41 protein-coding genes and 1 pseudogene (1 of these 42 running past the window's edge) are annotated in these 57,671 nt (G+C 60.3%); 13 read left to right on the forward strand and 29 right to left on the reverse strand.

Translation table 11 applies throughout. The features are described from left to right. Positions 1–64: 64 nt before the first annotated feature. The 3 genes from FJ404_04825 to FJ404_04835 all read right to left on the reverse strand — a co-directional run bounded on the left by FJ404_04825 (position 65) and on the right by FJ404_04835 (position 4,908). A complete protein-coding gene (locus tag FJ404_04825; GenBank protein ID MBM3822212.1) occupies positions 65–1,561 on the reverse strand; it encodes a sigma-54-dependent Fis family transcriptional regulator in 1,497 nt (498 codons plus the stop codon). 293 nt (positions 1,562–1,854) lie between these two features. Further along, complete coding sequence (locus tag FJ404_04830) at positions 1,855–3,633, reverse strand: hypothetical protein (GenBank protein ID MBM3822213.1); 1,779 nt, start codon at positions 3,631–3,633, stop codon at positions 1,855–1,857. Positions 3,634–4,029: 396 nt separating this feature from the next. Next, the gene (locus tag FJ404_04835; protein MBM3822214.1) at positions 4,030–4,908 is read right to left on the reverse strand and encodes a hypothetical protein; all 879 of its coding nucleotides are present in this window, start codon (positions 4,906–4,908) and stop codon (positions 4,030–4,032) included. 159 nt (positions 4,909–5,067) lie between these two features. Here FJ404_04835 and FJ404_04840 point away from each other — a divergent pair, with 159 nt between their 5' ends. Next, positions 5,068–5,934 carry a leucine-rich repeat domain-containing protein gene (locus FJ404_04840; protein ID MBM3822215.1) on the forward strand — a complete coding sequence of 289 codons (867 nt, stop codon included), beginning with the start codon at positions 5,068–5,070 and terminating at the stop codon, positions 5,932–5,934. On the opposite strand, the gene FJ404_04845 is transcribed toward FJ404_04840, so the two are convergent. Further along, positions 5,924–6,412, reverse strand: coding sequence for an adenylyltransferase/cytidyltransferase family protein (locus FJ404_04845; protein MBM3822216.1), 489 nt, complete (start codon positions 6,410–6,412; stop codon positions 5,924–5,926). The genes FJ404_04840 and FJ404_04845 overlap by 11 nt on opposite strands. Positions 6,413–6,781: 369 nt before the next feature. Here FJ404_04845 and FJ404_04850 point away from each other — a divergent pair, with 369 nt between their 5' ends. Continuing rightward, the gene (locus tag FJ404_04850; GenBank protein ID MBM3822217.1) at positions 6,782–9,877 is read left to right on the forward strand and encodes a vitamin B12-dependent ribonucleotide reductase; all 3,096 of its coding nucleotides are present in this window, start codon (positions 6,782–6,784) and stop codon (positions 9,875–9,877) included. A gap of 12 nt (positions 9,878–9,889) precedes the next feature. After that, positions 9,890–14,284 carry an amylo-alpha-1,6-glucosidase gene (locus FJ404_04855; protein MBM3822218.1) on the forward strand — a complete coding sequence of 1,465 codons (4,395 nt, stop codon included), beginning with the start codon at positions 9,890–9,892 and terminating at the stop codon, positions 14,282–14,284. Between the two features lie 31 nt (positions 14,285–14,315). Here the strand turns inward: FJ404_04855 and gatB are convergent, their stop codons facing one another. The 12 genes from gatB to FJ404_04915 all read right to left on the reverse strand — a co-directional run bounded on the left by gatB (position 14,316) and on the right by FJ404_04915 (position 26,310). Further along, positions 14,316–15,740 carry an Asp-tRNA(Asn)/Glu-tRNA(Gln) amidotransferase subunit GatB gene (gene gatB, locus FJ404_04860; protein MBM3822219.1) on the reverse strand — a complete coding sequence of 475 codons (1,425 nt, stop codon included), beginning with the start codon at positions 15,738–15,740 and terminating at the stop codon, positions 14,316–14,318. 15 nt (positions 15,741–15,755) lie between these two features. Next, positions 15,756–17,231 (reverse strand): Asp-tRNA(Asn)/Glu-tRNA(Gln) amidotransferase subunit GatA, encoded by a 1,476-nt coding sequence (gene gatA, locus FJ404_04865; GenBank protein ID MBM3822220.1) that lies wholly within the window; start codon positions 17,229–17,231, stop codon positions 15,756–15,758. 14 nt (positions 17,232–17,245) lie between these two features. Continuing rightward, positions 17,246–17,533: an Asp-tRNA(Asn)/Glu-tRNA(Gln) amidotransferase subunit GatC gene (gene gatC / locus FJ404_04870; GenBank protein MBM3822221.1), complete on the reverse strand. Its 288-nt coding sequence runs from the start codon at positions 17,531–17,533 to the stop codon at positions 17,246–17,248. Positions 17,534–17,589: 56 nt separating this feature from the next. Then, entirely contained in the window at positions 17,590–17,892 is a 303-nt protein-coding gene (locus tag FJ404_04875) for an HPr family phosphocarrier protein (GenBank protein ID MBM3822222.1), read from the reverse strand. A 70-nt stretch (positions 17,893–17,962) separates the two neighbouring features. Then, positions 17,963–19,342 carry a radical SAM protein gene (locus FJ404_04880; protein ID MBM3822223.1) on the reverse strand — a complete coding sequence of 460 codons (1,380 nt, stop codon included), beginning with the start codon at positions 19,340–19,342 and terminating at the stop codon, positions 17,963–17,965. Beyond that, positions 19,339–19,731 (reverse strand): hypothetical protein, encoded by a 393-nt coding sequence (locus FJ404_04885; protein ID MBM3822224.1) that lies wholly within the window; start codon positions 19,729–19,731, stop codon positions 19,339–19,341. Before FJ404_04885 ends, FJ404_04880 begins: the two co-directional genes overlap by 4 nt. Positions 19,732–19,877: 146 nt before the next feature. After that, positions 19,878–20,798: a prepilin-type N-terminal cleavage/methylation domain-containing protein gene (locus tag FJ404_04890; protein MBM3822225.1), complete on the reverse strand. Its 921-nt coding sequence runs from the start codon at positions 20,796–20,798 to the stop codon at positions 19,878–19,880. Between the two features lie 13 nt (positions 20,799–20,811). Continuing rightward, a complete protein-coding gene (locus FJ404_04895) occupies positions 20,812–21,915 on the reverse strand; it encodes a hypothetical protein (GenBank protein MBM3822226.1) in 1,104 nt (367 codons plus the stop codon). 227 nt (positions 21,916–22,142) lie between these two features. Next, entirely contained in the window at positions 22,143–22,745 is a 603-nt protein-coding gene (locus FJ404_04900) for an HAD-IA family hydrolase (protein MBM3822227.1), read from the reverse strand. A gap of 4 nt (positions 22,746–22,749) precedes the next feature. Beyond that, the gene (prfA, locus tag FJ404_04905) at positions 22,750–23,829 is read right to left on the reverse strand and encodes a peptide chain release factor 1 (protein ID MBM3822228.1); all 1,080 of its coding nucleotides are present in this window, start codon (positions 23,827–23,829) and stop codon (positions 22,750–22,752) included. Between the two features lie 72 nt (positions 23,830–23,901). Continuing rightward, positions 23,902–24,150, reverse strand: coding sequence for a 50S ribosomal protein L31 (rpmE, locus tag FJ404_04910; GenBank protein ID MBM3822229.1), 249 nt, complete (start codon positions 24,148–24,150; stop codon positions 23,902–23,904). 78 nt (positions 24,151–24,228) lie between these two features. Continuing rightward, positions 24,229–26,310: a transketolase gene (locus FJ404_04915; GenBank protein MBM3822230.1), complete on the reverse strand. Its 2,082-nt coding sequence runs from the start codon at positions 26,308–26,310 to the stop codon at positions 24,229–24,231. Positions 26,311–26,931: 621 nt separating this feature from the next. On the opposite strand from FJ404_04915, the gene FJ404_04920 reads away from it, so the two are divergent. The 9 genes from FJ404_04920 (at position 26,932) to FJ404_04960 (ending at position 37,728) form a co-directional block, all read left to right on the forward strand. Continuing rightward, positions 26,932–28,935 carry a cyclic nucleotide-binding domain-containing protein gene (locus FJ404_04920; GenBank protein MBM3822231.1) on the forward strand — a complete coding sequence of 668 codons (2,004 nt, stop codon included), beginning with the start codon at positions 26,932–26,934 and terminating at the stop codon, positions 28,933–28,935. A gap of 315 nt (positions 28,936–29,250) precedes the next feature. Beyond that, positions 29,251–30,003 (forward strand): polyphosphate polymerase domain-containing protein, encoded by a 753-nt coding sequence (locus FJ404_04925; protein MBM3822232.1) that lies wholly within the window; start codon positions 29,251–29,253, stop codon positions 30,001–30,003. Next, a complete protein-coding gene (locus FJ404_04930; GenBank protein ID MBM3822233.1) occupies positions 30,000–30,626 on the forward strand; it encodes a DUF4956 domain-containing protein in 627 nt (208 codons plus the stop codon). Before FJ404_04925 ends, FJ404_04930 begins: the two co-directional genes overlap by 4 nt. Positions 30,627–31,074: 448 nt before the next feature. After that, positions 31,075–33,141: a DUF3160 domain-containing protein gene (locus FJ404_04935; GenBank protein ID MBM3822234.1), complete on the forward strand. Its 2,067-nt coding sequence runs from the start codon at positions 31,075–31,077 to the stop codon at positions 33,139–33,141. 400 nt (positions 33,142–33,541) lie between these two features. Next, positions 33,542–33,790 (forward strand): hypothetical protein, encoded by a 249-nt coding sequence (locus tag FJ404_04940; protein MBM3822235.1) that lies wholly within the window; start codon positions 33,542–33,544, stop codon positions 33,788–33,790. 39 nt (positions 33,791–33,829) lie between these two features. Then, on the forward strand, positions 33,830–34,918 hold the full coding sequence (locus FJ404_04945; protein MBM3822236.1) for a hypothetical protein: 1,089 nt from the start codon (positions 33,830–33,832) through the stop codon (positions 34,916–34,918). Beyond that, positions 34,845–36,104, forward strand: coding sequence for a hypothetical protein (locus tag FJ404_04950; GenBank protein MBM3822237.1), 1,260 nt, complete (start codon positions 34,845–34,847; stop codon positions 36,102–36,104). The genes FJ404_04945 and FJ404_04950 overlap by 74 nt, the downstream gene beginning before the upstream one ends. A 10-nt stretch (positions 36,105–36,114) precedes the next feature. Beyond that, on the forward strand, positions 36,115–36,438 hold the full coding sequence (locus FJ404_04955) for an endo-1,4-beta-xylanase (GenBank protein ID MBM3822238.1): 324 nt from the start codon (positions 36,115–36,117) through the stop codon (positions 36,436–36,438). A 147-nt stretch (positions 36,439–36,585) separates the two neighbouring features. Beyond that, complete coding sequence (locus FJ404_04960) at positions 36,586–37,728, forward strand: hypothetical protein (protein ID MBM3822239.1); 1,143 nt, start codon at positions 36,586–36,588, stop codon at positions 37,726–37,728. Position 37,729: 1 nt separating this feature from the next. Here the strand turns inward: FJ404_04960 and FJ404_04965 are convergent, their stop codons facing one another. The 13 genes and pseudogenes from FJ404_04965 to FJ404_05025 all read right to left on the reverse strand — a co-directional run bounded on the left by FJ404_04965 (position 37,730) and on the right by FJ404_05025 (position 57,289). Continuing rightward, on the reverse strand, positions 37,730–39,706 hold the full coding sequence (locus FJ404_04965; GenBank protein ID MBM3822240.1) for a CRTAC1 family protein: 1,977 nt from the start codon (positions 39,704–39,706) through the stop codon (positions 37,730–37,732). A 27-nt stretch (positions 39,707–39,733) separates the two neighbouring features. After that, a complete protein-coding gene (locus tag FJ404_04970) occupies positions 39,734–40,567 on the reverse strand; it encodes a formylglycine-generating enzyme family protein (protein MBM3822241.1) in 834 nt (277 codons plus the stop codon). A 17-nt stretch (positions 40,568–40,584) separates the two neighbouring features. Continuing rightward, positions 40,585–44,325 (reverse strand): hypothetical protein, encoded by a 3,741-nt coding sequence (locus tag FJ404_04975; GenBank protein MBM3822242.1) that lies wholly within the window; start codon positions 44,323–44,325, stop codon positions 40,585–40,587. A gap of 701 nt (positions 44,326–45,026) precedes the next feature. Next, the gene (ureG, locus tag FJ404_04980) at positions 45,027–45,704 is read right to left on the reverse strand and encodes an urease accessory protein UreG (protein MBM3822243.1); all 678 of its coding nucleotides are present in this window, start codon (positions 45,702–45,704) and stop codon (positions 45,027–45,029) included. Between the two features lie 111 nt (positions 45,705–45,815). Then, positions 45,816–46,520, reverse strand: a complete 705-nt coding sequence (locus tag FJ404_04985; protein MBM3822244.1) for an urease accessory protein UreF — start codon at positions 46,518–46,520, stop codon at positions 45,816–45,818. A 16-nt stretch (positions 46,521–46,536) separates the two neighbouring features. Continuing rightward, positions 46,537–49,011, reverse strand: a pseudogene (gene ureC, locus FJ404_04990) (urease subunit alpha). Positions 49,012–49,015: 4 nt separating this feature from the next. After that, positions 49,016–49,900 (reverse strand): urease accessory protein UreD, encoded by an 885-nt coding sequence (locus tag FJ404_04995; protein MBM3822245.1) that lies wholly within the window; start codon positions 49,898–49,900, stop codon positions 49,016–49,018. Beyond that, positions 49,897–50,676 (reverse strand): ABC transporter ATP-binding protein, encoded by a 780-nt coding sequence (locus FJ404_05000; protein MBM3822246.1) that lies wholly within the window; start codon positions 50,674–50,676, stop codon positions 49,897–49,899. The genes FJ404_04995 and FJ404_05000 overlap by 4 nt, the downstream gene beginning before the upstream one ends. Continuing rightward, positions 50,673–51,452: an urea ABC transporter ATP-binding protein UrtD gene (urtD, locus tag FJ404_05005; protein MBM3822247.1), complete on the reverse strand. Its 780-nt coding sequence runs from the start codon at positions 51,450–51,452 to the stop codon at positions 50,673–50,675. The genes FJ404_05000 and urtD overlap by 4 nt, the downstream gene beginning before the upstream one ends. Before the next feature lie 168 nt (positions 51,453–51,620). Further along, positions 51,621–52,802 carry an urea ABC transporter permease subunit UrtC gene (gene urtC, locus FJ404_05010; protein MBM3822248.1) on the reverse strand — a complete coding sequence of 394 codons (1,182 nt, stop codon included), beginning with the start codon at positions 52,800–52,802 and terminating at the stop codon, positions 51,621–51,623. A 4-nt stretch (positions 52,803–52,806) separates the two neighbouring features. Then, positions 52,807–54,423 (reverse strand): urea ABC transporter permease subunit UrtB, encoded by a 1,617-nt coding sequence (gene urtB / locus FJ404_05015; protein MBM3822249.1) that lies wholly within the window; start codon positions 54,421–54,423, stop codon positions 52,807–52,809. A 239-nt stretch (positions 54,424–54,662) separates the two neighbouring features. Then, on the reverse strand, positions 54,663–55,907 hold the full coding sequence (gene urtA / locus FJ404_05020; GenBank protein ID MBM3822250.1) for an urea ABC transporter substrate-binding protein: 1,245 nt from the start codon (positions 55,905–55,907) through the stop codon (positions 54,663–54,665). A gap of 89 nt (positions 55,908–55,996) precedes the next feature. Continuing rightward, complete coding sequence (locus FJ404_05025; GenBank protein ID MBM3822251.1) at positions 55,997–57,289, reverse strand: hypothetical protein; 1,293 nt, start codon at positions 57,287–57,289, stop codon at positions 55,997–55,999. Positions 57,290–57,516: 227 nt separating this feature from the next. Between FJ404_05025 and FJ404_05030 the strand changes: the two genes are divergently transcribed. Continuing rightward, on the forward strand, positions 57,517–57,671 hold the 5' portion of the coding sequence (locus FJ404_05030; protein MBM3822252.1) for a hypothetical protein. The gene runs 133 nt beyond the window's last position; only the first 155 of its 288 coding nucleotides appear in the window; the start codon lies at positions 57,517–57,519; its stop codon lies off the right edge, out of view.

The raw sequence follows: 57,671 nt of genomic DNA on the forward strand, positions 1-57,671 counted from the left end.
CGAGCCAGAACCGCCCAAGCGGCGCAACAAAGGCCCGCCCAATTCATGAACAGCACACGATGAACTACTCGGCCTCGTCGTCCGAAAGCTTGCGGTAGAGGGTGGCGAGACTGACGCCCAGCATCTGCGCGGCCTTTTCCTTGTCCCCGTTCACAAAAGCAAGCGCCCGGTTGAGATAGGAAACCTCCTGTTCACGAAGGTATTGCTTCAACGAAACGATGGGCTTGGCAGGGTCCGAAGGCGGAGCGCCCGCCGGTGTGTCCAGGGAAAGATTTTTCACCTCGGGACTCCTCAGGGGGTAAAGAGCATCCGAGAGCACGATCAGGGATTTCGGCGGCAAATCGGGCCGGGACTGGATCTCCGTCTCGAACGAGGAGGCGGAGGCGTACTTGTGCAGGATGGGGGGGAGGTCCATGACCTGCAACACATGGGTGTCGGCCAGGGCGCACGCGCGTTCGACAGCGTTTTCGAGTTCGCGCACATTGCCCGGCCAATGATGGGCGCAAAGCACTTCCATCGCCTGCCGGGTGACCTGAAACGGCTTGCCGCTTCGCGTGTGAACTTTGTCCCGGAGAAAATGCCCCACCAGCAGCGGAATATCATCCAACCGCTCGCGCAGACTGGGGATATTGATGGGAATGACATTCAACCGGTAATAAAGATCCTCGCGGAAGGTGCCTTGCTTGACCCGCTCCTCCAGCGGTTCGTTGGTGGCGGCAACCACTCGGACATTGATGTAGATGGGAACATTGTCCCCAACCCGCCTCACTTCCTTCTCCTGGAGAACGCGCAACAAACGGCTTTGCAACGCGGCAGGCATGGACCCGATTTCGTCCAGAAAGATCGTGCCGCCATCCGCCTCTTGAAAGAGTCCTTTCTTGTCCGTAACGGCGCCGGTGAAACTGCCCTTGCGATGGCCGAAGAGTTCGGATTCCAAGAGGTTCTCGGGAATGGCGGCGCAATTGACGGGAACGAAGGGCGCGAATTGAGGGCGGCTGTTGAAGTGCAGCGCGCGCGCCACAAGCTCCTTGCCCGTGCCGCTCTCGCCGAGAATCAGGGCGGTGCTGTCGGTGTCCGCCACCCGCTCGACCATTTTGAAGACATCCTGCATCTTGGTCGAGGACCCAATGATCTGGCTGAACTGGTATTTCTTCTTGAGCTGCTTTTTGAGATACAGGTTTTCCGAAACCGCGTCGTTGTAAGAGAGCGCTCTTTGAACGCAAAGCTTGAGCTGATCGAGCTTGAAGGGCTTTTCCAGATAATCGTAGGCCCCTTTGCGCATCGCCTCCACGGCCGATTCGACGGAGCCGTAGCCCGTGATGAGGATCACGATCGCAAGAGGATTGAGGGAGCGGGCTTTGCTGAGGATTTCAAGCCCGTGGGCACGGGCTTTCTCCAGGTAGAGATCGGTGATGACTAATTCGGGCGCGGTGGCTTCGATGGCCTCCAGGGCGGCATTGCCGTTCGTAAAGGGGAACACCTCGTGCCCCTCCCCGCGGAGCAACTCCGTAACCATTTGCACCATGGTCACTTCGTCATCGATCAACATCACTTTGGCCATGGAATCTGAGGCTAGACCTCCACCAAGAGCCAAGCAAGTTTGATTCCGCCTAATCTCGTCCTGGGAACGCTTTTCAAGGGGAACAACGAAGCGTTGCGAGTTTTCTGTCCTTGAGCCTGTTGCCGGGGGTCAGGACCCGGATCTCCATGACGCGGGTAAGTTGGAATGTATGAGAAAGACATGACGAAGCACGAGGCCTATCCCTTATCCTGGAAACGGCAATCGCCGTCTTAAGCAAGAAAACTCCGCCGGGCCGGGGTGCGGAACGGTGACTAACAAGTCAGTCGGGAGGTTTAAGGTCCAGTTGAACTCGCCGCGTTCAGAGCCTTGAGATCGAAATCCTCCCAACGAAACGCCCAGACTTCCGTTTCAATGTGGCCGCTGACCTCTTCCCCCAATTTCAGCCCCGAGCGAGACAGCGTGATCGATCCTTTGCTGTTTGAGATGTAACCGAGAACTCGGTGGGATTTCGTCCCACGAACCCCCGTCACAAGGTAGCCGATGGCCTGCTTGCCATCAAGGGGAACGATCCCGCCCTTGAGGAAGGCATCTTGATCCACGGAGATGTAAAGGCTCACCGGGGCCGTGACCCCATCCACGGATGCCGTCACGAGTACGGTGGCAAAGTCCGGGTGACGAGGGTGAATGCCGGTGCGGCTCCGCGCCTGCTTGTCTGAATACTGCCGCCGGTAGTATTCCAGATTCAAGCGTCCGAGGTGTTGCGGTGAAGAAGGCGTCGGCTCACTGCCGAGCAGGTTCGTCGACCACACCGTCGAAAAGCTCGCCGAGAGTTTGCCGGCCCATTCCAGATGGCGGTTCGGGCGGCTCGGGTAGGTCCAGGGCGTGGCAGGCTGCGCCAGTTCGGCATCCAGCGCGGCCCGTTGAGTGCGAATGTATTCCCGCACTTTCTTCAAACCAGCGACGAATTGCGGCTTGGGAATGGTAATCCGATCCTTCACGAGCACCTCCAGGCGGTCCACTTCCGCCAAAAGTTCCGGCTCTTTCCAGACCATGGCCAGAAGTTCGCGCATTCGATGACGATACTTCTCGCGCGTCTCCGGATGATTGTAGAGCAGGCGGGAAAGTTGGCTGTTGGCCACCACCGAGACCGGAGGCACGAAGGGGACAAACACATGCGGATCTCCGAACGTCGAGTCCGCGCCCCAGGCGATGAAGTGAAACTTGTCCGATTTGGGATCGTGATAAACGAAGGCGTTGTTTTGATTGCCGGCGAAACCATCCCAATGACCGATCAGAACCTCGGTCGCCCAAAAATTGAGATAAGCGTTCAGATCCACGACTTCGGAAACGCGATCGATCATTCCCTCCTTCGAATCCAAAGCCCGCACCACCCGCTCCAGGTCGGCGCGGTCCTTGGTCTGCTTGTGATTCTTGGACTCGAAGGCATGGACCCAACCGGGACGGAAGTCGCTGAAGGCAGCTTCATAGAGATGGCCTTGCGGGCTGGAAAAGTGCCGCCGCAGAAAACGTTCGTCCACGGCTTCGAGATGCGAGTAGAGGCCCAGGCTTTTCCCGTTGACGGTCACCCGGGCGAGATTGCAGCGCGGCGCGGGCACACCCGCCGCCGCGAACACCCGGTAACCCAGGGCTTGTTGCACTTGCGAAGGATCCTGATTGTTGTTGTGCAGCGTGAAACGTGCTTCGCCGGCAAACGTCTGGCCTTTCACATACTGATCGAAATCGATGTTGAAAGAGGGGCGTGCCGTGTTATCGGATCCCAGCAAGCCCCGCTTGCGAATTCCGACGTTCTTGATCGTGACGCCGTCAATGGTGACATCGCCCTTGAACCAGTCGTACGCCCTGGTCAGCGCTTGGGGCTTCTCACCGCGGTTCTGGCTGAACTGCTCGCTGAGATCTCGCTTCTGCCGCCGGAGCTTTTCAAAATCTTCCGGCGGCAGGGTGATTTGCACTTCCAGCAACCGGTTCAGGTCGAAAAATTCATCGTTCGACAAAGCCGCTGGCCCGGTCCCAGCAGCTTGATGGCGAGGGGTGAGGGCGAGGAGGCAGGCCATCGCCAGCCCGATTCGTGGTGTTTTGTGCAATAAGGTCATCGTCGAGGGTCCTGCGACCGAAAGTACGATGATGTTGCCGGCAGACTGGCCGGCTTCCAGCCTAATCAGCTCCTTATCCTCGGTGAACTTGCGGGTGCTTCATGTGGGCAAAGACCAGATGCCGAGCGCCTTCATCAGGTCCATGACCTCCTCCGTCATCTTGATGCCATGCTCGATGGAGGTGCTGCCCGCCAGGACGGCACGCTCCACCCCCCTCGCTGCCGGACAGCGTCGTGTGTCACAGGACCCTGCTCGTGTTCAAAGACCGCCCACCCGCCGAGAAGTCTCTTGTCGACCCCTCTTCATGAAGCTTTGCCGCAGCCCCTGGGAGACTCCCTGGAAGCGTGACGGTCGACGAGGGACAGGTTCGACCTGGCAAATTTCAGGGCTGGACGCCTACTCCACTTCTCTTGCCCGGTAGAATCGAGCGGCTGCGGAAGCGTTAGCTTCGCTGAATCTGCCTACAGCTTCAGTCGCCACGAGGGTGCCCGCTTCCTTCCAGGTGACTAAATCCTCGGAGAATTCCACGACATACTTCGACCCCGGCAAGGAAGGCCAACTGATTTCCAAGGCACCTTCAGGCGAGACCCTGGGATGGTTCATGCTCAACGGATCACGCAACTTGACGGCAAATGCCGTCGAAGTGGTGGCGCCATTCTGGTTGTCCGTGGCCTTGGCCGTGAAGGAACGCCCTCCTACGGCCAGGGTTGAAAGATCGACCGTGAATTCAAAAGGCGCCGCCGTCACCGTGGTCAGCAAGGTTCCATCCGCGAAAAACTCGACTTTCGAAACCGTTCCATCCGAATCCGCTGCCGTGGCCGTCAGCTTCAGCTTGCCGGTTCGCAAGGCGAACGCACTCGAGGCGTCGCCGGCAACCGTGATGGTGGGCGCCTTGTTGACAGGAGCAGGTACGCTGGAGGCCAGCCACGGACGGGAGGCCCGAAAACCCGCGGTCGCACGACCATCACCATCCGGATCACCCATTTCCTCGCCATTCGTGAAACCGTCGCCGTCCGAATCGAGATTAAAGATCCGAGACCAGAATTGCTGGGAACCATTGGGCGTGACGAATTGATTCACGTCTTCGCCAAATGAAGTTCGTGGACCTCCGCCGCCGGAGGAGACATGACAGAGGGCACAGCCAAATGTGTTCCCATTCGGCACATAAAAGCTGGTGCGGAAATTCCGAGCCTGCGCGGTCATCACGACGGAAAAAAGGGCGACGACAAACCCCGGCAATGCCAATCCTCGGAAAAAAACGATGGAGAATTTCATATTTTAGTTAAAATCTGAAGATTTGTATCTACCTTTGGCCCTGTTTTGAGGCAATCTCTGGATCCGATGTGCGACAAGAAACACAGCGCATGGCTTGACCCCGGGGAGGTTTCGCTCATAAATGGGGATCATCGCCGCCGAATCTGACTCCTATCGCGTATGACATCCTCGTTTCTCCGCTCCTCGATGATCCCCAAGCTCCCTCTGGCCATGGCCTGCGCCCTGGTCTGCTATGCCATTCATGCCGCCGAACCCGAACCGGAATCACCCCAGGTCAAGTTTCCGGACAAGAAACTCGAGGCCGCGGTCCGCAAATTCGTCTTCGAAAAGCGCGACAACGACAAACCCATTACCGAGGCCGACATGGTCAATCTCTCGGTCATCGAAGCGAAAAGCGCCGGAATCACGAACCTTGCGGGACTCGAAAAAGCGGTCAACCTCGCCTCGCTCGACCTCGCCAAGAACCAGGTGGCAGACCTCAAACCGCTGTCCGGCATGGCCCGTCTGCAATTTCTGGATCTTTCCGACAATCGTGTGGAAGAACTGGGCCCCCTGGCCACCAACCTTGCGCTTCAATACCTCGAACTGTCGAACAACAAGGTCCGCGACGTCCGCGCCCTCTCAGGATTGACCAATATGGCCTCCCTCTATCTGAGCGGAAACAAACTGAAAGATGTCGCCCCGTTAACCCAATTCCCCAAGATCGCGTCCCTCTACCTCGATCGCACAGGCATTCGCTCGATTCAAGGTCTCGGGCGGTTGCAAACCCTGTTCTCGCTTTCACTGGCCAGCAATAACATCTCCGACCTGTCCCCTCTGAACGGTCTGAATCGCATTTCGTTCCTCATGCTTGAACACAACAAGGTCAAAGACCTTGCCCCCCTCGTCACCATGGGCCAAAACGACAAGGAACAACGATTCGCCCCGTTCTTGCAGGTCTATCTGAAGGGGAATCCCCTCGCCGCCAAGACCAAGCGTGAACAGCTTCCGGTTCTCGAAAAAATCGGGATGCGCATCAGGAACTGAGCTTTTTCAACAGGCGAGTCGTCGAACGGCCCGGCAGAAAGGGGAGAAAAATGATTCTCCCCCCGTTCGACTCCACCACCCTTCGTTCGTCCTGCGGAATCGTCTCCACGGTATAGTCGCCCCCCTTAACATAAATGTCAGGCCGAGCCTCGGCCAGAAACGCCGTCGCCCGCAGTTCGTCGAAAACACAGACGCCGCTGACGGATTCCAGCGCCGCCAACACGGCCGCTCGGTCCTCCTCGGGGTTGACCGGGCGTCCTGTTCCCTTGAGTTCACGCACCGAACGGTCGCTGTTCAATCCCACCAACAACGCATCCCCGGCGTTTCGCGCCGCCTCCAAATATTGCGCGTGTCCGGCGTGCAAAATGTCGAAGCAGCCATTGGTCACCACGAGCCGCAACCCTCGTGAACTCAATCCTTCCCTCCAACCGGGCAACGCGGACCTCGTCAAAATCTTCGTTCGAAAGCCTTGGGGCATGCGGACAGTTTGAGATCGGCAGGTAGCCGCTGGAAACCACAAAATGTTCCTCCGGTCCGACCCGCCCCTTTCCGGTCCTCGTTCACCAGCATTTCCCACCCCTTGGGCAGTTCCAGTTTCCGGACTCAAAAGGTCGATTTCTCGGAGAATCTGATGGAATCTGCGTTGAACCTGATTTTTCACAGATTTTTCCTTGTCACCACAATCCCTAGTGCTACCCTCCGAGGACTGCGCTACTAAATGGGGTCCACGAGACTTCGAGGGAGCGTATTTTGCTTCGAAAACCAAGCTGTTTTCGCCGTTTTTTTGCCATTGCCAGAAAGTCCCAAGTTCCATCTCCACCCGAAACCCATTCACCACCCGCTCGCCATGATTGATGCCCAGGATTCAGTGATCGCGCCTGTCGGCGCCAGCCGCCGCAAATCTAAACCCGTCGCGTCTGCACGACCGGCTCGGGAACGTGCGAAACGCGGAAGCCGGACCCACCCTTTGGATCTCGCCCGCGTCTTCAGCAAGGCTCATATCCATCCCTTCGACGAAATCGAGTGGGATCGGCGCAATGCAGAGATCACCGATGACGCGGGGAAGGTCATTTTCAAACAGGAGAACGTGGAGGTTCCCAAGAGTTGGTCCATGCTCGCGACCAAGGTGGTGGTGTCGAAGTACTTTTATGGCGAGCAAAACACTCCGGAACGCGAAACCTCGGTGCGCCAACTCATCCAGCGCGTTTGTCGCACCATCGCGGATTGGGGGGTCAAGGATGGCTATTTCAGCAAGGCCGCCGGCGAGGTCTTCTGCGACGAATTGACCTGGCTTTGCGTCAACCAATACGGTGCGTTCAATTCGCCGGTCTGGTTCAACGTCGGGCTGTTCCACCAATACGGCATCGGGAAAAACTCCGCCCGGGGCAACTGGTATTACAATCGTCAGCACGGAGAAGCGGAGCGCGCCCCCACCCAGTACGAATACCCCCAAGGCAGCGCCTGCTTTATTCAGTCCGTCGAGGACAACATGGAAGACATCATGCGCCTGGCGTACAGCGAGGCGATGCTCTTCAAATACGGTTCCGGCACGGGCACCGACCTGACGCCCATTCGCTCGAGCAAGGAAAAACTCAGCGGCGGCGGGCGTCCCAGCGGTCCGTTGTCGTTCCTCAAGGTGTACGATCAGGTGGCCAACGTGGTGAAGTCCGGAGGCAAAACCCGGCGGGCGGCGAAAATGAACACGCTGCGCGATTCCCACGGGGACATTGAGGAGTTCATCGACGCCAAGCAGAAGGAGGAAAAGAAGGCCTGGGCGCTCATCGAACAGGGTTACGACGGCTCTTACAACGGCGACGCGTACGGCAGCGTCATGTACCAAAACGAAAATCTCTCGGTGCGCGCCAGCGACGAGTTCATGACCGCGGCCCTCGAGGGTGGGGACTGGTGGACCCGCTCGGTCACGACCGGAAAACCCCTGGAGAAAAAGAGCGCCACGGCCCTCCTCCGCAAGATCGCCGAGGGCACGTGGATCTGCGGCGATCCCGGGTTGCAATACGACGGAGCCGTTCAAAAGTGGCATACCTGCAAAGGGACGGAACCCATCCATTCCACCAATCCCTGCTCGGAATACGTATTTCTCAACAACACCGCTTGCAACCTCGCCTCGCTCAATCTGATGCGCTTCAAGCGCGAAGACGGCGTGTTCGAAGTGGAACGATTCAAGGCGGCCGTGCGCATCTTCATCACGGCCCAGGAAATCCTGGTCGATAATGCCAGTTATCCGACCAAAACGATCGCCGAAAATTCCCACCTGTTTCGGACCCTCGGGCTGGGTTACGCGAATCTTGGCTCCCTCATCATGAGCTACGGACTTCCCTACGACTCCGACGAAGGACGCGCGCTTGCCGGCGCCTTGACGTCCATCATGACGGGGCACGCCTACGAGCAATCCTCGGCGATTGCCGCCGCCATGGGACCCTTTAAGGGCTACCGCGAGGCTCGCTGCACTCATGTGCCCGTGCCTCTCGCGCCCGACAACGTGGAATCCATGCTCGGCGTGATCCGGTTGCACCGGGACGCCGTCGAAACCATCGCGCCATCGAAGGACTTCGCCTCGCTCAAAGAGGAAGCGCGTTTGTGCTGGGACCGTGCCCTCGCCTCGGGAAACGAGCACGGCTATCGCAACGCCCAAGTCACCGTGCTGGCGCCCACCGGCACGATCGCGTTCCTGATGGATTGCGACACGACCGGAGTCGAGCCCGACATCGCCCTCGTCAAGTACAAGCTCCTCGCCGGCGGGGGCATGCTCAAGATCGCCAATCGAACCGTGCCCGAAGCGCTCGAACGTCTGAACTACAGCGCCGCCGAGATCGCCGCCATCGTGGCCTACATCGAAAAACACGACACCATTGAGGATTACGAGGAGAACGGCGTTGGATTCCGCAGTGGACTCAAGCCCGAGCATCTGCCGGTCTTCGATTGTGCCTTCCGCGCCAACCACGGCCAGCGAAGCATTCATTATCTCGCGCATTTGAAAATGATGGCGGCCGCGCAACCGTTCATCAGCGGCGCGATTTCCAAGACCGTCAATCTCCCGAGGGAGTGCTCCGTCGAGGACATTCAGGACGCCTACGTGCAGGCCTGGAAGATGGGGTTGAAGTGCGTGGCAATTTACCGCGACGGTTCCAAGCGGTCGCAGCCGCTCAACACCAGGAAGACCAACGAAGGCGGCGAAAAGCCGGATGGCGCCACACTCGATGGGAAGGTCAAAGGCCTGGAAACCGAACTCCAACGCCTCCGCGAAGCCGCGATCCAGCCGCTCCGCCGCCGCCTGCCGGAAACACGCCGCGCCGTGACGCACAAGTTCGATATCGCCGGCCACGAAGGCTATCTGACCGTTGGGCTCTTCGAGGACGGCCAGCCCGGCGAGCTTTTCATCACCATGGCCAAGGAAGGCTCCACCATCGGCGGCCTAATGGACAGCATCGGCACGCTCACGAGCATGGCGTTGCAATACGGAGTGCCGTTGGAGGCGCTCGCCCGCAAGTTCGCCCACCAGCGATTCGAGCCTTCCGGCTTCACCAAGAATCCAGACATCCGGAACGCCTCCTCGATCATCGACTACGTTTTTCGCTGGATGGCTCACCAGTTCATTCCGGGGTATCGCGACTCCCAACGGCCCGCCCAGACGGAACTCCCCATGCCCGACTTGGATGCCGAGTTAAAAAAAAACTTGAACCGGCCGGTGCCTGACCTCCCTGTCGTTGAGGAGAGCGATACCGCCTTCGAGGCGAAAACAGCCCTGATGACCGCCCTGCGCTCACGTCCGCGCGTGTCCGTGGCGACCCTTGAACGCGTCTCCCTCACCACGTTCGAGAATCAGCAAGATGCGCCTTCGTGCCCGAATTGCGGGCATATCGCGGTTCGCAACGGAGCCTGCTACAAGTGCCTCAATTGCGGCGAAAGCCTGGGATGCAGCTAACACCCGTCTCCTATGGGATGGGTTCCAACCACGCCTCCCGATCTCACCTTCACTTCGTCCGCGGGAGAGCGGGTGCTGCGCTTCGTCGGTGACTGGCTGGTCATCCGGCTCACGGATCGCCGCGGCGTTTCCGGAGCCTGGACCCCCTTTCTCCGCACCACGGTGGGGCGGGCTCGGGTCGAGCGTGAACGCATCATCCGAGCTGCCCGAAACACCGAGCGAGGCCATGACGAAGCTTGGGTGGACCTTCCGATGGCCAGGGAAAACGAGAGTTCCTGGTGCATCACGGTGCCTTTGGCGGAAGTGGGTTTCTTTCGCGCCAAACCTTTCCTCGTCGATGGCCAGGGCCGCCAATACTGGCCCGCCGGCGAAGACCTCGGCATCAGCGTCCATCCGAACGATTATCGCACCGCGAACACGCTCTACTGCGCCTTCACGAGGTTGTTCGGTCCGTCCCGCTTCGCAGACCAGGCCAGGAGTGAAGCCTGGGAAAAGCGGCTGGGCGAACTGGACGAACTCGGTTTCACCGCCATTCCACCTTCGGGAAAATTGCGCGATCTGACCCGCCAGATCCCTCACATCTTCGACCGGCTCGGTTTTCGCATCCTGCAGCTTCTCCCGATCAATCCCACCCCCACAACCCTCGCAAGGTTCGGACGCTTCGGGAGTCCGTATGCCGGACAAGATTTGACCGCGATTGACCCCGCGCTGGTCGAGCTGGACCGCCGGACGACAGGCGTGGAGCAGTTTCTCGAACTGGCTGACGAGGTTCATGCGAAGGATGGAAAACTTTTCCTCGATCTCGTGATCAACCACACCGGATGGGGCTCGAGACTGTTCGAGGAACATCCCGAGTGGTTCTTGCGCGATGCTGACGGAAGGTTCGCGAGTCCGGGGGCGTGGGGTAACGTCTGGGAGGATCTGGTCGAGTTGAAACCCGATGGCCCGGAACTTTGGGAATCGTTCGCCAGCGCCTTTCTGGTGTGGTGCCGCCGGGGGGTCGATGGTTTTCGCTGCGACGCGGGATACAAAGTGCCGATGCCGGTCTGGCGCTACGTGGTGGCCCGGGTGCGCACCGAGTTCCCGAACACGCTCTTTCTGCTGGAAGGCCTGGGGGGCGGTTGGTGGGACACGGAAGCGCTGTTGACCGAGGGGGGCATGCAATGGGCCTATTCGGAGCTGTTCCAGGAGTTTACCAGCAGACAAATCGCCGGATATTTGGATCACGCGATTCAGGCCAGTCAGCGCGTCGGCTTGCTCGTCCATTACAGCGAGACTCATGACAACAACCGCCTGGCCGTCCAGGGCCGGGCGTGGTCTCTGCTGCGCAACCAACTTTGCGCGCTGACAAGCCCTAACGGCGGCTATGCCATCACCACAGGCGTCGAATGGCTGGCCACGGAAAAGGTCAATGTCCACCAAAATTCGGGTTTGCGCTGGGAGGCTCCCGACCATATCACGCGAGAAATCGCCACCCTCAACCGCCTTCTCGCCGAACATCCCTGTTTCTTCGATGGAGCCAGCCTGGAGCGATTGAGTCCGCCCGACAGCGCGGTTTATGTCCTGCTGCGGCAGTCCCAGGACCGCCGTCACGCCGTGTTGATCGTGGTCAATCCTCAGGATGAAGCGCCCCAAAGGGCCCGATGGACCCTTCCTCGCGCGACGTCCCCCGACGATCCACGCTACCATTTCAGCGCATGGCGGGACCTGCTCGGCCAAACCGCGCCAGCCCTAGAAGTGGATTCGGACGGTGGATGTTTTTCCGAGATTCCACCATGCACTGCCTATTGCCTCGCTCCTGCCGGCGACTACGAAATCGCGCAAGGCCAGGCGTACCGCGCATCCAGCTCGCGCCGGGCCTGGGCCATGCAGAGAGCCGGGGAAATCGATGAAGCGACGTGCCTCGCACTCGCCCGAGCCAGAGGCATCGCAGAGGCGGTGGAACAAGATCCGGCGGGGTTCCTGGCGATGCTCACCCGCCCGTTTGAGCCGGAACCAGACAACCCCGCCTTCGATTGCACCCGAAGAACAGCCGAACTCCGAAGGCGCGGCGATTATCTACCCGTGACGGAATGGAGCGAAAGCGACACGAGCCGGATTACGCTCGTGCCTGCCGGACATTGGCTGCTGATTCATCATCCTGAACCTTTCACCGCCACCTGCACCCGTGGAAACGACTTCCACCCCATGCGGCTCGAGAGTTGTCCGGTCCAAAACGGGTGGATCGCGGCCGTGGCACCCAACGGCGGGCTCGGACATTCCCGGTTGAACTTGCGCACCCGGCGCAGCCCGGCGGCGAGCTTCACCGGCGCCCTTCATTTCTTGAATCCACCCACCCCGGTTCAAGCGTTGGGTTCAGTTTCTGCCCAGCCCGCACCGGCACAGCTGTTGCCGAATCAGCTTGTGTTGCTGACCAACGGACGAGGCGGGATGTGTCGGGTTCGGCTGGATCTGGGCCGGATCGAATCCAAATACGATTGCCTGCTGGGCGCGAATCTTCATCCGTCGTTGCCGGTGGATCGTCATGTCCTCGTCAAGCGTTTGCGATTGTGGAGCAACGCGAACCGGTTTCTGACGCCGCTCGATTTCCATAACCTCTCGGATTTCCAACTCGAACCGATCCCCCGATGGGCCTTCCGCGCCTTTGCCGGTGCGGGATCGAACATCCCCGTGGAAGTTTCCATGAGCATGGACGCGTTTGCCAACACGGTTCGCGTGCGGCTCCACCGCCCTCGCCACGAGCACGCGGATCTTTTCCCGCTCGTCTTGACCGCCCGCCTGGATCTGGAGGATCGCAGCTTTCATTCGGAAACCCGGAGAGGTCCCGGCGCAGACGATCATTTCCGGCGCCACACGAGTGCTTTGAAGAATCCGGCGGGATTCCGGTTCAAACCGGCGGAGGATCGCCCGCTCACGGCCTTTTGCGCGACCGGAGATTACCATGAAGCACCGGAATGGTCCGAAAATATTCCCCATCCCCACGAGGCTTCGCGCGGCCAAACGGCCAGCGGGGACGCCTTCAGTCCGGGTTGGTTTGAGATGGCACTCGAGCCCGGCGCTTCCGCCGAACTGGTCATCACCGCGGAAAGCGTCCCCGAGACTGCCTTGGCGTTGGCGGAAAACCGGCTCTCCAACACTCCTCCCCTCAACGTCACCCCCGGGCGCTCGCGATTTTTTTCGCGCCTGGCGCGAGCGGCGGACCAGTTTCGCGCGCGCCGTGGAGAAGGCGAGACGGTGATCGCGGGTTATCCTTGGTTTCTCGATTGGGGAAGGGACAGTCTCATCGCCGCCCGGGGCTTGATCAGTTGCGGCAGGACGGAGGAAGTCCTCAACCTGTTATGCACATTCGCGCGTTTCGAAGCGGGTGGCACCCTGCCGAATAGCATCCACGCGCAGGACGCCTCGAACCGCGACACTTCCGACGCGCCCCTCTGGCTGGGCGTGGTCGTGGAGGAGCTGGCCTCAGCCTGCGCGAAGTCCACAAACCCCACCGATGTCCTGGCTGTCCCCGTGCATCCGCGAGGACGCCGCATGGTGGAGGTGCTGGAATCCACCGCCACCCATTATCTGCGGGGCACTGCCAACGGAATTCGAGTAGACCCCGATTCCGGATTGGTTTGGAGCCCGGGGCATTTTACATGGATGGATACCAACTACCCCGCGGGAACCCCTCGCGAAGGCTATCCCATCGAGATTCAGGCCCTCTGGGTCCGCCTCCTCAGACAACTGGCCATGGCCGAGGGCACGAAGGACCCAAGCCATTGGCGAGCCTGGGCGGAGAAAGCCGCTGCCTCGCTGGAAGGTTTGTTTTGGCTGGAACGGAAGGGTTGGTATGCCGACGTGCTCAGGGCGCCGGCTGGAGTTTCCGCCCAAGCCGCGCACATCGACGACGCGCTCCGTTCCAACATGATCCTGGCGATCGCGCTGGGCACCCTTGGATCGAGCGAAGGCGGGCGAGTGCGGTCACGGCGCGCCGTGCAAGCCGCAACCAGGCACTTGGTCGTCCCGGGTGCGCTTCGCTCTTTGGCTCCCTTGCGGGTCGAACTTCCGTTGCCGGTCAAGGGCCATGATGGACGACTTCTCAACGATCCGCATCATCCCTACTGGGGACACTATGAGGGCGACGAGGATACCCGGCGCAAACCCGCCTACCACAACGGCACCGCTTGGTGCTGGACGTTTCCCTCATTCTGCGAAGCGATGCTCCGAGCGTGGCCGGATGATCCGCAAGCACGCTCGGCGGCGCGCAGCTATCTTGATTCGTCGGAGTTACGGCTGGACGAGGGTTGCCTCGGCCAACTGCCGGAGATTCTGGATGGCAACGCGCCCCATCGAGCGCGGGGATGCGACGCTCAAGCCTGGAGCGTGACGGAGGCGGCGCGAGTGCTCAGCCTGTTCGAATCCTGACCCGCCGGGCGGTGAGCACCGCCGAACGACTTCAGTTCGAAAGCTGCTTCTCCAGAATGGAACCGACGAGGGACGGGTTGGCCTTGCCTTTGCTCAACTTCATGACCTGGCCTTTGAGAAAGTTCAGCGCGGCGGCCTTGCCGGCGCGAAAATCCTCGGCGCTCTTCGGATGAGCGGCAATCACGTCCTCGCAAAACTTCTCCAAAGCCGCGGTATCGCTCACCTGAGCCAAACCTTTCCTGTCGACGATGGACCCCGGCGAAGCGCCGGTGAGGAAAGTCTCTTGAAAGACTTCTTGCGCGATCTTGGAACTGATGCGCCCGCTTTCCACCAAAAGCACCAACTCTGGAATCGCGGACGCGGGAAATTTCAACCCGTCAAGTCCTACTCCGTGTTCGGCCATGAGAGCGCGCAAATTGTTGATGATCCAATTGGCAATCGATTTGGAATGGCCGCCCGCGCGAGCCACAGCCTCGAAATAGTTCCCCAACGCCGCCTCCGCCGTCAGCACTTCGGCATCGCCCTCAGGCAAGGCAAAATCCCGCATCAAGCGCATTTTCCGGTCCAGCGGAAGCTCCACCATCCGGGCACGCACGGATTGCAGCCATCGCTCGTCCGGTTGGAGCGGCATGAGATCGGGTTCAGGAAAATACCGGTAATCGTGGGCATCTTCCTTGGAGCGCATGGGTTCCGTAATCCCCGCCACGTCGTCCCAACGCCTCGTCTCCTGGCTCAAGGCCCCGCCTCCGCGCAGAACCCCGATTTGGCGCGGAATTTCAAAGTCGAGCGCACGGCGCACGGCGCTGAAGGAATTCATGTTCTTGATCTCGATCTTGGCGCCCAGTGTCGAGAACCCCTTGGGCCGCACGCTCACGTTGACGTCGCAACGGACCATGCCCTTTTCCATGTCGCAATCACTCACCCCGCCCTGAACCAGCACCGCTTTCAACGCGTTCAGGTACTCCACCGCCATGTCGGGGCTTGTGATATCCGGCTCGGAGACAATCTCCAACAAGGGAACGCCGGCACGGTTGAAATCGACTCCGCTGTGGCGGTCGAAATGGAAATTCTTGCCCACGTCCTCCTCGAGATGAGCCCTCGTGATCCGAACCCGCACCACGCCGCTCCCGAACTCGAAATCGAGCCACCCGTTCCGGGTGGAAGGCATGGCGTACTGCGTGATTTGATAGTTCTTGGGCACGTCCGGATAGAAGTAGTTCTTGCGATCAAACTTGGCCGTCCGGGGAACCTCGCAATGCAGAAGCAAGCCGGTGAGGGTCGTCAGTCTGAGGGCTTCCTCATTCGGCACGGGCAGCACGCCCGGCAACCCCAAGCACACGGGACACACGAGGGTGTTCGGACCGGCCCCAAACGCGTTGGCACATCCACACCACATCTTGGAGCGGGTCTTGAGCTGAACGTGCGTCTCGAGGCCGATGATGGGTTCGTAATCCATGGGGAATTCTCCGCTTCAAACGCCCTCAGCAAGAGGCGGGAATTGGCGGTGCCAAGCATTGCTCTGCTCATAGGCGTGGGCGACGCGCAGCAACGTCTCCTCCCCGAATGAAGGGCAGAGGATCTGAAGTCCAATCGGCAGCCGTGGATTCGCGGTCCATCCGCACGGCACGCTGACACCACAGTTGCCCGCCAAATTACAGGAAATGGTGAAAATATCGGACAAATACATTTGCAGCGGGTCGCTTGATTTTTCCCCCACGCGAAAGGCGGCGGTCGGCGTCGTGGGCGACACGATGGCATCCACTTGCCTGAAAGCGTTCTCGAAATCCTGACGGATCAGCGTGCGCACTTTCTGGGCGCGCAGATAATACGCGTCGTAATAGCCGCTGCTCAGCGCGTACGTCCCCAGGATGATGCGGCGCTTGACCTCCGGCCCAAATCCGGTGCCCCGGCTCGCCGAATACAATTGGGCGGGATCAGCCCCATCCACCCGCAGGCCATAGCGGATGCCGTCAAATCTCGCGAGGTTGGCACTGGCCTCCGCCGTCGCCAAAATGTAATAGGTCGCAACGGCGTACTCGCTGTGCGGCAGCGAAACCCCCCGGACTTCCGCCCCGAGGTTCTGCAATTGCTTCACCGCCGCGTCCACGGCGGCTTTGACCTCCGGATCCAGCCCGCCCACCATGAACTCCTTCGCCAAACCAACCCTCAAACCCTTCAAATCGCGGCCCAGCACCGCCTCGTAGTCGGGCACCGGTTCAGGCAGACTCGTGCAATCTTTCGGATCATGACCGCTGATCACACGCAACAGGATCGCGGCATCGCGGGTGTCCCGGCTGAACGGCCCGATCTGATCCAAAGACGAGGCAAAAGCGATCAACCCATAGCGCGAAACGCGTCCGTAGGTGGGCTTGAGTCCCACCACCCCGCAGAGCGCCGCGGGCTGCCGAATGGACCCCCCGGTGTCGGATCCCAGGGTGGCGGGCAGCTCATGAGCCGCCACGGCCGCGGCGGAACCGCCCGAACTGCCACCCGGAATCCGGGTCGTGTCCCATGGATTCAGCGTGGTCCGGAAACCCGAGTTCTCGGTTGAACTGCCCATGGCGAATTCATCCATGTTCAAGCGCCCGATGATCACGGCGCCCGCTTCCCGCAGCCGGCTCACCACCGTCGAATCATAGGGCGAGACAAACCCCTGCAGAATCTTCGAGGCGCAGGACGCGGGGTGTCCGCGGGCGACGATGACGTCCTTCAACCCGATCGGCAGGCCCAACAAGGGCTTCTGCTGGTGCGAAACTCCGTTCGCGATCTCCCGATCCGCCGCGTCGGCTTGAGCCATTGCGTCCTGCTCATCCCAGCTCAAGAAGGCATGGATGGAGGGCTCCGTCCTCCGGATGTGCGCCAGGCAATCGCGCACGATGTCCCGGGAGGATGCCTCCCTCTTTTCCAGCCGCGCGCGCAACTCGCTCAAGGTCAGATGATGCAGCATGGGGAGAAGCTCGTTTACTCGACGATTTTCGGAACGATAAAAAGCCCTCCGGCCTTGGAAGGCGCGTTCCGCAGTGCGTCCTCATGCCCCAGCGAAGAGGTGATCTCATCCGGACGCATCACATTCACGCGTGGGAAAGGATGGGCGGTGGGTTCTACTTGGGAGACATCCACTTTCTTGAGCTGCTCGATGTAGGCGAGGATCGAACCCAACTGGGAGGAGAGGTGGGCTTGCTCCTCGCCGGTCAACTTCAGCCTTGCCAGATTCGCCACGTAGCGAATGTCAAATTCGTCCTGGGCCATAGAATTCGAAAAGTGGAATGCGGGCAGGCCGGGCTCGGGCCTCGCCGGGTGAGCGCTTAATCTTCCCCAAACTTGCCGCGCAGGAGCGATTCAATCTCGGTCACGGCTTGAGCGGCGTCGCCCCCTTCCGCGATGACCGTCAGCTTCGATCCCTGCCCGGCCGCCAGCATCATGAGCCCCATGATGCTCTTTCCATTCACCCGCTCGCCGTCCTTTTCAACATGGATCTCAGCGGCGAACCGGCTCGCGGTCTTGACAAATTGCGCGGCCGGCCGGGCGTGAATGCCCAGCTTGTTGGACACCGTCAGCACTCTGACGATGGAATCGACGCTGCCGGTGCTTTTGCTCGTCGCGCTCATGGCTGGGGCGCAGTATGGTGCGTCGTCCCGGAGCGGGGCAATGCCGAAGATGCCCGGAAGCCCTTGAAATTTAGGCCGGAACCGGAGCGGAAGCGGAGGATGTTCGCGCGCCCGCGGGGGAGGCAGTCCCGCCAGGCTTGCCTTTTCGGTGTCTCCAGAATCGCCGTCGGCGCGATCTCGTCTCCTCCGCGGAGTAAAGCCGCTTGATCAAGTCCACCATCCCGGCTTCCAGCCTCGCCACGGACATTTGCTTGGGTCGCAAATTGACATCGAACAATGTGCAGGCATCCCACGCGGTCTCCTCGATCAGCCGCCCTTCCTGCTTCAACCGCGCATAGAGGGGCGTGCCCGGAAAAGGCGTCAGCACCGTCACCTGCACCTCATAGAGAGACGATTCTCGGACGAAGTCGAATACACGATCGAACGCCGACTCGGTGTCGGCGTCCAAGCCCAGAATGAAGCAGCCATTGACGGTGATGCCGTAGGATTGAATGCGATCGATGGCTTCGAGATAACGATCCCGCCGTCTCCATTTCCAGTTCGCCTTCTCCTCAAGGCCGTCCAGGCTGTCCTTGGCCGGGCTCTCCAATCCGATCAAGACCTGCCGGCATCCCGCGTCCCTCATCAATCCAAGCAGTTCGGGATCGTCCGCCACCCGCACGTCGGCTTCGGTAAACCACGGCACATTCTCGCGAGCCAGCGCCCGCAAGAGCTCCTTGGCGTGCCCTCGATGCACAAAACTATTGTCATCCGCAAACTCAATGAAAGGCCTGGGCCATAAGGCGCGGATGGCCTTGATCTCCTCCATGACCTTGGCCACCGGCTTGGTCTTGTAATGGGCCGTCAAAAGGATCGAACTCGCGCAGAGCGAGCAGCGGTGCGGACAACCCCGGCTGGTTTGCACCGTCAGCCGGTTGTAACGCGAAGGATCCAACAAATCGAAGCGAGGCAGAGGAGCTTGCCGGAGATCGAAACTCTCCCCTCGTGGAGCTCGATAGACCGGCTTCAGGGTTCCCGAATCCAGGTCGGACAGCACCTCGGGCCAGATCAATTCCCCCTCTCCAACGGCAACAGAACCGACCTGGGCCACCCCTTCGTCCGGAAGCGCGGTCGCATGCAGTCCGCCGAGAATGACGGGAATCCCCTTGGCACGGTAAGCCGCCGCAACCTGGTAAGCATCCCGAATCTGGGCCGACAACGATGTCAGGGCCACAAGGTCAAAGTCCATCGGCAAGGTGTCCAACCCTCGTAAATCCGCGATCTCATGGTAGCTGAGTTCGAACCCGTCCGGCGTCATCCCCGCCAGTGTCAGCAGCGAAAGGCTGGGCAGGGAGGCGATGACTTCGCTCCGTTCGACGAAGCCCGGCATCGTCAATCCCGCGGCCACCAGTTCCGGATTCCTGGCCCGCACTCCGCTCATGGCGATCAGTCCAATACGCTTGGTTTTCATGGTTTCATCAACTCCTTCAAGGTCATTCCCGTCCCCGCCAGAAGTCCCAGGATCGGCACCGCAAAAGACCATCGAAACGAGGGACGCCACGCCATGAGATAGCAACACAGGGGCATGCCCAAGGCGCCGAGGGCGAACCCCCAACTCGCCACCCGCGCCGAGAGCGCCGGGAATTCCAATTGGGAACCCGTCATCCAGAATTGAAGATTGAGGTAAGCCATGCCGAAAAAGGCAATGTGCCCGAGCCGCATCATGCGGCGGCGCAGACTGGCATAGCCTCCCTGCCAGCGATCCTCGTGAAATTTCAGCCCGAGCAAGGCTCCCGAAACCACACCCGCCAAAACCCAAACCCAGGCAATCACCAGATTGAGATGCAAGATCGATTTCATCGATGCTTCATTGAACACCCTGGCGACCTCCGTGTCGCATTGATATTTCCAAGCCCGGAATCGATCCGGTCAATGATCCCCCTCTTCCAGATTCGCAAGGGGACGCCAAGCACCGCGCCTGCATCGCCGCCGCCGAGCCCGCCTCGTCAAGGCACGCGGTTCAGCAGTTCCGCGTGCGGCTCGTTGTCGTTATTCCAACGCCGCAGCGGACGATCCGTCCGGCTGAAAAGATCATCGCGCTTGATGCTCTCGACATGACCGTCGCAGAAGGCGACGTTGTAGCGGCCGCCATGCCTCTTCAGAGTCGCCTTGATGATCCCCTTGCTGCCCGGCCAACCGCTCTGCTCGACGCCGTTTCGTGAATTGATGTCGAGCAGTCCCATGCCGCTGTAATTGTCATACGGCAAATCGACGCCATAGACGTTCTTGGTCATCGTCTTGGGAGACCAGATGAGATGCGCGTCTCCCATGGCCATCATGTCCGAGGGCGCCACCACTCTGGACTCGCGCAACCGGAACAGACTGGAATCCTCGTGCATCTCCTTCGGTGTCGCCCGCACCATCGATCCCCCAAGCCCGAGGTCGCTCGGGGTCCATTTCGTGCCGTTGGCATTGTAACCGTAGCTCCCCAGGGGCGAACCGCCCTGATTGCCGCTGGCCGTGACGCCTTTGAAATCCGGGCACGCGTACAGCTTGTTGGTCCAGTTCGACGACGTGTACGGCTCCAGCGTTTCCGGCCAAAACTTGAACTCCAAACTCAACGAAGGATCCACGCTGTAAACCGGGTAATAACCGTGATCCATCACATGCAACTGCAATCCGAGCGCGATTTGGCGAACGTTGCCGCGGCAGGCGATGTCCCGGCCTTTGGCTTTGGCCCGCGCCAGACTGGGCAGCATCATGGAAGCGAGCAGCCCGATGATGGCAATCACCACCAGCAATTCGATGAGCGTGAAGCCCGCGCGCGAACGGACCGGAGAAGGGAATGTTGGCGAACCCCGTCGCCCCGTCCGGATCACACGCAGTCCCCGGGGAAAGGTCGAGGAATTGTGAGAGGGCGCCAGCATGCCGTCATGGACCCTATTTCAGCGAGACCACACGGTAATAGCGCCCGCCGCTGCGATTGCTTTCCTCGTCCAGATGAAAGTTCGCCGGCGTGGTGGCCAGCGAAACCCATGTCGATCCCGGCGCCAAACTCGAGGTTTGCTCCACCCGGTATTGCGAAGTGCAGGCGGAGGCCGTCCAACGCAACAGGGCCCGTCCGCGCGAATCCACCGTGATTCGCAAATCGCTCACGGGCCCCGGGGTGTCGCAGCCTTCGTTCGGCTTTCGATTCGTCTCGAACATGCGGACGAAAAAGTCCGCGCGGGCGAAATTGTCGGGGGGCGGCGTGGCGTTCCCTTCGAGCGTTCCCGTGGTTTCCGAGGCGATGGTGGCCACGATTCCCCGACCGGGCATGATCCAGTAGTAAAATCGGCTGAAAACGGGATTGCCCAAATTGTTGAAGCTGCCATTGCCCTCCTCGTCCTCGGTGAAGAGCTGCATTTGAATCTCATCCAGTTGATTGATCCGCAGCGCGTCTCCGAATCCGATTTTCGGGAGATCCACCACCCCGTACGCATCCGCAGAGAAACGGCTGGTGATCAAAATCCGAATGGAAAACGCGTCCCCGAGGAGATCGAGATCGTTGGTAAACGTCACCAGATTGCTCCATTGATCGCCGAGGCGGATCTGAGCGGGGAAATCCACGACCGGCGCTCCAAACACCAGCTCGCCACTGAGAAACAGCCCCTCGTTGCTGCGGGCGCCGTAAACGGTGCGCCCGACGTTCGGCACATGCTCGTAGAACAACCACGCCTGATCCCCGCTCGAAACGGTGGTCTTGCGTTCGGCGATTTTCGCAGCCGGAAAGAGGGCGCCGAATGCAGCGGACTTGGGATCCACATACTCGTAGAGGAACACTTCATTGGTGGGGCCGCTGGCAAAATCCCAAAACTGGGGGCCTCCTTTCTTGCCGATCAGCGAGGAAACGTCGACCAAAGCGCCCTTCTTGTTCGAGTAAGCGCGGTAGTACTCGCCGATCTTGTAGGTCATGTCCTGGTCCGTGATCACGGGTTGCGCCGATGCCGCAGTCAACCCGGCCATCAACACCGCGACCCACAGGAACAGCGTCGGAATCTTCATAATTTCAAGGACAGTGCACCGCATCCAAACCAGTTCAAAAACACTGGACTACCTGGAAATATAAGCACCTTTTATGCCGTCACAAGCCGCAAAACGGGCTCGGGGCCAAAGGTTGAAATCAAAGGGCCGCGACCCACAGCGGCCGGCGCGGCGGGCAAAATAACGCGTCGATCTGCGCCAAATTCACGCGCACCCGGGCCTGTGCGCGGCAACCACCGGCTGACCGGTCAGGCCGCCGGCAACCGGCGTCCGCCCAGCACATCATCCACATGCACCGCCTCCATCCCCGCCGCGCGAATGGCTTGCATGCCCAGTTCGGTGTCTTCATAGCCGCGGCAGCGGCCGGGGTCGACCCCGATTCGGGAAGCCGCCTCCAAAAAGATGTCGGGTGCCGGCTTTTGCCGCCGCACCTGTTCGCTGGTCACCACGGCGGCAAACAGCCCGCGGATGCCCAAGCGCCGCAACACCAAGTCGATGATGTCGCTGGTTCCGCCCGAGGCGACTGCGAGCGGGATCCGCCCGTGATAGGTCCGGGCGATTTCGACCACGGGTTCGATGGGTTGAACGTGGTCCATGAACTCGAGATAGGCGTTTTCTTTTTCGCGGGCAATGGCCAGAGGGTCAAGCGAGCGTCCCTGCTCCTCCGCCAGCATGCGCACGATATCCCGGGCCGGCACGCCGCCGAGGGCATAAAACCGCTCCTCCGTAAAACCCAGATCGTATTTTCTCGAAGTCGCGTTCCACGCAAGCCAGTGCAGCGGCATGGTGTCGGCCAGCGTTCCATCGCAATCGAAAACGATGCCCGCAAGTTCCTTTGGAGCGCAGTTCATGAATTCAAAGCTGCAAGTTCGCCAGTCTTTCCTCGATGTCCCGGGCCAAGAGCGGATCGAGGATGGCGTCCAGGTCCCCTTCGATGAAAGCAGGCAGGTTATAGAGGGTGAGTTCGAGGCGGTGATCCGTCACCCGATTCTGGGGAAAGTTGTAGGTGCGAATGCGTTCGTTGCGTTCGCCCGTGCCGACCTGGGCTTTGCGCTGGGCCGCGTATTTCGCGTTTTCCTCGGCCACCCGCGCGTCCAGCAAGCGTGAACGCAGCACCTTGAATGCCTTGGCCTTGTTCTTCTGTTGGGATCGTTCATCGGCACAACGAACAATCAGGCCGGAGGGTTTATGGAGGATTTGCACGGCGCTGTCGGTGGTGTTGACGCCCTGTCCTCCCGGCCCTGACGCCCGGCAGGTGGTCACCTCGAGATCCTCGGGCTTGATCTCCACATCAACCTCCTCGGCTTCCGGCAGCACCGCCACCGTCACGGTGCTGGTGTGGATGCGTCCCGAGGCTTCCGTGGCGGGAACGCGCTGCACCCGGTGAACCCCGCTCTCAAACTTCAGCCGCTTGTAGACATCGCGCCCGGTCACCCCAAAGATGACCTCTTTCAACCCGCCCAAGTCCGAGTAACTCGAATCGATGGGCTCCACTTTCCAGCCCCGGGCTTCCGCGTAGCGGGTGTACATACGCGCCAAATCAGCGGCGAACAAGGCGGACTCCGCGCCTCCGGCCCCGGCACGAATTTCGAAAATGGTGTTGCGCGAATCGGCGGGATCGGGCGGCAGAATGCCTGCCTGCAACTGCAGTTCGAGCCGCGATCGCTGGATCTCCAAAAGCGCGATTTCCTCCCGGGCCATGGCCGACAGCTCGGAGTCTTCCGGCTCGGCGGCCGCGATCTCCCGGTTCTCCTCCAGATTCTTGATCGAGGCGTGGTAGGCCGCGGCGAGGGCCATGAGTTCCTTGAGGCGGGAATACTCGCGCGTCAACTCCTGGGCCTTTTGCGGCTGGTCGAAGACTTTGGGATCGCTGAGCAGCGATTCAAGCTCGGCGTAACGCCGCTGAAATTTCTCGATGTAGGGAGCGAGATCCATTCGGCGAAGCCCTCCGAATAAAACGAACCGCCCGCCGGGCTTCGGCCCGGCGGGCGGCGGAAAGCGAAAAGACTACTTTTTCTTCTTCGTCTGTTTGGCGGCGTTGGCTTCCTGCGCCGCCTGGGTCTTCGCCATGCGCTGCTGGAACTTGTCCACGCGTCCAGCCGTATCGACGAATTTCTGCTGCCCGGTGTAGAACGGATGGCAGACGTTGCAAATGCCGATCAGGATGCTGGTGCGCGTGGAGCGCGTTTTAATCACGTTGCCGCAGGCGCAACGGATTTCGGCGTCTTGATAGCGCGGATGAATGTCAGCTTTCATAGCAAAGGGGGCAAACCATACCAATCGCTCTCCACGTGACAAGACGTATTTTGGAACGGTCCGCAAAGAAGTTCCGGATCAGGATCGCCCGCACCAGGCGAGCGCGGTCTCCACCAGCCTGCCCGTGCTCATTCCGTGCTTCTCGTAGAGCTGATCCGCCAGGTAGGCGGATTGCCCGAATTCCCCGCCGATGGCCAGCGACCGCACCTCGTGCCGGACTCCCGCCTGCGAAAGCGCGTGCGAAAGGATCGAGCCCATGCCGCCGGTCCGTTGATGATCCTCGATCGTGATCAACCGGCCCTGGGCTTGCCGCACCAGAGGGGTGAGAGTTTCGACGTCCACTCGATTCACAAAAGGCACTCCGACCACGGTGGCAGAGACGCCTTTCTCCGCCAGGATCCGGCCTGCCTCGATGGCCTTGCCGAGCAAGGTTCCGCATCCCGCGATCACGACGTCGGAACCCTCTCGAAGAACCTGTGCCTTGCCCCATTCGTAACGAGCCCCCTCCACCCACCACAACGGATAATTCTCGCGACCCACGAAGAATAGGACGCTCTCACCCGCCTCGCCGCGTTTCCGTGCCTCCGCGATCTGTCGCACCGCTTGAAGCATGAGCGCTTCCGCCTCGTCCGCGCAGGAGCAGGCCACCACCACCGTGTGGGGAATGGCGCACGTCGCGGCGAAATACGTGGTGGCTTGATGGGACGCGCCGTCGGCTGCGTCCTGGAACCCGACATGCGAAAAAATGGCGATCACCGGCGCCTGAGACAACGCCGCCATGGTCAGCGGCAGGTTGCCTTTGGTCACCCCAAATTGACCGAAAGTATCCACAATGGGAATATACCCCCCCTTCGACAGCCCGGCACCGGTGCTGATCATGTTCGCCTCCGCAATGCCGACCTCCACAAATCGATCCGGAAACCCCTTCTGGAACGGGCTGATCCCGGTGGAGCCCTGGACATCGGACGAGACCGAAAAAACGGGATAGCCTTCCTGGGCGGCCTTGATGGCGCCCTTGGCCAATCCGGATTGAACCTTGTCCGTTTTGACCGGGGCTGGAGCGGAGGCAGCGGACGCGGCCGCGGCGGCTTTGGCCTTTTTCGCCTCGTCCTTCTTCTCCCATTCCAAGCGGAGGGCTCGAGCCCATTCTGTCAATTCGGCTGGGGGCTGGCCGCCGTAGATCTCGCTGACGAATTCGATGATTTTTTCCCCATTGGCCAGGGGGAAACCGTGCCCTCCGGAGGAGCTCTCCTCGGTCGATTTCACACCATAGCCCTTGATCGTCTTGAACCACAGGCAGACTGGCTGATTCGGCTGGCGCGCGGCCGTTTCGATGGCCTCTTCGAACGCGTGGTAACACGCGGTAAGATCGTGTCCGGAAGAAACTTTGATGACCTTCCATCCCAGCACTTCGAGGGAGGCAAACGTCGGAGCCATCGAGAAAGCGTCCTTGGTGATGCGCCCGGAAAGTTTGGTGTCGTTGTCCGAGATCACCATGACGAAGGGGTTCAGCTTGCCCCGCCCAGCCAGGCCAGGAATCGCGGCAAAAGATTCTTTCGCCTCCCCTTCCATCGACGCTCCGTCGGAAACGATGGCCACCGTCACGCGGTCGCGTCCCGCGAGTTTGTCCGCCAAGGCCAGGCCTTGGGCTTGAGGAAGGGCCGAGCCCAGCGGGCCGTTGCTTAAAAGCACGCCCTCGGGATTGAGGTGGGATTCGCCGTGGCCCGTGAGTTTGCTGTCGATGCTGCGGAACCCTTTGAGATCGGCAAAGGACAGGCCGTCGAAACCATAATTGGACCGCAGCGCGTAGATCCCGTTTTCGGCATGACCGGCGTCATTGACAAAGTTGAAGGCTTCATGCCAAGGCCGACCGGCGGTGGCGAACATCAAGGCGTGGAGCGCGGCCAGCATGTCCGCAAAGGCGGCGGGTCCGCCCCAATGACACGCGGCGCCACCATTCACGGCGTGCACATCCATCAAAGCGACGAGCGCCCGCGTCGCGCGTGGATCCGCGACGGTCACAGCCTGACCGGCTCGATTCTGGATTTGGACCGAGTATCGAGGGGGGCGATTGGGGGTTGCGGCGAGTTTGGAAACACCGGGGAGGGGTTTGAGCGGTGGAGCTTCAAGCTGTTTGCTGGGAGACGTGTCGGCGGCCATAAATTCTGACGGATTTCAGTTTCGGACGGAATTACAGTGGATCCAAGCACCAGAGCGGCTGGATTCTTGCCACTCAGTTGAGCCAATCTACGCGGTGGCGGAGCTCTTGCGAAGCCTTTCCATCATGAGCCCCGGCGCGGAAAATAACGCGATTTCGACGGATTCCATCTGTCGAATCTCGGACTCTAGGTATCGGATTTCCAATAGGAAACATTATTTTTCCACGGGGATTTGCGAATTTGCGAAACATGAAACGAACTTGATTGGGTACCACCGCAGGCCTGGATCCGTTCGAATCGCGCTTGAATTCAAACGCGAAAACAAACCGGATTTCGCCAGGTCAAATTCAACTGCGACGTCCACAATCTCGACTTGGCCTGCATGACTCACTTCCGGCAGGGGTGGAGGCGGTCATGAGGATGCGGGCCAGGGTTTGAAGCTCGCGCAATGGAATTCCCGCGCTTGACGGAGAGGGGGGCGCCAAGGAGCATTTGGCAACACCCGGCTCCGGCATAAGCATTGCTCAAATCGTCATTCTCGGAGGCGGCTGCGCCGGAGTCGCCTGCGCCAGGGAATTAAGGCGCGAGCTGGATCCGAACCAAGCCGAGATTACCCTGTTCAATGAGGAAAACCGCCGGAGTCGCCTGCGCCAGGGAATTAAGGCGCGAGCTGGATCCGAACCAAGCCGAGATTACCCTGTTCAATGAGGAAAACCATTTGGTTTTCAGTCCTCTCTTGGCGGACGCCGTGGGGGCTTCGCTCAATCCCCTGGATGTCGTGGTCCCCCTCCGCCAGTTGCTGCCGGGCGTGAATTGCCGGACCCAGGAGATCGTTCGCATCGACCTGCAAGGAAAACGGGTCGTGGGTAAAGGACATGGCAGTCCCGACACCGAATTGGCATTCGACCATCTGGTGATTGCCTCGGGCCAGGTGGCCAACATGAATGCGGTGCCGGGCATGGCAGACCACGCGTTTCCGTTGAAGACCGTGGCTGACGCCAGCGTGCTGCGAGCCCATGTGCTCGAACAGCTTGAACTTGCGGAGATCACCCAGGATCCCGAACGGAAGCGCTGGCACTTGTCATTCGTCGTTGTCGGAGGAGGCTACAGCGGCGTGGAGGCGGCCGGCGAAATCAATGACTTGGTGCGCAGCAGCCTTCGCTTCTTCCGGCATGTGCGCCGGGAGGACGTTCGCGTCTCGCTCATCCATTCGCGCGGCCAGTTATTGCCGGAAATCGGAGACGCGCTTCGCGATTTCGCCCGCGTCAAAATGGAGGGCGCTGGAGTCGAGGTTTTGCTCAACGCCCGGGTGCAGATGGCGACTCCTGAAGGGGTGGGGCTCGCCGACGGAAACTTCATCCGGGGCGCCACCACGGTCTGCACCGTGGGCAGCATGCCGGCTCCCATTCTGGCCAAGCTCGAAGTGGGCAAGGACAAGGGCCGCCTGCGCGTTGAACCCGACCTGCGGGTGCAAGGCCGGAACGACCTCTGGGCCATCGGTGATTGCGCCACGATTCCGAATGCGTTTGATGGACAGCCCTGCCCTCCGACCGGCCAGTTCGCGGAGCGGCAAGGAAAACAAGCCGCGGCCAATATCGCTCGTGTCTTGCGAGGAGAACCGACCCGGCCTTTTTCCTTCAAGCCGCTTGGACAGCTCTGTTCGATTGGCGGCCACAGCGCGGTGGCCGAGGTCTTCGGCTGCCGCCTTTCGGGATTCCTGGCTTGGTTCGTCTGGAGGGGCGTGTATCTCTTCAAGCTCCCCTCCTGGTCCCGCCGCTTCAAGGTGGGGTTCGACTGGGCGTGGCTGCTCGTTTTCGCGCGCGATCTCAGCCATTTGAAGGCGCGGACGACGGATCGCGTCTCTCACGCGCACTTCGAGCCGGGGGATTTCATTGTCCGCCAGGGGGACGCTTCGGCTAACTTTTACGTCATTGAAAAAGGCGAAGTGGAGATCCTCAAGGAATCGGGGTCGCCTCCCAAGTCCGACATGATCGCGGTGCTGGGACCGGGCTCGTTTTTCGGAGAGCAGGCGCTGGTCAACAACAGTCCGCGCATCGCGTCGGTGCGCGCGAGGACGGCGGTGGAAGTCGTCGTCATGGGCCGGAATGTTTTCGATCAGGTTTCCAAGACGCTTGCGCCCCTTCGCGTGGCGATTGCCCAGGCGCTGAATCGCCGTTCGCAGGACGCCTGGAAAGACCAACCCCTGGCCCAGGAAATCATGAAACGCACGGAAGTGAATGCGATCCTCGACCCGGCTCCCCAGCCTTTCTTGGCGCCCACCGCCACCCTGCTCGAAGTGAGCGAGGCCTTTGTGGAATCCGGCAACGACTGTTTCCTGGTTTCAAGCGATGGGATGAACCTGGCGGGGATTGTCACCATGACGGATTTGATGCGCGCGCACAGCACGCCATCGGACGGCCTTCAGACATTGGGGGAATTCATGACCGCGCAACCCGTGGCTCTTTGCCTGGGCGACTCCTGCGAAGCCGCGGCCTCGACGTTTCGAGAGCACAAGCTCAAGACGTTGCCGGTGGTCGAAAAAGGCACGCGCAAACTCGCCGGATGCGTGCGCGCACGCCGCCTCATGGCCTATGTGCTCCGGGAAATGCGAAAGTCCAGGCCGTAAGAGCCCGGACCCGTTCGAGCCGAGGTGCGGAACGGTGAGTAACTTGAGCATCAAGGTGGACCGGTGGTATCGTCGCTGCGCTCCTCAACCACCGGCTAAAAGCTGACAAGCCTCCGGCTTGCGACCGAGCCGCTGCACGTCGCTCTGGTCTCACATCCCTTCTGCATCCGTCCCGCATCTCCCGCTTGGGGGCAGGAGCGCGCCGCACTCGACGGCGATCGGAGCCCCTGCGTCATCTGGCAAAAAAATCTTTTAACCGAAAGAGAATCGTGACTGTCTTGCCATCAAATCGTAACCTGAGATCAAATCGCCTCCATGATGCCCTGGCTGGAGTCCAGTCTGAAAGTGTTTGAACCCATTTCGCTGAGCGAAATGGAAAACGTAAAGCTCATGGACCGGCTCGACACCAAGTTCACCTTTCACTCGAACCGACTGGCGGCCATCCTGGAGGCCATGCGCCCGGACTACTGTGTTCTGGAGGTCAAGGGGGTCCGAGCCAGCCGCTATGAAACCCTGTATTTCGATACCGGCAATCTCGACCTGTATGCCCGGCACCACAGCGGAAAGTTCAGCCGCCACAAGATTCGGTACCGGAGATATCTGGATTCCGAGCTCTGTTTCTTCGAGGTCAAAGCCAAGAACAACAAGGGGCGGACGATCAAAAAGCGCATTCAGCGCCAGGAGATCCCCAGCGACATTGAAACCGAGTCCGAGCAGTTGTTGCGGACGGAAACGCCTTTCGCCGCGCGGGATTTAAAGCCGGCGATCTGGGTGAATTTCACCCGGCTGACCTTCGTGAGCAAGGCTTCCCCGGAAAGGCTCACGATTGACTTGCAGCTGTCCTACAAGCGCGGCTCCGCGGAAGTCAGCTTTCCGCAGCTCGTGATCGCGGAAGTCAAACAGGAAAGGTCGTCCTCTCCCTCGCCCTTCCTGAAGTTGATGCGGGACCTGCGAATTTCTTCGGGAAGCATGAGCAAGTACTGCTTTGGGATCATCCATCTCTTTCCCGGAGTAAAAATGAACCTGTTCAGGGAACAGGTGAAACAGTTAAAGGAATTAACCACATGATGTTTCTACAAGCCGACCCCGCGCCAGCGCTGGGATTCTTCTCCGATCTCGTCAACAAGCTGGGCGATAAGTATTTTCTCCGCCTTCTCACCGACGCCATCGCTGTCTGCGTTCTGTTGTTTGGAATCTATTATCCCAACAACCACCGGAACCGCGAATACTTGTTCACCATGTTCACCTTCAATGTGGTGATTTTTCACATCGGCTTCCTGCTCAAATCCGTCGAGCTTTCGTTGGGCGCGGCCTTTGGGTTGTTCGCCGTTTTCGGCCTCCTCCGCTATCGCACGGAGGACATCCCGATGAAGGACATGACCTACCTTTTCATTTCCATCGCCATTGGACTCATCGTCGCGGTGACCCAGGGCGACTGGGAACCGGCGGTCGTCTGCTGCATCATCTTGCTTCCCACCTTTCTGCTCGACAGCAGTTGGATCTTCCGCAAGCAAGTCCACAAGGATGTCCGCTACGAGCAGGTGGAAATGGTCAAGCCTGAGAATCATGAGAAGCTCAAAGAGGAACTCCGGAAACGCACCGGCCTCGACATCCATTTCATCCGCGTCCTGGACATCGACTTCGTCCGTGACACCGCGACCATCCGCATTTTTTACTACGAACGAACCTAGGCCAGACCGCTTCGTTCCCGCCGGTGGGGGCTCGAACATGAGGCACTGATCCGAATGGAGTTCACGGGAATGGGTCAAAACGGGTCGCTCCCCACGGCCCTCGACAAGAAGGGCCAGCAGCCTCCAAGTCTAGGTCGTTCTCAAGCAATTCGCTTCGAGGGCACTTTATGCCCAAAAAGCCAAAGATCATGGGGAACTCAGACGAGGATTCCAAACGAAAGAAAGGCTTTCGCCGCCAAGATCTTGCGAGAGATCGATGCTGAGCAATTGCCGTTTCCAGGTTTGTCGCCCTCATCGAAAAGCAGCGGCAGGCCGGCCTTTCACGCGAGGGTGGGAAGTTTCGTCCCTTTCTCCTGACCGCAATGGATGATTAGATCTCGCGCAACCCTAAGCTCTGTTTCCTGTAGAATAGGAATATGAGCTCTCGGTCTTCGTTTCCACGGATGCCATCCTGCAAGCCTGGCATCGCAGCTATGACGCCATGCTTGAGGAATTGGAGGAAACCAGCCTGTTCTTCCTGATGGAGCAAATGCTGGATGGAATGTCGGGGGAAATCATGAACGTGTCGCGACTGGCCGGAGAGGGCGTTTTGAAATCCAGCGTCCTGGACGCGGACCTCTTCGTGACCGTGGCGCGGTCCCTCCTTGCCGGCACCCTCATCTCCTCGCCGCTGAAACAAGCGGACCGGGTCGCCGCCACGCTGCAGGCCATCAAATCCGAATCCTTGGTGGAATGTTTCGACCTGTTCGGAAACCCGCGCACGGTGGATTTCTCGCAATTCAAAGTCCGTGGGCACTACGAAAATTCGATCCGCCTCGAACGATACTTCAAGGCGGTCATGTGGCTGGGCCGAACCGATTTGCGGGTGGCCGGTCCTCCCTTCGAGGATTGTCGGGGACGCTTTCACGAACCTTACGAGCGCGAACTCGGCACGGCGGTGGTGCTCTATCACCTCCTTCAGCGCTCCGGCCAATTTCAAAACTGGTTCCAAGCCGAACAAGTAGTGCAAGCCTTCGTCGGATGGACGGATTCCATGAATTTTGGGCATCTGGGAGGATTGCTGGCCGGCGCAGGCTACCAAGAATTGACCGCGATCAAGGACGTCGCGGCTTTGCAGCGGCTTCAAAAGCTGATCAACAGCAGCAAACTCGGGGTGCAGCACATCAAGAGCGACTATTTTGTGGCGCCCCTCGGCCCCGAACGTCTGGCCTTACCGCGATCGTTCACCGTGTTCGGCCAACGCTTCGTCCTGGACAGCTGGGCCTTGGCGAAGGCGGTCTATGACGACATTCTCTGGGTGGCGGATGGCCGCACGAATGAGGTGGTTCGCCGGGTGCCAAGCGCGCTTGATGTCGCCTTCGCTGCATTGGGCAACAGCCAAGTCGTGCCGGAGCTGGTGCGTCGCATCGGGGATTCAGCCGCGAAATCCAGCCTGGACCACAGCGTGCGTTTTCGGGACGGAATGCCCTTCCAGCACAATTTAGAGGCGGTGCGCCGGGTCATCGACGCGCAGTCCGAACCCATCTGGCGGAGCACACTCTACGCGGGCTGGCTGGACACGCTTCGACAGTTGTCCTCGCCCACGGTGGACGCAAGATATCCCGAAGCGATGCGCACCAAGGCGTGGGCGATGAAAACACTCAACACGCAACTGGCATCCTGGACCGAGCTTCGACACGACACCATTCTTTACGCGAAGCAGTCCTACACACCGCCGGGCCAGTGCAGCTATCCGGATGGCTTTGTCGAACCACGACCGGAATTCTGGTCCCGGCTTGACCGGCTGGCGCTGGACGCGGCGCGATTGATCGCGCGACTGCCGGTTCCGCAGCAAGCCACCGTAACGATTCAAACTCGCCTGGAATTCGGAGGCCAGGAGAAGCAAGTCAACCTGGCGAGTGTGAAGGACAACCAAGTGCGATTCCTCGAGTATTTCGCGGGCCATGCGAACCGGCTTCGGCTGCTGGCCGAAAAGGAGTTACGACAGGAGCGGCTCAACGTGGACGACATTCGCTATTTGGACCAGTTGATCCAATCCACTCGTTTCAACGGCGCCGGGGGGCCGAGGCGTTATGACGGTTGGTACACTCGGATGTTCTATCAGAACGCGCTGGTGCCCGACCCCGATTTCTATTTGTCTGATGGGGCGCAAAAATACGACGCATTGGTGGCCGATGTGCATACCGATTTGCCAAGTATCGTTCACGGGGATCCCGGCGGCGTGCTCCATCAAGCCACGGCCGGCGCGCATTTGCTGGTGCTGGCGGTGGATCATGGCTCGGAAAAGATGATTTATGCGGGGCCTGTTTTCAGCCATTACGAGTTCGAGGTCGTGGGTCCGCCGAAGCGATTGAGCGACCGCGAGTGGAAGTTCAAGCTCTTTGAAGCGGGGCTTGGGGAGCATCCTGGTTTCGAACCCAATCCCGCGGACGGACCGGAATGGAAACTTCCCTCCCACCCCGAATGGACCCGCGAATACTTGGCACCCTCCCCTGACCGGCTTGCCAAGCCTTGAAGGCTTGATTTCTGCCTGGCACGAAACCACCGCCGGGCATCTCCTGCAGTTTGTTCCCCTGCGCCTGACTAGGCCCGCGCCAAAGTCTCGATTGGCCGTGAAAAGCATGACCGCGCGCATCGGCGTGGCGTGCCGCCCATAAACCACCGGGTACATTGAAAATGCGACGCCGGCGGCGGTTCGTTTGCAGCGTCTGGTTCTGGAATCGATTGACGAAAGCCCCCAGCGCGTCCGAATCGCTCCATGCCTCACGCGGCGCAAATTGATGACGCTGTGCCTCACCCATGCGACCGATCCCAAAACGTGTTCCGTCGGCCATCCACAACCGGAATCCGCCCGGCGGAGTCGACGATGAAACCAACATGCCTTCGCCGCGGTCATAAGCACCAGCCACAACCGCATGGGTGCCATACTCTCGCTTCTCACGGACGCCGTTGTCCTCTCAGGCCGGCTCGCCCTTGCGCAAAGCCATGCGCCAGTCAACGACTGGAAGCCCTGCCCCTCGCATCAGGCCGGCAAGCCGTATCCGCAATTCAACCCGGAAGGCCGGGTAACATTCCGCATCGTCGCGCCGGGAGCCAAGACCGTGGGCTGCCCGTTTCGCGACAGCAGCGAGTTCGCGCCCTTGCCCTTGCTGTTCAAGGACTGAGTCATCCCTTGACGTTCCATCTCAACCATCACCTCGATCATGAAAATCCCCATCACACTTCTGAGCTTCGCGCTCGCTTCGTTGTCCGCGATTGCGGCGGACATTTCGGGCAACGAGATCAAGTTCACGCGCCAGGTGGGCGACTTTGGTTCCTCCGAAGCCACGGCGAAACGAGAAGGCAGCGCTCCTGCCGCGGCGGCGGTTGATTTCACGGGCACCTGGAAGTCGGAGTTCAACACGCAGATCGGAGTGCAGAAATACAGCTTCGTGCTCAAGCAGGAGGGCGCCAAGATCAGCGGGAAGGCTCACGCGGAAATCGGGGATCAAAAGAAGGAGAGCGAAGTGACAGAGGGCAAGGTGGACGGCAACAAGATCTCGTTTGTGGAATTGCTCAACTATCAGGGCAACGACCTTCGCATCACTTATTCCGGCCAGTTGGCGGGGAATGAACTCAAGCTGACGCGGGCCGTTGGTGATTTTGCCAAGGAAGAGCTGACCGCGAAGCGAGACGGCGCGGCTCCAACCACCGCTGCGCCCGGCCAGCGAAGGCAAGGTGGTCGTGGATTCGGCGGTCCCATCGAATTGAAGCCCGATGACAAGCCAGCGTTCCCGGACGCACCGCACGCTTTCGACCAAGCGCGCGACGGCATCGCGCAGGGGAAGTTGGAAATGGTGGAGTACGATTCCAAATCAGTCGGCAATCAACGCAAGGCGCTCGTTTACACGCCGCCCGGCTATGCGGCAGACACGAAGTATCCGGTGCTGTATCTCCTGCACGGCATTGGCGGCGACGAGCAGGAATGGCGGCGCGGCGGAAATCCGAACGTCATTCTGGACAATCTCATCGCGGATCAGAAGGCCACGCCCATGATCATTGTCATGCCGAACGACCGCGCGCAAACCGACGACCGGCCCGGTCCGAACGCGATGGCCACCGCGCCAGCCTTCGGCAAGTTCGACCAGGATCTGCTGGGCAGCCTCATCCCGTTCATCGAGTCGAAGTATTCCGTCAAATCGGACCGAGAAAGCTGCGCGACTGCAAGGCAAGGCGCTCGTGACCGAGCCGACCGCCAAGCTGATCGGCATCATGGACATTCAACGCGATGGCGCGGGTTACAAAGCCGTTGACGGCGGCAATCTCCTCGCGAGCACCGACGAATGGATGTCGCCCATCTTCGCGGACATTGGTCCGGACGGCGCGGTGTGGGTGATCGACTTCTACAGCTTCATCATCCAGCACAACCCGACGCCGAGCCTTCAATCCGCCGGGGTCCAGGCCACGACCGGACGTGGCGGCGCTTACCAGACGGAGAACAACCTGCGCGACCAATCCCACGGCCGCATCTATCGCGTCGTCTGGAAGGACGGCCCACGAAGCGCGATCCCGTCGCTCGCCAAGAAGAAGTCGCCCGAGGTTGTCGCGGCGCTCGAGAGCGGCAACCCGTTCTGGAGCCTCACCGCGCAGCGATTGATCGTGGACAACAAGATGGTCGACGCCGCGCCGGCGTTGAAGAAGCGCGTGCGTTCGGGCGCCGGTGGCAAGGGCGCGATTCACGCGCTGTGGTCGCTCGAAGGCATCGGCGAGCTCGATCAGGACACGCATCGGGCAGCGTTGCTCTCCAAAGACGCGGCGCTACGCCGCAACGCCATCCGCGCGCTGCCGGCGAATGACCATGGGCAGCCGCTCTTCTTCAGCAGCCCGGTCATTCAAGATCCGGACCTGCTCACCCGCCAGGTCGCATTGGTGAAGCTGCTGGAGTTTCCGACCATCCCCGAGATCCAGACCGTGGTGGCCCAACTGTCACGCGTTCCGATCCACTCCAGCGACACCTTTCTGAACAACACGCTCACGCTGCTCGGTCGCATCCACAAAGTTTCGGGTGTGGGCGAGAACGAGGTGCAGGTCGCGGCGGGCGACAAGGTCAAGGTGGGCGGGAAAGAACTGACGTGGCGCAACGTCACCGCGGCCACGAACTACCTCGATTTCAACGAGACGTTGAAATCCATCAACGATCACGTCGCCGGCTACCTCGTCACCTATATCGAATGCGACGCGGACACGCCGGACGTCGTCATCGCCGTGGCCAGCAACGATCAGGGCAGGATCTACTTCAACGGCGTGGACATCTACGCCTTCACCGAGCCGCACCCGCTCATGCTCGATGCAGACAAGGGCAAGGTCACGCTGAAGAAAGGAACGAACGTCATGGTGTTCAAGATCACCAACGAACAGAAGGCCTGGCAGGGCGCGATGCGCTTGTTGGACAGGTCCGGCGCGCCGTTGAAAAACATCCGCCTCAAACTCCAGCCCTGAAAGGAATCCCGTGAACACACGTCATCGTTTCCGTTCTTGTTTGCTTGCGGCCCTCGCGCTCGCCGTGATGTCACCGGCTCGCGCTGCCGAATCCACCGCCGCCTTGAAGGACCTTTTCAAAGATCACTTCCTGATCGGCACGGCGGTGAACCGGAGCATGGTGACCGGCAGCGCGGGCTTTCGCCGGAGCGCGGACCAGAACGCGCAAGATGTCGCGCTGCTCAAAAAACACTTCAAAAAGATCACGGCCGAGAATGACATGAAGTGGCCGCTCAACCATCCGCGCGATGCGCGATGCGTGAGGCGAGAATTGGGATTCTCGTTTTCACGGTAATGCGCCAGGCTCTCGCGCATGCCCGGCGAAAAACTGCCCCCCGCGCCCCCGTTTGCCCCGACCCGCGGGTCTGTGGTGGAGGCCGTGCGCCACGGCGGACCTTCTAGCGAGAGAGCGACGGCCGAACCGTGCTCTTGGGAATCATGGTTGGGGACTTCCCTGTTGAGTCTCTGGCTTGGAGTCCTCGCGGTCAGCGGCCCAGGCTCGTTGCACGCTGCCATCAAGCTGGAGGACACCGGATATCACGTCTTTCCTGGCGACGAAATCCAAGACGCCGTGGAAATGGCTGCCACGAACCGCATCCAGAAAACCGTCTGGGTTCACGCGGGGGAGTACCGGCCCGGCAGCCCACGCCAGGCGATGATCTGGTTCAACCGTGTTCATGATGGCGTCCGCTTGTTGGCGCGCGGCCCTGTCACCTTGACGGCGGTGAATTCCCATCTGGGCGCGCCCGGCGACAAGGGCTATCCCGCCGCCGTCAACCACGTGATCTATCTTGGCGACGGAGTCACTTCAAATACGGTGGTGGAGGGCTTCCGCATCATCGGGGCCAACGGATTCCTGACCCGTTCCCAGACCAAAAAATTCGAGCCCAACGTGAAGCTGCCCAAGAACCTGTTCTTCTACGCGGACGGCGGCGCCATCAAAATTTTTGGCCACTCCTCGCCCGTGATTCGGCGCGTGGAAATCGCGGACAACTTCACCAGTCCTTGCGGAGCGGGCATTTCAATTCAACAAATGGGTCTGCGGGACCGGCCTGTGCTCATTGAGGACTGCGTGTTTGTTCGCAATCGGGCCCAGGTCACCGGCGCGGCTCTCGACCTGCTTGCCGGCAGCTCCGCCGTGGTCCGCAATTGCCTTTTCACCGCCAACGTCTCGAACCTCGGCGAGGACGTCGTGGCCCGCCAATCGGGTGAGCGCCCCTTCATCAACAGCGGCTGCATCACGGTGTTCCAAAACTCGAAGCTCGAATTGATCCGATGCACCCTGACGGGCAATCGGAACGGCGTGGACGACATGGGTGGAACGAGCGTCTATCGCGACTCCATCTTTTGGGACAACAACCTCGACACTGGAATCAAGGGAACCGTGCGATACGATCTGGCGGTCAACGCGGGCGCGAACGTCCAAGGCTGCTTCATCCAGGGAACCGTCCATGACGTTCGCAAAGTCGTCTCCGTGGAGGCCAACAACTTGCGTCCGCCCCCTCCCCGCTTCGACGCACGGTTCGTACCGGCTGATCCCGCATATGCCCGGGCCGGCTATCGACCGGTTCCGTTCATACCGTGATTCACCGGTTTGACTCGGACTCCCGCACGCGCAAGAGCCCGTTGCGAGGCAAGCCATCACTCACCACCTGACGGACGCCCGAGGGCCAGTCGATTTCCACGCGATCCACAGCGGGTCCGTCGCCCAATCCGAAATACAGCGGCATCGCGCTTTGCGAAAGATAGCCCGACTTGCCGTCATGCATTCGGGTGTAAACCCGATTCCCCGCCACCACGCGCAGGGTGGCCCCCAAACCGTCGCGGTTGGATCGTGTGCCTTCGAGGCTGACTTTCAGATAGCGGGGAGGACGGCGTTCAGAGAGGTTGCTGACGAGGACCTGCGGGACGTCATTCCACTCGCTGAGCACCGCGTCGAGGTCTCCGTCATCATCAAGATCGAATGCCACGGAAGCACGGCTGCTGGCGGAACCACGGACGACCACCCTGCCCGCAGTGTCCTTGCAGAGCGGATGCTTGCGGTCTTCGCCCGAGCAATCGAGGGTGAAGAAATCGACTTCGATCTTCCGGCCCGACCGGGGCTCCAGGCCGACCACGAATTCGCTGTCCAGGAACCGCCGGCCTTCGTCATTGAGGAGGAGGGAATTGGGCGCGTAACGCAATGGATAACCCATGCCCGCCGTCACCAACACATCCTCGAATCCATCGGCGTTCCAATCGGCCACCGTGACTGCCCACGGCCAATAGGTTTCGAGGCCGAGGGCTTGGGAAGACTCCTCGAAGACCCCGGGGCCGCGCTGGCGGTAGAAGGCGTTGCCGAAAATATTATTGGAGGCGCTTCGAAAATTCGCCGGCGACCATTCCGCCGCGCACCACACTTCGCTGGTCCGCTTCTCGAACGCCTCGCTGAAATCCCTCTCCCCTGCCTGGATTTGAACGGAGGTCATATCCGAATGCATATCCGTCACGAGCAACTCCATGAGGCCGTCCAGGTCATAATCGAAAAACTTCATGCCCATCGAGCCCCAGGGGGTCTTCGGAAAGTGCGCCTTCGTCTTCTCGCGAAATCCGCGGCCCGCTTGATTTTCGTAGTATTGGTCGGAACCGGACATGCTCAGGACGTAAAGATCGGGAAATCCGTCGCGGTTCAGATCACAGAAGCCTGCATCTCCGCTCCAGCCCCGATGTTCGAGCCCGGCAGCCTTGGAAACGTCCTCGAACCTGCCTCCCCCGCGATTCACATACAGCACACTGGCCTCGCTCCGCGCAGGAAACATCCAGCCTTGAAAAGCATCGGATCGTCCGAGGAAAAAGCCGCCGCGTCCCCGCTCGTTACGGGTGTAAACCCCCACGTTGCAAACGAACAGATCGAGAAGGCCATCGCGGTTGTAATCGAAGAAAACGGCTCCGGAACTGTGCGCGGGTCTGGCGGACCCCAGACCCGCTTGTTCCGTGACATCCTCGAAGCGCCCGCCTCCGAGATTGCGGAAGAGTTTGTTGCCCATGCGGACCGTGGTCACAAAAAGGTCCGCACGCCCGTCGTTGTCGATGTCGGCAAATGACGCGCTCACTCCGATGCGATCGGCCAGGCCGACTCCCGCGCGATCGGTGATGTTTTCAAATCTTCCGCCGCCCGTGTTTCTCCACAACTGGCTCGAACCCCACTGATTCACAAAATAGAGATCGATTCGCCCGTCGCCGTCCACGTCCGCGGCGGCCAATCCATTCCCATGGTCGTAGTGGACCGCCTTGTACGTCTTGGCTCCGTCATCGACCGGGCGCTGGCGAAAGTCGATGCCGCTCTGCGCCTGGCGATCGGTGAACGAAAAATCATGAAAGATTTTCCAGGATCGCGACGCTTCGACCTGGCGGGCGCGACGCATTTCCAACGCGGCTTCGGTCGCAGGATTTGCGGACATCGCGTTAAGAACCCGGGGGCTTGCGTCCTCCGCCATCCCGAGCCACGAGACCAATCCCAAGAGCCCAAGCGCCGCGACCCCCCGCCATCCCGTCCGGTGAAATCCGAGAATTGAAGCCAGCATAGGTTCGCCGTTCAGGGCTTGGAGGCGTCAACGCGCCGCGCTTTTTCTCCCAGGCAGCTCCGGGCCGAGAACGACCCGGAACCCCACGAAGTGAATGCCGGTGTGCGGCGCCATGCCGAATCGATTGGCCGAGCGCGCATACTCCGCATCCTGATTCCATCCGCCTCCCTTGAAAATCTTGAACTTGTTGGTCGCGGCCCCCACGGGATCCGTCACGGGTTGCGCGGGATGCGGTCCGTACCAATCGGCGGTCCACTCCCACACATTGCCGTGCATATCGTGCAGGCCCCAGGGATTGGGCTTCTTCTGCCCGACCGGATGCGTTGTTTCCTTGCTGTTTTCAGCGGTCCAGGCGAACGACTCGGCGGCCGCCTGATCGTCGCCGAAACTGAACAGGTTGGTGGTTCCCGCCCGGCAGGCGTATTCCCATTCCGCTTCGGTGGGAAGCCGGTATTCGTAGCCGGCGGGGATTCGGCGCGCTTCACGTTCGCGAGCCGTGAGCAAGGTGCAGAAGCGCTCCGCGTCAGCGAAGGAAACTTTTTCCACCGGCCGATGGGTGTCTCCGGTAAAATGGCTCGGATTGCGGCCCATCAGAGCAGCGAACTCGCCCTGGGTGACTTCGTAGCGCGCGATCCAATAATCCCTCGTCAACGTCACAGGATAACGAATGCGCAGGAAGCTCCCGGCCTTGATCGCCACCATATTGGTCAGAGGAGCCATCGCGCCGGCACCAGAAGGTGGCGGGGCGGGATTCGCGAACGCCACGCCTCCGGTTGTTCTTGCGAGCCAGCCCGCCCCACCGCAGAGCACCAGAGCGCCGGCGGCCATGAGACCATGACGAAGCCAGGCGAAGCGGCCCATTCGAGACCTAGATGTATTCACGGAGTGAAACGCAATTTGATGGAGTCGGCACTGCCGGGCACGCTGACGGTCGCTTCCCCCCCTCCGGGCCACCGAATCCACACCCCGGAAGGAGAACCCTTTCCACCCAGGATCTGAGAGGCCGCATGTTGGGACAGATAACCCGAACCCGCACTCACGACGCGGGCAGGGCCACGACGTCCATCGGGATGGACCAACCGGAGCACCGCACCCACGCCATCAGGATTGCCCGGAGGTCCCTCCAGTTCAACCCTCAATCCGGACTTGGCGTTCCGATTCATCCAGATTCGAGTCGCCCCCTGGTGCTCCCCAACCGCCAAATCCACCCGGCTGTCCCGATTGAAATCTCCCATGGCCAGACCCCGCATCGGACCTTGCGGCCCCTCTCGCATCCGAGATTCGTCAACCTCGGCAAAGGCGCCTCCCCCTGATCCACGCAGGAGCACCAAACCACCCGCATCCTGCCGGTCCAAATCCCATTCCGCGCCAAAGTGATTCTGTCCCAGGATCAAGTCTTCCACGCCATCGGCATTCCAGTCGGCGACTCCAAGTCCGAACGTCATCGAGAGCTGAGCTGGCATGGGAAGCGCCCGGTATTCCCAACGTCCGCCCCGATTGAGCAACACGCATGAGTCGAGAAACGCGGCTTCCACCGATCCGGCACGGGAAGACTCCGCGCCCAGCAACTGCTCCACCGACGCGGAAGCGAATGCCAGGTGAGTGGGGAATCGGGAAAGAAGTTCAGGGAAATCGCGGGACAGGCTCGTGCGATCCCGCAACGGCATCCAGCGCCCGGCGGTTTGAGCCGCTTCCATGAGTTGCAGGAATCCAATGCCCTTCCAATCTCCGTGATAGAGCCGATAAGGTCCCGGCGCATAAAGCTCATACATCGTATTTCTTCCGGCGTTGCCCCCCACGAGGTCCAACTGTCCATCCCCGTCAAAATCCCCAACCGCCAGGCTGTTCCAACGACCGGTCCAGCGCGAAAGCCCCGCCGATGAGGTCACCTCCATGAATCGGCTCTGATCATTGTGGAAGAGGCGGATGCTTCCCCAATCGGCGGCCAGCGCAAGATCAGCATCTCCATCGCCATCGAAATCGGCAAACACCGCCGAGCTGATCATGCCCACTCGGCGAAAGGGCGCCGATTCCGCGGGAACCAATCGACCGGCGTCGTTCATCAGCAGAGTGGAATCAGCCGGTTCCGGAACGCGTCCCGGATGGCAACGCCCTCCCGCAAACACATCCAAATCCCCGTCCCCATCCACGTCCGCGGCGGCCAGACAGCTCAAGGCGGAAGCTCCCAAATCAAGTTCTTGTCGAACCGTCGCGTCCTGAGCCGAGAGCACGAACAATTTCGAAGGCGTTCCCGGAGGCAGTTTGTAATTCGACATCGCCACCAGCAAGGCTCGTCCGCCGCGTCCATCGGGCCAGGCGAGGATCGCCGCCTGATCCCCCGCCGTTTTGAATTCATGCGGCAACTCCCGGAATCCCCGTCCCGCTTGGTTGACGAACAACGCCAGCTTGCCCTCCCGACCCGCGGAAACTGCCAGATCATCCCAGCCGTCACCGGTCCAATCCACCCCACTCACGCCCGGACCGCTGGATCCGAGGCGCATGGGCAGCAGCGGCTGCCAGAGGTTCTCGTCGAACGCTTCATCGACGTGTCGATGTGACAACACGGAGGAAAATTCAAACAACCCGGGCTCGGAATCTCGCTTCGTGAAGGGGGACGCGGCCGCAGGATCTTTCGGTTCGGAAATGTCATAAACAGAGTTGGGCTTCAGTTCCGGGATCACCGTTCGCCGTCCCGAGGGCCACCGCACTTCCAATTTCGAAGGCCCCGCGTTTCCCACCGCGAACATCCGGGCGGGCTCGTCGCCCGAAAGATACCGGCCTCCCGCGATCACCTCCTGATCGAGCCGTCCTTGCGGCCCGTCCACCACCAACCTGGCCCCAATGCCCCTGGTGTTGGGCGGGGATCCTTGCAGGCGGATCAACACCCGCGCGCCGGGAGCGTCGTTGCGATAGAGGCCGGGAGCCTCGTTCAAATGATTGACGACAAGATCCAAATCTCCATCTCCATCCAGATCAGCCTGAGCCATGCCGAAGGAAACTCCCTCGTGGCCAAACCCCCAATCGGAGGGCGCGGGTTCGAAACGTCCACTTCCGGCATTGCGAAAAGCCGCGTTGCGCGTGGGCCAGCGCGGATGCAATTGGAGATAGCGTTTGAGCTCCGTCTCGCTCAGACGTTGCTTGGGATTCTTGAATCGGTCGTTGGCATCCTGGTCCATGACGTCGAATTCAAATCCATTCGTGACGAGCAAGTCTTCGTCGCCGTCGAGATCGACGTCCATGAACAGGGGCGTCCAACTCCAGTCCGTCGCAGCGAGTCCGGCAAAGAGCGCGGCTTCGGCGAAGCCCCCGCCCGGACGTCCGAGGAACAGGGTGTTGCGATTGAATTGGAGCCGCGCGTCGGGGTTCGCGTATTCGGCAGGATCAGGACGGTCCCGCACCAACTGCCGTTGGCGCCGTTCCGGGGAGCGCGCCAGCATATCCACCACGAAGAAATCGAGAAGGCCATCCTGATTCACGTCGGCGAAATCGACGCCCATCGAAGACCGGCTGGTGTGGCGTATCTTCCACGCTTCCAAAGCGCGAAACGTGCCCTTGCCGGTATTGATCCAGATGCGGTCCGGGGAAGTGTTGTCGTTGCAGACGTAGAGATCGGGAAATCCATCTCCATTGAGGTCGCGAAACATCGCCGCCAAACCCCAGTCACGAAAAGGAGGGATCGGCCTGCCCTGCTCGTCCTGATACGTTCCCGGCTCAAATTCGATGGCTTGGAACTTTCCGCCGCCGAGATTGCGATACAGGCCATGGGTTTCGGGAAGTTCACGGACCTTGCCGTCCGGCAGGGCTTCAAATCGGCCTTTCCAGCGGGATGAACGAGTCGATTCTCCGTTGACGCGGGTAACTTCCCACTGGTCGCCCTTGCGTGCCACGGCGAAGCGGGTGGTGGGATCCGCCAGCATCATGGCGTCGATAAAGTGCGTGCAGTAGAGGTCGAGGTCCCCGTCACCGTCGATGTCCGCCAGCGTCAAGGAGGTCGCCGAAGCAGTCTTGGAGAGCCCCGAGTCCGGCCTTTCGATGAAACGTCCGGCCCCGTCGTTGAGAAACAACCGGGTGCCGACAGCGATGCCGTTGACCAGGAGATCCAGATCGCCGTCCCCGTCGACATCCGCGAATGCGCTTCCCGTTGAGATCTGGCCGATGCAGGCCGCCGGACCCGCATCGCGTTCTTGAAAACGCCACTGTCCCAGATTTTTGTAGAGCCGGTTCGGTCCTTGCAACGCGCAAAAGTAAAGATCAGGCAAACCATCGGCGTCGATATCACCCAAGGCCAATCCGGCACCGTTATGAGCCACCGCATTGGTCAGGTAGGGTTCGCCTCGGAAGAAGTTCGTGAAAGTCACTCCCGCGCCAGCCGCTCCGATCTGGACAAATCCTTGGGCGGAGTGTGTTTCGAAGTGAACCGTCTTGGACTGAACCCCCGGCACGGCGGCGGCGCGAGGCTCACTGCAGGCTGAAAGCATCCAGGCCACCCATAAGCACACGGTGAGTTTTCCCAGCCGGGACACCCGGGTCCAAGCGCACGGCGCCAAAGCAATGGACCTGGCCAGAGACAACTCTTTCGAGAACCCAGCTCGGGGCGATCCATGCACGGGATGTTTCACAACGCGTTCGAGCTCGAACTTGAGGAAAAGCGACCGCTGCCGCCAGCAGGAACATCCGCCGAGGAAAGAAAGTTGCGCGAGTTCATCGCAGCGCAGTAACGCTGAGGGTCGTCTTCACTCGCGGACGAGCGGGAGGGGGTCTGGGTGACGCGGATCAAGGAGGGGATGAAGGACGAGGTGATGGAGGAACGGAAAATCGAAGCGGGATCCAAGACGTTGGAGGACCAGCGGGTGAAACGGTGCCATGGGGAGATGGCGCGGAGGATCAAGGCGCTGGTGGTGGCGGGCGGGACGGAGAGGGAAATGACACTTGGAACGAATCAGTTGGAATGGACGGCGGCGACGGTGGTGGTCGAGCGGTTGCCTTAGGAATTGGAGGCCGATTTCCGGCGGGGCAATCGGCCCTGGCCCAACGCAAACTTCGTCGGAGGCAAATCCGAACTGGCCGGCCGGCGTGCCGCGCTGCTCGATGCGGACGCGACTCAACACTCGCACCGTGAGCCCTCCCTCTCCCCGCAGCGCAGCGCGGGGAGAGGGCCGGGGAGAGGAGCCTTCGAACCATGAGACGGCAATGCATTCCCACGCTCCTCCTCTCCCCAGCCCTCTCCTCCACCGAGTGGAGGAGAGGGAGTTCTGATGGCGGCGGACCACCATGGCGAGAGTGCGACCGCTCAAGGATTCCATCTGGACCGGTTTCCATTTCAGTGGCGATGCGGGAGTCCAAGCGCGTGCTGCCAGGCGTGGAGGATGTGGTCCACAATGAGATCCACACCCAGGCCGTTCTTGACCTGGGCCAGGACGAACGGACCGCGCCCGCGCATGTTTGCCGCATCTCTCGACATCACGCCGAGATCCGCCCCGACCGCCTCCGCCAGATCAGTTTTGTTGATCACCAGAAGATCGCTTTGGGTCAGACCCGGCCCGCCCTTGCGCGGGATCTTGTCTCCTCCCGCCACGTCAATCACCTGGATCGTGAAATCCGCCAGTTCCCGGCTGTAACAGGCGGCCAAGTTGTCGCCTCCCGATTCAATCAACAGCAGTTCGGTGTTGAATTCGCGATGAAGATCCTCCAGGGCCATGAGGTTGGAGGAAATATCCTCGCGAATCGCCGCATGCGGGCAGGATCCGGTCTCAACCGCGCGGATGCGTTCCGCGGGCAATGCCTGGTGACGAATCAGGAATTCGCCGTCCTCCCGCGTGAAAATGTCGTTGGTCACCGCCGCCAGGTTCATTCGATGCCGCAGGGCGAGACAGAGCTGAAGCATGAGGGCGGTTTTCCCACTTCCGACAGGGCCTCCGATTCCCACCGTGAATGCGCGCCGCTTATAATCTCGATCCAGGGGCGGCTGGCGTTCATGAAAATGGCCCGGATGCTCCATCGCCTCGTGGGTGTGACCAGCGGGACCGTGGTGATGATCGTGATGGTGATCGTGGGCATGCGAGTGCGAGTGCGAAGGCATAAGAAGCGCGGGTTGGATGGAGCCTCGGATTCAGCTCTGGAAAAGACGGGTGTGTAATCGGTCGTGAGCCCCTTGCCATAGGTCCAGCAACGGGGCGCTTTGGGCGATTTCATCAAGGGCGAGTTGCATCCCGTGGCGAACCACTGCCTCCGCCACGGAGGAGAGCTCATGCTGGAGCGACTGGGCTTCCATGGGGCCAATTACGTTGAGCCGGATCGCGGAAGCGACGGCGTTGCGCAATTGCATGAACAGGCAGGCGCGGAGAGCGGTCAGGACGTCCATCCTCAACTCGCCGGCCACGAAACCAAAAACAGGGGCAAAATGGAGGAACCGCGGAGAGACGCCGTCCACCGCGATGGACATTCCGAAGGTCCGTTGTGCGGCTATGGCCAGGGCGCGTCCCTGCAACCGGCTGGCCCGGTTGGCGACATGGTTGGAAGTCCAGGCCTCACAAACGTCGTCGATCTCGATCAACCGCGCGGGTTGGAGCAGGACTTCGCGAACCATTGGAAGTTGTGAATTCCCGGCCTGCCGGAGGCTGGCCACGATCCAAGATTGCAGTTCGACACGCTGGCGGATGGCACCGTGATTCCAGGCGGCTTCCAGACCCCCGGAATGGGCAAAGCCGCCGGTAGGAAACGCCGAATCAATCAGCTGCCAGATCACAAAAACATCCGGGGCCTTCGGTTCGGACGCGGCCCCTGGGTCATGAGGAATGGAAAACCGGGCCGTCATCGCTACGATCTCCGGATCAGAACAGGAAATAACGCTGGGCCAGGGGAAGGCTGGAGGCGGGATCGCATTTCAGAAGAACTCCATCGGCCCGGACTTCGTAGGTCTCGGGATCCACGGTGATTTTGGGGAGTGCGTCGTTCCAGCGCATCGAATGTTTGCCAATGTTGCGGCATCCGGACACAGCTTCAATTCTCTTACCGAGACCGTAACCGGCGGCAACCCCGCGCTCCAGGCAGAGTCGGCTGACGAAGGCGGCTGAAATGGGTCCCCCCGCCCGGCTGAAAGCGCCGAACATCGGGCGCATGAGCACCGGTTGCGGTGTGGGAATGCTGGCGTTGGCGTCCCCCATCTGAGCCCAGGCGATGAAACCACCCTTGATAACCATCTCGGGTTTGGCTCCGAAAAATGCGGGCCTCCACAGAACCAGATCCGCCAGCTTGCCGGTCTCCACCGAACCGACCAGATGGGAGACCCCGTGTGCGATTGCGGGATTGATGGTGTACTTGGAAATGTAACGTTTGATGCGCAGGTTGTCGCTGCCGGCAGTTTCGCCCGGAAGGGCTCCTCGCTGCTGCTTCATCTTGTCGGCCGTCTGCCACGTGCGGGTGATCACTTCGCCAATCCGGCCCATGGCCTGCGAGTCGGAACTCATGATGCTGATCGCGCCAAGGTCGTGCAGGATGTCTTCAGCGGCGATGGTTTCACCGCGGATCCGGCTTTCGGCGAAAGCCACATCCTCCGGCAATTCCGGGTCGAGATGATGACACACCATCAGCATGTCGAGGTGCTCGTCCAGGGTATTGACGGTGTAAGGCCGGGTTGGATTGGTAGAACTCGGCAAGACATTGGGTTCCCCGCAAACCCGGATGATGTCCGGAGCGTGCCCACCGCCGGCGCCTTCGCTGTGATAGGTATGAATGGTTCGACCGCAAATGGCCTGAAGGCTCGCTTCGACAAAACCGCTTTCGTTCAGAGTGTCGGTATGGATGGTAACCTGGACATCATGCTCATCAGCCACCGCAAGGCAGCAGTCGATCGCCGCCGGCGTCGTTCCCCAATCCTCGTGGAGTTTGAGCCCGATGGCTCCGGCGAGGATCTGATCCGGAAGCCCCTCCGGCAAGGCGGTGTTGCCCTTGCCGGTGAAGCCGAAATTGAGGGGCAGAAAGTCCACGGATTGCAGCATCGCCCGTAGGTAGAAGGGCGAAGGGGTGCAGGTGGTGGCGCAGGTGCCGGTGGCGGGCCCGGTCCCACCGCCGATCATCGTCGTCAACCCGGCGGCGACAGCTTCGTGCGCCTGCTGGGGACAAATGAAATGGATGTGGGTATCGAGACCTCCGGCCGTCAGAATCATTCCTTCTGCCGCAATCACCTCGGTGGTCACACCCACCACCATGCCGGGTGTGACGCCGGCCATGACATCCGGATTTCCCGCTTTGCCAATGCCCGCAATCAGACCGTTTTTGATCCCGACGTCAGCTTTGAAAATGCCGGTCGAATCGACGACGAGGGCGTTGGTGATGACGCAGTCCAGGGCGCCCGCGGCATCCACACCCGCCGCCTGTCCCATCCCCTCGCGAATCACCTTGCCGCCACCGAATTTGCATTCGTCGCCGTAAACGGTGTGATCCCTTTCGACCATGAGATAGAGTGACGTATCTCCGAGCCGGAGCCGGTCGCCGGTGGTCGGGCCGAACATTCCGGCATACTGCGCGCGTGGGATGATTCTTGCCATTCAAGCCTCTTGATCCGAGAAACCACCGGCGGTCACCTGTTGCTTGGCCTTGAGCCATGACTCAACGCCAACCGGCCCAGGAGCAAGGTTGTTGCCTCCACGAATGATTCGGGCACCCGCGATATCCACCAGAACCACGGTCTTGGTTTCACCCGGCTCGAAACGAACCGCGGTTCCGGCCAGGATGTCCAACCGCTTTCCGTAGGCCTTCGCCCGGTCGAACTGGAGCGAGGCGTTGGTCTCGATGAAATGATAATGACTCCCGACCTGCACGGGGCGATCACCGAGGTTCGTCACCTTGAGCTCTACCGCGTCGCGCCCGGCGTTGATCTCCAGGCATCCCTCGGCCGGAATGCAAAGCCCCGGTTCGCCGGACACCGTCTCCGGTTTGAACAGATCCAGCGAAGGAACGGGAAGGAAACTGCCATAAAGCGCCAGTTCGAGATTCCCGTTTTCCGAGACAACCGGAAGATGAACGGTCACCAGCTTCGATCCGTCGGGGAATGTCCCCTCCACCTGAACTTCGGCGATCATTTCGGGAACACCGCTCATGACCTGGTTCCGCCCCAGCAGCTGGCGGCCGAGATCCATGAGTTCCGCAACCCGCCTGCCGTCGCGGATGAATTCCAGCAGCACCGTGGCGATCAGGGCTACGGCTTCGGGATGATTCAGGCGCACCCCGCGGGCGAGTCTTTTCTGGGCGAGAAACCCCGCCTGATGCAGGGTCAATTTGTCCAGTTCACGGGGCGTGAGATGCATGGCGTCAGTTCCTGCGAGACCAGGGGTCCCCTTCCAGCAAGTCGAACACAGGCTTCAGCCAGCGATGCAATTCGGCCGACAAATCCTCGATACCGGTGGAGGCGGCACGAAGCACCACAGGACCCGAACCCATCCGGCTTGCCGAAACCAGGGTGGAAGCACGCCGACGGACCGGGCGCCTCGCCACATCCTCCACCAACAAGGCGGCAGATTCCCTCAACCGCGGGCCGTCCAGGAACAGGGTGGCGAAAACCGTGTACGGACCGGGGAGATGGCCGGTGGCTGAGGGATCCCCGCCAGGAATGATCCTCGTCGCGTCGAGAAACAAGCGTCCGTGGCCCGAGAGCAGAACCTCGTTCCGACTCGAGTAACTGGAGAACTCCCAGCGTTCCCCGCAGGCAACTCGTCCGCAGGAAAACCAGTCCAGCACCACCAGACTGGCATCAGACTCCAGCTCAAACCGCTGTGTCTGGCGATGGCTCGATCCGGCGAAGAGTTGCACGGTCTCCGGAGTGAAAACGAGCAGCCCACCCCTGGCGACGCGGGCCTGGGTGTGATGGGTGGAGGGAAGAAGGGCGGGATTGCGATAAATCTTGGTGGAAGCCTGAGTGCCCGCGAAGCAACAGGCGCCCCTGCCCACCTCGACTTCCAGCCGGGTCTGGTCACCCGCCACGACTCCGCCACCGTGGCTGCTGCCATAAACCCAAACGCTGGGACCGCGCGACTTCGGAGCCAGCATTTTCATCGGGCTGGTGGCATAACTTGATGTCAGCGCCGACAGGCCTTCGACCCGTTCGACCCGCACGGAGGCATGCCCGGCTCGCGGAGCGCGATCGGCCGGAGGAACAGGAGCAGCGACCTCCATGATGTCACACGGACTGGCAATCATACCGTCAAATACTTTCGAATCAGCGTGTCGTCCAGATTCTTCATGGGACCCTGGGCCACGATGCTGCCGCGGTCCATGACAAAAAAGCGGTCGCCGACTTCGAGACAGAAATCGAGGTATTGTTCCACGAGCAGAATGGCAATCCGCCCCTCGGTCTTGAGCGTTCGAATCGCGTCACCGATCTCATCCTTGTAGTTGTGTTCCGTCGGATGGACGTTCAGCCCCTCGGCCCGAAGCTTTTTGATCGTGTCACCGATTTGATCGATGATGTTGGGCTGGATTCCCTCGGTCGGTTCATCGAGAAGCAAGACCTTGGGATTGGTCAAGAGAGCTCGGGCGATGGCGAGTTGCTGCTGCTGGCCGCCGCTGAGGACCCCCCCCTTGCGGGAGAGCATTTCCTTGAGGACCGGGAACAAGTTGAAAACGCGATCGAGTTCACCATTCAGTTTCTTGCCCTGAGCCACGGCGCCGATGCGCAGATTTTCCCAGACGGTGAGCGTGGGGAATATGTCGCGTCCCTGGGGCACGTAGCCGAGTCCCGCCCGCGCCCGTTCATCGGGCTTGCTTCCCCCGAACTCACGCTCCCCGATTTTGATGGAGCCGCTGTCCGGGGAAACCAGTCCGGTAATGGCCTTGAGCGTTGTGGTCTTGCCGACGCCGTTGCGTCCCATCAGGCAGGCGACCTGGCCCGGCTCGACCTCCAGGCTGACCTCGCGGAGGATGCGGGAACCGTCGTAGCTGACGTGCAGGTTGGTAAGTTTGAGCACGGGATTCAGGCGGCTGCGGATTCAGTCTTTTTCTTTCGGCCGAGATAAACCTCGATGACGCGCTCATCGTTTTGGACTTCATCCACCGCCCCCTCGCACAGCACGCTGCCCTGATGAAGCACGGTTACTTTGCGGGCGATCTGGCGGACGAAGGTCATGTCATGCTCGATGACGATGATGCTGTGGTGACCGGCCAGGCTGAGGAGCAGTTCACCGGTCTTGCGCGTCTCCTCATCGGTCATCCCGGCAGCCGGTTCATCCACCAGGAGAAGTTTGGGGTTCTGGGCCAGCAACATGCCGATCTCGAGCCACTGCTTCTGCCCGTGACTCAGCGAGCCGGACTTGGTGGCGGCAAAATCGGCCAGGCCGATCGTCTTCAGCACCTCGTGAATGCGGTCCTTCTGGGTCGTATTCAACCGGGTGAAAAGACAGGACCAGATCGAACGGCTCCCTTCGAGCGAGAGCCAGATGTTTTCGAAAACCGTGTGATCCATGTAAACCGACGGGGTCTGGAACTTGCGCCCGATTCCCAGTCGGTTGATTTGGTACTCGTTCAACGCCGTGAGATCCGTGCTCCGCCCAAACTCAACCTTCCCTTGGTCCGGCCGCGTCCGTCCGGTGATCAGATCGAGCAAGGTGCTCTTGCCGGCGCCATTCGGGCCGATAATGACCCGCAGTTCCCCCAGATCCATGTAGAAATTGAGGTTGTTGATCGCTTTGAAGCCGTCAAAGGTCTTGGTGACCCCTTCGAGGGTCAGAATAAATTCTCTTGGCGTGGTGGTCATCGAGCGGGGGAGGGACTCAACGGTTTTTGGCGGAGTGGAGGAGGGGAAAGCCGAAGGGCCAAAGAAGTCGGCGTTCGGAAGCGTTTGAACCAGCCCAAGGCCATCCACCCGTGGTGTGGAGGGTTGTCGTCCTCCCCAAAGGAGATCCGGAGGAAGCGGGAAATCCTTTCATCGTGGTTTGCACGGAACGCCGGGAGCCATAGGTTGGGCTTGCGTGTCGGCCGGGGGAGGTTGGCGAGATTGGGAAAGTTTTCGTTTCCACGCTGAAATCTGGGCCGGGATTCCGATGATTCCTTGCGGCAGAAAGAGCGTGACCACCACAAAGAGAGCCCCAAGAATATAGGGCCATTGCTCGGCAAAGGCATGCGTGGCCCAACTTTTCAGCGCATTGCACCCCACGGCGCCGAGAATCGGCCCCAGGAGGTTTCCCCGCCCACCCACCGCACACCAAACCACAGCCTCCAACGATTTCTCCGGAGCCATTTCGCTCGGATTGATGATCCCCACCTGCGGAACATAAAGCGCCCCGCCGAGACCGGACAAGGCTGCCGCAAGGACAAACACAAAGAGCTTGAAGTTCGCCGTCGCGTAACCCGAAAAGAGAACCCGATTCTCGCTGTCCCGGATTGCCCGCTGAATCAGTCCAAATTTGGTGGTCGTCAGCCATCGGCAGAGACCATAGGAACCCAGCAACAGTACACCCGACGCGATGTAAAGGGTTCGTTTGACGGCGGGAGAATTGATGTCGTGGCCCAGAATGAATTTGAAGTCGGTCAGGCCGTTGTTGCCTCCGAACGTGAAATCGTTCCGGAAAAACATCAGCGTGGCGGCATAGGTCAGGGCCTGGCTGAGAATGGAAAAATACACTCCCTTGATGCGGGAGCGAAAGGCGAGCCAGCCAAACAAACCGGCGACCAGCGCCGGCACCCAGACGGTGGCAAGGGCGGCGAAACCGAAGCTCTTGAACGGAATCCAATGGGGAGGGAGTCCGCCAGTGTCTGGATACTTCTTGGCGAACTCCAGGAACACCATGAAATCCGGAATGTCGGCCTTGTACTGGCCGAGTTTTCCGACCATCAGGAGCAGGTGCATGCCCAGAGCGTAACCCCCGAGCACGAAGAAAAGGCATTGGGTCAGGCTGAGCAATCCGGTGTAACCCCAGAGCAGGTTCACCCCCAACGCGAGCACCCCGTAGCACAGGTATTTACCGTAAACGCTGAGGGTGAAGCTGCTGATGTGAAAGGCGCTCTCCTTCGGAACAAACGCGTTCAGGCAGGGGAGGACGAGGAGTGCAACCAGAGCAATCAGGCCCACGACCAGCAGTTCGACTTTGCAGAAACCCTCCTTCATAGGGTCAACCCTCAAGGCTGCGGCTGCGTGTGACAAAAAGACCGGCTGGCCGCCATTGGAGGAACAAGATGATGGCGGCCAGCACGGTGATTTTACCCATCACGGCCCCCAGCCACGGCTGGAGAATCTGGTCCGTGACCCCCACCCCCAGGGAGGCAAACACGGTTCCCAATAAATTTCCGACCCCGCCCATCACCACGATCATGAAACAATCCACAATGTGGTTCTGGCCGAGACTAGGGCCCACGTTTCCGATTTGGGAAAGGCAGGCGCCGGCCATCCCGGCCAGCCCTGATCCAAACATGAAGGTGAGCATGTTGACGCGATCGGTTCTCACGCCGAGGCAACTCGCCATCGCCCGGTTCTGCATCACAGCCCGGATCTGCAGACCCACCGGGGTCCGGACCAGCAGCAGCCAGGTTCCCAAAACGACCAGGACGGCGAACGCGATGACGAAGAGTCGGTTGTAGGCCAGCAAAACGTCATGGACCACGTAGCTTCCGCTGAGCCAACGGGGCGAGCTGACCTGGACATTGGCGGCGCCAAAAATGTGCCGGAAGATCTGCTGCAAGAGCAGGCTCACCCCCCAGGTGGCCAGCATCGACTCGAGCGGACGTTGATAGAGAAACCGGATGATCCCGCGTTCCAGCGCGAGCCCGACCAGGCCGGCAAAAAAAAACGAGGCCGCAAGTGCCGCTGGAAAATAACTGTCGAACCCCGCACCCGACGCGCCAAAAGCCGACTTGAACAGATTCTGGACCACATAGGTCGTGTAAGCCCCGACCATCATGACCTCGCCGTGTGCCATGTTGATCACCCCCATCAATCCAAAGGTGATCGCCAGTCCGAGCGCCGCCAGCAGCAACACCGCCGAAAGGCTGAATCCCCGGAACACCGTGCCATACAGATTGCCCCACCAGATGTAGTTTTCGATCAGGTCCACGGCTCGATGCACCGCGGTGACGGTCGCCTCATCCTTCACCCGGCCTGCTTTGACGTCTTCCCGAAGCTTTTGCAGAAAGCTCACGGATTGGATCGAACGAATTTCGCCCAGGAGCGTGACGGCCGCCGACCGGATGCCGGGATCATCCGAGACCATCCGGGTCAGGGCCACCGCCTCCGTCAGCGATTGGCGAACCTCCTTGTCGGATTCAATCTTCAGCCGCGCTTCGAGGAAGGGAAGGTAATCGGCGTTTTGTTCCTGCCCGATCTTGACCACCGCATCCCGGCGCTGGCGCGGTTGAGGACGGGCTAGCGCGTAGAGATCGAGGGTCGTTTTGATGACCTTGCGCAGCTTCGCAGTGGTGTCGGCCGGAGTCAGCTCGCTAGCGGAAAAAAGAAGCGGTTTGCCGGAGGCATCCTTGATCGGCTCGGACGCGGGCCATTGGAGCCCCTGCGCTTTGCCCTCCGCGTCGGTCGCGGGATCCAGAAGAAACGGCAGCTTGAGCCCTCCCGGACCCTCATGAATGTAAAGACTGCCCAACCGCCAGGCCCCGAGCACCTGCTCGATCAGCGGATCAGGCGTATGCGCGAGATCGCGGATCAGGGCCGCCTGTTCGGTGGCGTCATCGCTCAGGATCGCCTTCATCAGGCTCGCCCGGGCAGCCGCATCGGCACGCAACATCGCGGGCGAGCCGAACCCCATCAGGAGCACGAGCGAAGTGATGAGTGATCTGGCGAACATGATGAGGCGGGCTCTGGATCGAGGAGAAATAGGCGGCGGACAGACGAACGGGGATTCACCCGCCCGCCGCCGAGATGACTGGCGGCCCAAGGGAGGCCGCCGGCGACGAACGGGGATTCACCCGCCCGCCGCCGAGATGACTGGCGGCCCAAGGGAGGCCGCCGGCTCGGGGTGATTTACCGCACGGTGAGGAACTGGGAGCTAAACGGTTCGCCCGCGACGCCGTTCATGGTCTTGATGATCTTGAATTGGCCGTTGGCCAGGGTTTCACCGATGAAGGCGTTGTTCACTAGGTGATGATTCTTCTGCATGGTGACTTCGCCCGCGGGACCTTTGAACTTCAGGCCATACATGCCTTCACGAACTTTATCCACTTCGAAAGATCCGGCCTTTTCCACGGCCATCTTCCAGAGATGAACCCCCATGCGGGATAGATTCATCGGGCTGCAGGTGACGCGACCTTTGGTATCGATTCCACTGACGGTGTAGTCCACACCCGTGACCTTGGGTTCTTTCAACCAGGTCATGAAATCCGAGACGAACTTGGCATTCTCAGGAGACTTGGTCGACATGAAGTAGGTCCAGCAACCAAGATGGCCGACAAGGTCCTTGGCAGGGAGACCGCGGAATTCATCCTCCGAGATCGAAAAGGAAACCACGGGGCAGCTCTCGCTGGTCAGACCGGCGTTGGCGAACTCCTTGAAGAAGGGCACGTTGGTGTCCCCGTTCAAAGTGCTGATCACGCAAGATTTCCCGCCCGCCGAGAATTTTTTGATCGAGGCGACGATGGTCTGGTAATCCGTGTGTCCGAAAGGCGTGTAGATTTCCTCAATGTCTGAATCGGGAATCCCCTTCGACTTCAGATACTGCTTGAGGATCTTGTTCGTGGTGCGGGGATACACATAGTCCGAACCAAGGAGGTAAAACTTCTTCTTCCCTTCCGCGAGCATGTAGTCCACCGCCGGAATGGCCTGCTGATTCACAGCCTCCGCCGTGTAGAAGATGTTCTTGGAAAGCTCCTCACCCTCGTATTGAACGGGATAAAACAGCAGGCCGTTGTGCCGCTCGAAAACCGGCAGCACGGACTTGCGGCTCACGGACGTCCAACAACCGAAAACGACCGAAACCTTGTCCTTCACCAGAAGTTGTTCGGCCTTTTCGGCGAACAAGGGCCAGTTTGAGGCCGGATCCACCACCACCGGCTCGATCAAATAGGACTTGCCGCCGGCGCGGACCCCGCCGGCCTTGTTGATCTCGTCGAAGGTGAAGAGGAGGACATCCTTCAACGAGGTTTCGCTGATCGCCATCGTGCCGCTGAGCGAGTGGAGGATGCCCACCTTGACGGTTTCCGCAACCGCCTGCGCAACGAGTACCGTCGACAAGGCGGATCCGAGAAGATACTTTAGGAACTTGTTTTTCATGGGAATAGGGATTGGATTGTTAGGAGTTTGGAAAAAGGGGCCGACGTGTTCACGCAGCCCTCAAGGGGTCGAACAGACCTTGCTGAGACTTAGAACAGATAGCTGACACCCGCGCCAAAAATCACGCGGTCCTTGGCCGTATCAAACCCACCACTGTAGGAGGTGTGGTCATACCGAATTTCCGGCTGAACCTTGATCATCGGAGTCGGCTTCCAGTTGAAGGTCAGCGCGAGGCTTTGAATGGAGCCGTCGGGATCAGGCGAAAGGATGGCACTGAGAGGGCGGCCCGGAAGACCTATGCCCTTCAAACCACCACCGTCCTTGTCCTCAAGATGCTCCGCCCGAAGCGCGATTCCGAATTTCTCCGTGAAATCATACCACAACCAGCCGCCCACAGACCAAAGATCCGCGGTGGTGCCCGCCGCGGGGTCGAAGACGAAGTAATCGAATTCAAATCCCGTGTGGAATTTTTCGGTGATATCATAACCGGCCAGGACGGATCCCCCCTTCACGCTCATCGTGCTCGATTCGTCGCCGCCAAAACCGATCAGGTTGGCCCAGAGTTTCTCGTTGGGCTTGAGTCCGATGCTGCCGATCACGGTCTTGCCGTTGTTGCCATCAATCGGACCCGCATACATGCCGTTCTGAACGCGGAGCTTGAGATCGAGCCACTCCGTGAAGGTATAGCCCAGTTGAACACCGGCCGACGGACCGTTGCCCGTAAAGAACCATTGATATCCCTGCGAGAAGTTTGGATTGGCCGCGCCACCGTCACCCGACTCATAATTCAAGAGGGAAATCAACTGACCGGCCTTGATGTTCAGGCCGTCGCCGATCGGGACATTCAATTCAACAAATGCCTCACGAAGATTCTCCAGTCCCTGATAAGCTCCGCCGGTGTTGAGGACAGGCGCGTCCTCACCCCAGATCATGGAGGTGCGGAAACCTGCATCCCAGGCGTCACCGCTGCGCTCCACCGGCGGGCTGGCCAGAGTGACTTTGACCTTGTTGAGCGAGAACGAATTGTGGGTCGTGTTCCACAAGTATCCGTCCGATTTCTTGTCCAAGGGTTCCTTCGAATTGTAAAAATAGGAGGCCTGGACATAACCGCTGATGGTGATTTCGGAAGCCGCGGAAATCAGCTTCGGTGTTTCCTTTCCGCTCGGCAGGATGCCCTCTTTTTGGGCGACGGTCTCGATGGCCGTCAGGCGCTTGCGGAGGTCCTGATTCTCCTGCTCAAGTTTCTCGATCCGACTGGAGTCCTGACCGATTGCGAGCAAAGCGGTTCCGGCAAGCGCACCCCCGGCGGAAAGCGTTCGCCATAGGGAACCACTGCGCAAGAGCTGCCCTCTTGATTTCGATCGTGGGGAGTAGGGAGGCATGTGTAGGTGTAGTGGGTTGTTGTTCGTTGAGGTTGAATACTTCTTGACCAAGGAATCTGTGTTCCCTGATGACGCCCTGGCTCTAGCTACCTCGATGCCATCCGCCCCTCTCCACGTCTCACATTCTTTTCATGAAGATCCAACAATCTATTCATACACGCTCAAATCCTCTGACACATTTGGGTAATGGTACTCCGGCGGCAGAATGAAAATCAGTTGTGGAGTGCATGCATCAGTTGAACGAAGACTTCAATGGTGCATGGCCCCAAGCGCTGAAGTGCCCGCATCTGTCTTCTTTTGAGCAGGATGGCCAAAAAAACGCAGCTTGTTTTGAAAACCCTTTCGGGCCCGTTGAAAACAGACATCCACACCTCGAGTTCGG

The organism is Verrucomicrobiota bacterium, assembly GCA_016871495.1.
Taxonomy (GTDB): Bacteria; Verrucomicrobiota; Verrucomicrobiia; order Limisphaerales; family VHDF01; genus VHDF01.

Coding starts and splice junctions, on each gene's coding strand:
- FJ404_04825 (MBM3822212.1), bottom strand. CDS start 1,561: ATGGCCAAAGTGATGTTGATCGATGACGAAGTGACCATGGTGCAAATG.
- FJ404_04830 (MBM3822213.1), bottom strand. CDS start 3,633: ATGACCTTATTGCACAAAACACCACGAATCGGGCTGGCGATGGCCTGC.
- FJ404_04835 (MBM3822214.1), bottom strand. CDS start 4,908: ATGAAATTCTCCATCGTTTTTTTCCGAGGATTGGCATTGCCGGGGTTT.
- FJ404_04840 (MBM3822215.1), top strand. CDS start 5,068: ATGACATCCTCGTTTCTCCGCTCCTCGATGATCCCCAAGCTCCCTCTG.
- FJ404_04845 (MBM3822216.1), bottom strand. CDS start 6,412: ATGCCCCAAGGCTTTCGAACGAAGATTTTGACGAGGTCCGCGTTGCCC.
- FJ404_04850 (MBM3822217.1), top strand. CDS start 6,782: ATGATTGATGCCCAGGATTCAGTGATCGCGCCTGTCGGCGCCAGCCGC.
- FJ404_04855 (MBM3822218.1), top strand. CDS start 9,890: ATGGGATGGGTTCCAACCACGCCTCCCGATCTCACCTTCACTTCGTCC.
- gatB (MBM3822219.1), bottom strand. CDS start 15,740: ATGGATTACGAACCCATCATCGGCCTCGAGACGCACGTTCAGCTCAAG.
- gatA (MBM3822220.1), bottom strand. CDS start 17,231: ATGCTGCATCATCTGACCTTGAGCGAGTTGCGCGCGCGGCTGGAAAAG.
- gatC (MBM3822221.1), bottom strand. CDS start 17,533: ATGGCCCAGGACGAATTTGACATTCGCTACGTGGCGAATCTGGCAAGG.
- FJ404_04875 (MBM3822222.1), bottom strand. CDS start 17,892: ATGAGCGCGACGAGCAAAAGCACCGGCAGCGTCGATTCCATCGTCAGA.
- FJ404_04880 (MBM3822223.1), bottom strand. CDS start 19,342: ATGAAAACCAAGCGTATTGGACTGATCGCCATGAGCGGAGTGCGGGCC.
- FJ404_04885 (MBM3822224.1), bottom strand. CDS start 19,731: ATGAAATCGATCTTGCATCTCAATCTGGTGATTGCCTGGGTTTGGGTT.
- FJ404_04890 (MBM3822225.1), bottom strand. CDS start 20,798: ATGCTGGCGCCCTCTCACAATTCCTCGACCTTTCCCCGGGGACTGCGT.
- FJ404_04895 (MBM3822226.1), bottom strand. CDS start 21,915: ATGAAGATTCCGACGCTGTTCCTGTGGGTCGCGGTGTTGATGGCCGGG.
- FJ404_04900 (MBM3822227.1), bottom strand. CDS start 22,745: ATGAACTGCGCTCCAAAGGAACTTGCGGGCATCGTTTTCGATTGCGAT.
- prfA (MBM3822228.1), bottom strand. CDS start 23,829: ATGGATCTCGCTCCCTACATCGAGAAATTTCAGCGGCGTTACGCCGAG.
- rpmE (MBM3822229.1), bottom strand. CDS start 24,150: ATGAAAGCTGACATTCATCCGCGCTATCAAGACGCCGAAATCCGTTGC.
- FJ404_04915 (MBM3822230.1), bottom strand. CDS start 26,310: ATGGCCGCCGACACGTCTCCCAGCAAACAGCTTGAAGCTCCACCGCTC.
- FJ404_04920 (MBM3822231.1), top strand. CDS start 26,932: ATGAGGAAAACCGCCGGAGTCGCCTGCGCCAGGGAATTAAGGCGCGAG.
- FJ404_04925 (MBM3822232.1), top strand. CDS start 29,251: ATGATGCCCTGGCTGGAGTCCAGTCTGAAAGTGTTTGAACCCATTTCG.
- FJ404_04930 (MBM3822233.1), top strand. CDS start 30,000: ATGATGTTTCTACAAGCCGACCCCGCGCCAGCGCTGGGATTCTTCTCC.
- FJ404_04940 (MBM3822235.1), top strand. CDS start 33,542: ATGGGTGCCATACTCTCGCTTCTCACGGACGCCGTTGTCCTCTCAGGC.
- FJ404_04945 (MBM3822236.1), top strand. CDS start 33,830: ATGAAAATCCCCATCACACTTCTGAGCTTCGCGCTCGCTTCGTTGTCC.
- FJ404_04965 (MBM3822240.1), bottom strand. CDS start 39,706: ATGCTGGCTTCAATTCTCGGATTTCACCGGACGGGATGGCGGGGGGTC.
- FJ404_04970 (MBM3822241.1), bottom strand. CDS start 40,567: ATGGGCCGCTTCGCCTGGCTTCGTCATGGTCTCATGGCCGCCGGCGCT.
- ureG (MBM3822243.1), bottom strand. CDS start 45,704: ATGGAGCATCCGGGCCATTTTCATGAACGCCAGCCGCCCCTGGATCGA.
- FJ404_04985 (MBM3822244.1), bottom strand. CDS start 46,520: ATGACGGCCCGGTTTTCCATTCCTCATGACCCAGGGGCCGCGTCCGAA.
- FJ404_04995 (MBM3822245.1), bottom strand. CDS start 49,900: ATGATTGCCAGTCCGTGTGACATCATGGAGGTCGCTGCTCCTGTTCCT.
- urtD (MBM3822247.1), bottom strand. CDS start 51,452: ATGACCACCACGCCAAGAGAATTTATTCTGACCCTCGAAGGGGTCACC.
- urtC (MBM3822248.1), bottom strand. CDS start 52,802: ATGAAGGAGGGTTTCTGCAAAGTCGAACTGCTGGTCGTGGGCCTGATT.
- urtA (MBM3822250.1), bottom strand. CDS start 55,907: ATGAAAAACAAGTTCCTAAAGTATCTTCTCGGATCCGCCTTGTCGACG.
- FJ404_05025 (MBM3822251.1), bottom strand. CDS start 57,289: ATGCCTCCCTACTCCCCACGATCGAAATCAAGAGGGCAGCTCTTGCGC.